Genomic DNA, 56,303 nt, shown 5'->3' with positions numbered 1-56,303 from the left:
CGTGATGATGCGGTCGGTCGGCTGCAGCTCGGGGCGATGCGGGACCGGGGCGAGCACGTCGACCTCCTCGGGCACCACATACTCGAAGTCGCGGAAGCGATAGGTGTACCAGCCGTCTTGCGTCTGGATGTAGATCGCATCGCCGAGCTGGAGCTGCTCGACCTCATGCATGCCGCCGCCATACGCACTGCGGTGCGAGGCGATCGCGAAGTTGCCTACTTGGCCGGGCATCTGCGTGCCGGGGTAGTGGCCCACGCCGAGGTAGTTGCTGTTCAGCACGTCGAGCCCCGTGCCCTCGGCCACGCGCCGCTGCGAGTCCTCGCCGAACCTGGGCACGTACATGATCGCGAATGCCTCGCCGTGCGTGCGTTCGGCGGGTCCGACGACCGGGTCGCCGTAGCCCGTCGGCTCAGGTGGCGGCGTCTCAGTTCCGCGCGCGGCGCGATCGGCCTCGATCCATTCGGAGCTGAGATCGGATGCCGCGCTCGATTGCTGCCCGGCCATGATGGCGTCGTTCCACCACAACTGCCATCCGAGGAAGAGCAGGATCAGCGCACCTGCCGTGAGGAGCAACTCACCGAGGATGCCGACGATGCTCACCGGGCGCCGGCGACGCTCATGCCGCCGGGCACGCCGATCGTCACTCACCTCGCCGCTCACCCCGGGCCCCGAATCGGACATACTCGCGATTCTAGCTCGGACCGTGTCCGAGGCCGGCTGTGCGAGCCCAGCTGACTCGGATAGAATCGCCCGCATGGCACGTACGAAATCATCGAAGCCCGCGCGCGCAGAACAGGCAAGCGGCGAAGAGGCGCCGAACCCGGTGTGGTTCAAGCCCGTCATGTTCGGCTTCATGCTGCTCGGGCTCGCCTGGATCATCGTCTTCTACGTGAGCCAGGGTCGGCTCCCCATCCCCGACCTCAGCTCATGGAACATCCTGGTGGGCTTCGGCATCGCCTTCATCGGCTTCCTCATGACCACTCGCTGGCGCTGACCGGCGCTCCTACGACCAAGGGCGGGTGCTGCGGCATCCGCCCTTCTTCGTGGGCTCCACCGAGTTATCCACAGGGTCGTCAACAAGCCGGTGACCCCTTGGCCCCCGAAATGGCCACAACTACACGTGTGTAACTCTCCCCAGCTGTGGAGAGAGCTGTGGATAACTCAGCAGCTAGCTGATCGGTAGAAAGAAGTACCGCAAGCTGAGCAGCACGAGCACCACGACGAGCGCGGCGAGCAGCCACACTTGCAGCGCCTGTTGCGATCGCTTCCGAGTCTCGATGTAGATCAAGCCGATGATCGCGCCGACGATGAGACCGCCCAGATGCGCCTGCCACGCGATGTTCACCCCGGGCAGGAACCCGATCACGAGGTTGATGCCGAGCAGCACCAGGAGCTGCGTCGTCTGCCCTCCGAGCCGCCGCTGGATCACGAGGAAGGCACCCATGAGGCCGAAGATGGCGCCGGATGCCCCGACCACCGGGACGAACGGATCGCTGAGCCACAGCACGCCGATCGAGCCGCCAAGGCCGGCGATCACGTAGAGCGCGAGGAATCGCGAACGGCCGAGCAGGCCCTCGAGCAACTGGCCGAAGATCCACAGCGTGTACATGTTGAGCAGCACGTGGAAGATGAGGCCGGTGGAGTGCACCAACATCGTGGTGAGCATGCGCCAGGGCTCGAAGCTGCCCGGCGCCGAGTAGCCTCCCGCGTACAGCAACTCGCGGGTGACGCCGAGGCCGGGAATCAGCTGCAACAGGAAGACGGCGAACGTGATGCCGATGATCGAGTACGTGACCACGGGCGCCCCGCCCCGAACAGCCGAGCGCAGGCGCGTGAGCGCGACGGGCTTCGTGCGCGGCGCCGAGGCGCGCTGCTCGCGCATGCACTCGGGGCAGATCACGCCGACCGGTGCCGGCGTCTGGCACTCGTGGCAGATCGTGCGCCCGCACCGCTGGCACAGCACATAGCTCACCCGATCCGGATGCCGGTAGCAGGTGTTCGCGCGCTCGGACCCGGCGTCACTCACCGCCGTGTCAGGCCTGCTCGATGGTGACGCTCTCGAGCACGACGTCTTCGAGCGGGCGGTCGCGCCCATCGGTGGCCACGGAGGCGAGCTTGTCGACCACGGCCTGGCTCGCGGCATCCGTCACCTTGCCGAAGATGGTGTGCTTGCCCTGCAGCCACGTGGTGGGGCCGACGGTGATGAAGAACTGGGAGCCGTTGGTGCCGCGGCCGCCCTGGAGGCCGGCGTTCGCCATCGCGAGCACGTAGGGCTCGGTGAAGTCGAGCTCGCCGTTGATCTCGTCGTCGAACTGGTAGCCCGGTCCGCCGACGCCCTGGCCCAGCGGGTCGCCGCCCTGGATCATGAAGCCCGGGATGATGCGGTGGAAGACGACGTCGCGGTACAGCGGGTCGGTGGTCTTCTCGCCGGTGGCGGGGTGGGTCCACTCGATCTCGCCGGTCGCGAGGCCGACGAAGTTCTTGACCGTCTTGGGGGCCTGGTGCCCGTAGAGGTCGACCTTGATCGGGCCGTGGTTGGTGTTGAGCGTCGCGACAGCGGTGGGAATGGGCATGCCCTTATTCTGTCACGCACGGATTCGTCAACCGGCATGCGGTATTCGGACTCCCACCTCGCATCCAGCCGTTTCGGTGGCAAGATGGAGGAGTTCGCTGCACAACGATGGAGGTCGAGATGAGCCTGTCACGCAAGCGCCGGAAGGAACTCAAGCGGCTGCAGAGCAGTGCGGAGGAACTTTGGGGAGACCAGCAGCACGTGCTCGAGCACGCCAACGCCGTCGCTCGCGAGGCGAGCCGCCAGCTCGGCCACATCACGCGCGAAGAAGTCGTTCCACGTGTGCGCACGGGATACGAGAGTTATGTTCGACCGGGATTCGATCAGGCACGCCATGTCGCGCGCAGCACCGGTGAGGTCGTCGAGCGCACGGTCGTTCCGGCGATCGGCAACGCTCTCGGCGCCGTGATGTCGATCGGCGACGTCGCCCACGACGCGCGAGTGCGCCGGGCCGTGTCCCGCTTCGCGCCCCGCTCGCTCGTTCCCCAGAAGAAGGGCCCCGGAGTGGGCACCTACCTCGCCGTCGGCGCCGGCATCATCGCGGCAGCCGGAATCGCATATGCCGTCTGGCAGACCTTCCGGGCCGATGATGAGCTCTGGGTGGCCGACGACGAGCCCTCGGCTGGTGCTGCAACCGACATCTGAGTACCGTAGGTTCACGAACGGCCTCGCCTCTCCACAGGCGGGGTCGTTCACTCGTTAACGCCCCGGTGGTTGAGTAGCGCCGGGCGAAACCCGACGCGTATCGAAACCACCTGCCGCACGCACGCTTCACCTTGATTCTCATCGAATCTGAGAATCGACCTTGCACTCCACGTGAGAACCCCGATAGTGTCTCATTCGGTGTCGAAAGACCGAAGCCCTGAGAGGAGTTGATCCCAATGATGAAGCACATCTTCGTCCCAGCATTCACTGCCGTCCACACGCGGGTCCTCCTCACGTCTCGGGCCGGCTGATACGCCCCGGCGACACGCCCTCATGCGCGTGATCGCCACCTCCGCCCTTCGGGCGTGACCCGCGGCTCGTGCCGCAGCATCCGTCGACCGATCGCGTCGCCACCGCAACGACTGCGGTGAATCGGATGCCGCGCACCTGCTCCTGATCATCCCGGCCTGGCGTCTGACGCCTAGCGCGCCGCTGTGCGGCGCGCTCCGCGTGCCGATCGCTGCACTCTTCCCACCACCGCGCGACAGGTGGCCACGTCACTCGACGCGCATTCAGCACCATCCACGCACAACACACCAGAAGGAAACCGAAGTGAACACCAGTTCTCTCACCGCAAGTCCGCCCCGCTCTGAGCAGGCGACCGTGATCCGTGCCCAGGCACGCCGGCTGCGCGAGCGCATCGCCGTGCGCGCCGGCCTCGCGCTGATCGCGTGGGGTCGACGTCAGGACGAGCACCGCACCCACGTCGCGATGTACGAGCGCCGTCACAACGAGCAGGTCGCGAACCAGCTTCGTGACGACGAGTTCATCCGGGCCGTGCTCCTCGCGCGTCCGTTGATCTGACGCCATGTACGCCAACACCACGATTCCCCGCCGGGTCGACGTCGTCGCCCACCGCGACGGCGCCGGCCGCGGGGCATCGCGACACACTGCGCGGCCGCGTCGCGGATGGTTCGGCCTCTCCGGCCGGAACGTCGGCGTCGCGGTCGCGCAGCGTGCATTCTGTCCGGTCTGTCCATGCACCCCGACAACGGCGACCGGCTTCGGTCGCGCGGTCTCGGCTAGGGGGCAGGCGGCGGCACGCCGTCGGCTGGCTCTGCTGCGTTGAGCCTCAGTGCGATGTCGAGCAGGCTCACCCGCCGGAGCCCCGGCACCTCGTCGAGCGCGAACCAGCGGGCTTCGTCGCTCGAGCCGCCGATCTCGTTGCGAAGCTCACCGCTGACGACCGTCGCCCGGTAGACGATCCGCATCGCATAGAGCGGCGACGCGCCCGTGTGTCGCTTCGATGCGGGCACCACCATCGTGTCGATGCCGAGCAGTCGCTCGACGGATGCCTCGTAGCCGGTCTCCTCGAGGATCTCGCGCTTCACCGCCTCGATCGGGTGCTCCGCGCCCTGCACGCCGCCGCCCGGCAGCGTCCATCCGGATCGGCCGTGTTCGTTCCAGTGCGAAAGCAGGATCTGCCCGTCACGAATGATCACTCCATAGGCGGCGATGCGGATGTCCATCCCGTCACTGTAGCGGGAGCATCGCAGAGCGACGCCGGTCCGCGCTAGGGTCGTGACATTCCGACCACGCAAGGAGCCCGCATGTCCGACATGACGAACGGCGCCGTTCGCTCCATCGAGGTCGACGAATTCCTGGTCGGGCTCGAGCACCCGCTCGCCGCAGAGCTCGCAAAGATGCGCGAGCGGATCCTCGCGATCGCGCCCGCGAACACGGTCGAGAACGTGAAGTGGAAGGCGCCGAACTATGCAATCGGCGGCGTCGATCGCGTCACGCTCGGGGTGGATCCGCGTGGCCGGATGCGGGTGGTGCTGCACCGCGGAGTGAAGCGAGTGAACGCCGACGGCTTCACGTTCGACGACGACACCGGCCTCGTCGCCTGGCCTGCGCCCGACCGGGGTGTCATCACCCTCGCTTCCGGAGCGGAATACTCCGAGCACGCCGTCGCCATCACCGAACTCGTCGCCCGCTGGTTCAGCATCTAGCGGGGCGGAGCCGCCGCGAGGGAGTCCGAACGAGCCGCGCACGGTGGGCGGTGAACGCCATGCCGATGGATACTGTGGAGCCTAGGAGATTCGAACTCCTGACATCCTGCTTGCAAAGCAGGCGCTCTACCAACTGAGCTAAGGCCCCGAAAGCGGAGGCCAGGGCATCCGCGGGTTACATATGGAGTTAGGGAGTGGGGATACGAGGACTTGAACCTCGGACCTCTTCGTTATCAGCGAAGCGCTCTAACCGCCTGAGCTATATCCCCGAAATTGGCCGAGTGAAAGACTACCCGACCTGGCGGGATTCTCCGAATCCACGCCGCTCCTCGTCAGTTGTTCGTGAACCCGACGAGGATGCCGCCCGTGATCTTGACGCTCAGGTTGTAGAGCACAGCGAGAATCGCTCCGAGCGCGGTGATCACCACGAGGTTGAGCAGCGAGGCGACGATGGCGAAGCCCATCACGTTACCGAGCGAGAGCACCGCCGTGAGGTCTCCGCTGGAACCCGCGACGTCTTGCACGAGCGAGTTGACCTGCTCGAAGATTCCGGTCGAGCTCAGCACCGTATGAATAAGGAACGTCGCAACGATGCTGACCACCGCGAGGCAGACCGCAACGAGGAACGAGAGCTTCACCGCCGACCAGAAGTCGATGTAGACGAGCCGGAGGCGCACCTGCTTGGCAGGGGTCTTTCGGTTCGACTTGCGGGCCAGCTTGTCGGCGACGCTACTCATAGACGATTACTCCTCTTCCGCGGGTTCGGCGGCCTCGGTCTCGGCGGCGTCCTCCACGAGGTTGCGCTCGGAATTCTTCGCGATCGCGATGATGCGGTCGTCTTCCGCGAATTTCGCGAACACGACACCCATCGTGTCCCTGCCCTTGGCGGGAACCTCGGCGACGTCAGAGCGTACCACCTTGCCGCTGGCAAGGACCACAAGCACCTCGTCGCTCCGTGAGGCGATGAGCGCGCCGGCGAGGTCGCCGCGGTCTTCACTGAGCTTGGCGACCTTGATGCCGAGACCGCCGCGCTGCTGTTTGCGGTACTCCTCGACCCGGGTGCTCTTGGCGTAGCCGCCCTCGGTGACGACGAAGACGTAGGTGTCGGAGGGGCTCAGCTTCTGGCCGTTGCTCTCCTCGCCGGCGGCGGACTCGATCGCGTCGGCTGCGGCATCCGAACCGGCGACGACGGATGCCTCGAGCAGGCTGTCTCCGCCGCGGAAGCTCATGCCCTTCACACCGGAGGTGCTCCGGCCCATCGGGCGCAGCGCGGCATCCGTCGCCTCGAAGCGGAGCGACATGCCCTTCTTCGAGACGAGCAGGATCTCGTCTCGCTCGTCGGCGAGCATCGCCGAGACGAGCTCGTCGTCTTCACGGAGGCTGATCGCGATGATGCCGCGCGAGCGGTTCGTATCGTAGGCCGTGAGTTCGGTCTTCTTCACGAGGCCGTCGCGCGTGGCGAGCACCAGGTACTGCGCGACGGCGTAGTCGCGGATGTCGAGGATCTCGGCGATCTGCTCGTCGGGCTGCATCTCGAGGAGGTTGGCGAGGTGCTGGCCCTTGGCGTCACGGCCACCCTCTTGGATCTCGTAGGCCTTCGCGCGGTAGACCCGGCCCTTGTTCGTGAAGAAGAGGAGCCAGTGGTGCGTCGTGGTGACGAAGAAGTGCTCGACCACGTCGTCGGCGCGGAGCTGCGCGCCCTTGACGCCCTTGCCGCCTCGGTGCTGCGACCGATAGTTGTCGCTGCGCGTGCGCTTGACGTAGCCGCCACGCGTGACGGTGACGACCATCTCCTCTTCGGGGATGAGGTCCTCGACCGACATGTCGCCGTCGTAGCCCGGCATGATGTGCGTGCGGCGTTCGTCGCCGTACTTCGCGACGATCTCGGCGAGCTCTTCGGAGACGATCGTGCGCTGGCGCTGGGGCGACGCGAGGATCGACTGGTACTCGGCGATGTCCGCCTCCAGCTTGGCGAGGAGATCGAGGATCTTCTGCCGCTCGAGGGCTGCGAGGCGACGCAGTTGCATCGTCAGGATGGCGTCGGCCTGCAACGTGTCCACGCCGAGGAGCTCGATGAGGCCCTCGCGCGCGTCATCCACCGTCGGCGACCTGCGGATGAGTGCGATCACCTCGTCCAGTGCGTCGAGGGCGAGTGAATAGCCGCGCTGGATGTGTGCGTCCGCCTCCGCCTTGCGGAGACGGAATTGCGTGCGCCGCACGATGACGTCGATCTGGTGGTCGACCCAGTGTGCGATGAAGCCGTCGATCGAGAGGGTGCGCGGAATGCCGTCGACGATCGCGAGCATGTTCGCGCCGAAGTTCTCCTGCAGCTGCGTGTGCTTGTAGAGGTTGTTCAGCACGACCTTCGCCACGGCGTCGCGCTTCAGCACGATCACGAGCCGCTGGCCGGTGCGGCCCGAGGTCTCGTCGCGGATGTCGGCGATGCCCGACATCTTGCCGTCTTTCACGAGGTCGGCGATCTTGATGGCGAGGTTGTCGGGGTTCACCTGGTAGGGCAGCTCGGTGACGACCAGGCACGTGCGGCCCTGCAGCTCTTCGACGCTCACGACCGCGCGCATCGTGATCGACCCGCGGCCGGTGCGGTAGGCGTCGTTGATGCCCTTCACGCCGAGGATCTGGGCGCCGGTTGGGAAGTCGGGGCCCTTGATGCGCTGGATGAGCGCTTCCTGCAGCTCTTCACGCGTGGCTTCGGGGTTCTCGAGGTACCACTGGGCGCCGGATGCCACTTCGCGCAGGTTGTGCGGCGGGATGTTCGTCGCCATGCCCACGGCGATGCCGACGGAGCCGTTGACGAGCAGGTTCGGGAAGCGCGCCGGCAGGATGGCGGGCTCTTGCGTGTGGCCGTCGTAGTTGTCTTGGAAGTCGACAGTGTCTTCGTCGATATCGCGCACCATCTCGAGCGCGAGCGGGGCCATCTTCGTCTCGGTGTACCGGGGCGCGGCGGCACCGTCGTTGCCGGGCGAACCGAAGTTGCCCTGGCCGAGCGCGAGCGGGTAGCGCATGCTCCACGGCTGCACGAGGCGCACGAGGGCGTCGTAGATGGCCGTATCGCCGTGTGGGTGGTACTGGCCCATCACGTCGCCGACGACGCGAGCGCACTTCGAGAAGGACTTGTCGGGGCGGTAGCCGCCGTCGTACATGGCGTAGAGAACACGGCGGTGCACGGGCTTCAGGCCGTCGCGAACCTCGGGCAGCGCCCGGCCCACGATCACGCTCATCGCGTAGTCGAGGTAGGAACGCTGCATCTCGAGCTGCAGGTCGACCTGGTCGATCCTGCCGTGCACGCCGGGGCCGTCGTACCCGTCGTCGCCGGGGTTCAGAACATCAGATGTCAAGGAAACGCACGTCCTTCGCGTTCTTCTGGATGAAGTTGCGGCGGCTCTCGACGTCTTCGCCCATCAGCGTGGTGAAGATCTCGTCGGCGGCTGCCGCATCGTCCATGGTGACCTGCAGGAGCGTGCGGGACTCGGGGTTCATCGTGGTCTCCCACAGCTCCTGGTGGTTCATCTCACCGAGGCCCTTGTAGCGCTGGATGCCGTTGTCTTTCGGGATGCGCTTGCCCGAAGCGACGCCTGATTCGAGCAGCACGTCGCGCTCCTTGTCCGAGTACACGAACTCGTGCTCGGAGTTCGTCCACTTCAAACGGTAGAGCGGCGGTTGTGCGAGGTAGACGTAGCCGAGCTCGATGAGGGGCCGCATGTAGCGGAACAACAGGGTGAGCAGGAGCGTCGTGATGTGCTGGCCGTCGACGTCGGCGTCGGCCATGAGCACGATCTTGTGGTACCTGGCCTTCTCCGTATTGAAGTCCTCACCGATGCCGGCGCCGAACGCCGTGATCATCGCCTGCACCTCGTTGTTCGCGAGCGCGCGATCGAGGCGTGCCTTCTCGACGTTCAGGATCTTGCCGCGGAGCGGGAGGATCGCCTGCGTCTCGGGGTTGCGCCCCTGTACCGCGGAGCCGCCGGCCGAGTCGCCCTCGACGATGAAGATCTCGGACAGCGACGGGTCTTTCGACGAGCAGTCCTTGAGCTTTCCGGGCATGCCGCCCGACTCGAGGAGGCCCTTGCGCCGAGTGGCCTCACGCGCCTTGCGTGCCGCGATGCGAGCCGTCGCCGCCTGGATCGCCTTGCGGATGATGTCGCGCGCCGGGCCGGGGTTCCGTTCGAACCAGTCGCCGAGCTGGTCGCCGGTGACCTTCTGCACGAACGACTTCGCCTCGGTGTTGCCGAGCTTCGTCTTCGTCTGGCCCTCGAACTGCGGTTCCGCGAGCTTCACCGAGATCACTGCGGTGAGGCCCTCGCGCACGTCGTCGCCGGAGAGGTTGTCGTCCTTCTCCTTGATGATGCCCTTCTCACGGGCGTACTTGTTCACGAGCGATGTGAGCGCCGCGCGGAACCCCTCTTCGTGCGTGCCGCCCTCGTGGGTGTTGATGGTGTTCGCGTAGGTGTGCACCGACTCGGTGTACGACGTGGTCCACTGCATCGCGACCTCGAGGGCGATCTTGCGATCGGTGTCCTCGGTCTCGAAGGAGATGATCTCCTCGTTCACGACGTCGTTCTTCTTCGAGCGGTTCAGGTACTCGACGTAGTCGACGAGACCACGCTCATAGAGATAGGAGTTGGTGCGAGGCCCGGCGGGCACGGTCTCGGACGCGGCCGTGTCGTCGGGGTCGATCTCGATATGGCCGCTGCGCTCGTCGGTCAGCGTGATGCGCAGGCCCTTGTTGAGGAACGCGTACTGCTGGAAGCGAGCGCGGAGCGTCTCGTAATCGAACTCGACCGTCTCGAAGATGTCGGGGCTCGGCCAGAAGGTGATGGTCGTGCCGGTCTCGTCGCTGGGCCCGGCCTCGATGAGCGGAGCGTCGGGCACGCCGACGGTGTAGGACTGGGTCCACACGGAGCCCTGGCGCCGAACCTCGACGTCGAGCCGCGAGGAGAGAGCGTTGACGACGGATGACCCGACGCCGTGCAGCCCGCCCGAGACCGCGTATCCGCCGCCGCCGAACTTTCCGCCGGCGTGCAGCACCGTGAGCACGACCTCGACCGTGGAGCGACCCTCGGTCTTGTGGACGTCGACCGGGATGCCTCGGCCGTCGTCGATGACGCGCACGCCGCCGTCGGGAAGGATCGTGACATCGATGTTCGTGGCATGGCCCGCAAGCGCCTCATCGACGGAGTTGTCGACGATCTCGTAGACGAGATGGTGCAGGCCTCGGGGACCCGTCGAGCCGATATACATACCCGGCCGCTTGCGAACCGCTTCGAGCCCTTCGAGTACCTGGATCTCATCAGCACCGTATGCCGGCGTCTGGGGCTTCGTCGGTTCCGCTGTCATGGGTGAATCGGGCTCCTGACCGTCGTTCGAGCGACTCTCGATCTTATCAAACGGAGAGTCGCTCCGAGGCCGGAAGCGCCGATCTCCCGCGATGACGCAAGCGGATCGACCGATTTTGTCCGGTCAGCCGTAGGTATCGCGTGGGCCACGCCCTGGAACCGATCTGGGACCCCTTTTCCAGGTGGGGGCGTCGGGCCCTTGGAAGCGGATCGTCTCGACCCCCGCGCCGGGGAACCGCGCGACGATCTCGGTGACCAGTTGCGTGCGCATCAGACGCAATTGCGTGGCCCACGCGGTGGACTCGCAGCGCACCTGCAGCACGCCGCCCTCGATCGCGATCGGCTCGGAGTGCTTCGCGGTCTCCTCGCCGGCGATCTCGGCCCACGACGCGAGCACCTCGTGTTGCGACAGCGGCCCGCTCCAGCCGAGCTGGTTCGTGAGACCGGCGATCGCGTCACCGAGCGGCTTCGGGTCGCGGCCGGGGGTGAACGGCTCGCCGCCCGAGATCTCCTTCGCGCGGTTGCGGGCCCGCGCCGACCGTGGCCGCGACTCACCGCCGAAGACCTCGCGGAAGTGCTGGTACACGCGAGACGCCTCACTCATGGCCCACCTCCACCGCCGTGCCCGATTCGGGAGCGTCGGTCTCGACGATCGTTCCGGCGTCGATGTGCACGATACGCGCCGTGAGGGGCACCGGCACGTCTTCGAGCACCGCGGCGGTCACGAGCACTTGCTCGAACCCCGCGATCGCACGAGCGAGCCGCTCCCGGCGAAGCCGGTCGAGTTCGGCGAAGACATCGTCGAGCACGAGCACGGGATCACCCGTCGTCGAGTCGCGGCGAAGCAGCTCAGCGGATGCCAGGCGCAGCGCGAGCGCGAACGACCATGACTCGCCGTGGCTCGCGTAGCCCTTCGCGGGCAGGCCGTTGAGCAGCAGCACCACGTCGTCGCGGTGCGGTCCGGCGAGCGTGACGCCTCGTTCGAGCTCCTTGGGCCGGAGGCCGCGGAGGGCCTCGACGAATCGGGTGCGCGTGTCACCGCGCGCGCCAGTTGCCGCCGCGGCATCCGCTTCACCGCGCTGGTCATCGGGATCGGCGCCGTCGATCGAGAGGAGCGGGCGCAGCGCTGGGGCGTGGTCGGCGTCGACGATGGAACGGTAGGCCGCAGCGAGCGGATCGGCGAGCTCGGCGACGAGCGCGAGACGCTGGTCGATGAGTTCGGAGCCGAGCTCGACGAGCCGTTCGTCCCAGATGTCGAGGGTCGGCAGCTTCTCGGCCGACAGGCCGCGGGCACGCGCGCTCTTCAAGAGGGAGTTGCGCTGCTTGAGCACGCGCTCGTAGTCGGCCATCACGCCGGAGAGTCGCGGCGTGCGCTGCACGAGCAGCTCGTCGAGCATTCGTCGGCGCACCGAGGGCTCGCCGCGCACGATCGCGAGGTCTTCGGGAGCGAAGAGCACGCTGTGCGCGTAGCGCGGCAGTTCTCGCGTCTTCACCGGCGATCGGTTGAGCTGCGCGCGGTTCGCGCCCTGACGGTTCAGCTGCAGCTCGACGAGCAACTCGCGATCGCCGTGGCTGAGCAGCGCCCGCACGATCGCGGCGTCGGCTCCGGCGCGGATCAGTGCCTGGTCGCCCGAGACCCGGTGGGAGCTGAGGGTCGAGAGGTAGCCGATCGCCTCGACGAGATTGGTCTTGCCCTGGCCGTTGCGGCCGACGAACACCGTGGCTCCGGGGCCGAGCTCGAGCTCGGCCCGCTCGTAGTTGCGGTAGTCGGTGAGGGAGAGGCGAGCGACGTGCACGCTGGGCTCCCTTCGACGACGCGGCATCCGTGGCATCCGGATGCCCCCTGGCGCACCGGATCGCGCTTCACCACGCTACCGCCAGCCGCCGACGGCACCGGGCGTCAGCGCAGCAGGAGGTTGGGCTGAAGGAGGTAGCGGTAGGTGTCGGGGCCGGCCTGCTCGCGCGAGGACTGGCTCGTGATGAGCACGGGGCCGGGCTTGTTCGGGTTCTCGGTCTTCGTGAACGAGATGCGCACGAACTCGGAGTGCACCGCGCCGAGCCCATCGAGCAGGAACTGGGGCTTCAGCGAGACGATCGTGTCGTCACCCGTGAGGATCGCGTCGATCGTCTCGGACGCCTGGGCCTGCTCGCTGCCGATCGCCTCGAGGGTGAGGCCGTCGGCGCTGAAGCTGTAGCGCAGTGCGGCCTCACGCTCGAGCACGAGAGCCACACGACGGGTGGCCTCGATGAGCTCGGCGGTGTTCATGACCGCGTAATTGTCGACCGTCTCGGGGAAGAGCCGGCGCACAGGGGGGAAGTTGCCCTTGATGAGCAGCGACGTGACGGTCTTCTTGTCGGCGCTGAACGCGATGAGCTCGCGATCGTCGCGGCTCGTGATCGCGACCGAGATCGTGCCGGAGTGCCCGAAGGTCTTGCCGACCTCCTGCAGGGTGCGAGCGGGCACGAGCGCCGTGATGGTCTCTTCACTGGCGACGCTGCCGCCGTCCCAGTCGATCTCTCGCACGGCGACGCGGTAGCGGTCGGTGGCGACGAGGCTCAGGCTGTTCTCGCGAACTTCGAGCTGCACACCGGTGATAACGGGGGTGACGTCGTCGCGGGAAGCGGCGACGGCGACCTGGGCGACGGCAGCTGCGAATTCCTCAGCGGGCACGACACCCGACTCGGCTCCGATCTCGGGAATGCTCGGATATTCCTCGACCGGCATCGAGAGCAGCGTGAAGGTGGCGGAGCCGCACGACACCGTGATTCGGCTCTCCTCGGTCGCGATGCGCACGGGAGCATTCGGAAGGCGGCCGGCGATCTCGGCAAGGAGCCGACCGGAGACGAGCACCGTGCCGGTCTCCTCCACGTCGGCCTGGATCTCGGTCTGCGAGGAGACCTCGTAGTCGAAGGAAGAGAGCACGAGTCCGCCGGCATTCGCCTCGATGAGCACTCCGGAGAGGATCGGCAGCGTCGTGCGCTGCGGTAGCAGCTTGACGGCGAAGGAAACGGCCTCACTGAAGACGTCGCGATTGACCTGGAACTTCACGGTTCTCCCGTCGTGGTTGTCGCTTGGTGGTCCCCATGCTATCCGCAGAGCCTCACCCACCGACGGCCATTCTCGACCCCGAATCGCGCCTGCTCGCCCGAGCTCCGATGTGGAGGTTCTTGGCTCCCCCGTTAAACCTCTATCTCTTAACAGTGTTAACCGCTGTGGAAACTGTGGATGGTGTCATGCGATCCGCAGAACGACGCCGATCGGGCGCCATCCGATCTGTGCACAGTGTGTGGGTTCATCGACGGATGCCGCAGGAGGGCGGCGTGGCTCATGCCGAGTTGTGCACAGGCGAGGCATCCGTCTCAACAGCTCTGGCCAGGTTGCTCGTTAACATTCCACAAGTTCTCCACAGCTGTGGGAATCGCCCCGAACGGCCTCCAGATGGCGCCCGAGGCGCGCTGAAGGAGGTCGTGTGCCGGGCGCGTGACTAGCGGTAGCGGCTGACCTGCTTGATGCGCGCCGTGAGTTCGGTGACCTGGTTGTAGATGGAGCGGCGCTCCTTCATGAGCTCCGAGATCTTCTTGTTCGCATACATGACCGTGGTGTGATCGCGATTGCCGAACAGCTGGCCGATCTTCGGCAGCGACAGGCTCGTGAGTTCACGGCACAGGTACATCGCGATCTGGCGTGCCGTGGCGACGGCCTGCGAACGACTCGAACCGTAGAGGTCGTCGACCGTGAGCTTGAAGTAGTCGGCGGTGGCGGTGATGATGTCGACCGGCGCGACGATGTTGTCGGTGTCGTCGGTGATGAGGTCTTTCAGCACGGTCTGCACGAGCGGCATATCGACGGGCGTGCGGTTGAGGCTCGCGAACGCTGTGACCCTGATGAGGGTGCCCTCGAGTTCGCGGATGTTGCTCGAGACCTTCGAGGCCATGTACTCGAGAATCTCGTCGGGCACCTGGAGTCGCTCGGACTGCGCCTTCTTTCGCAGGATCGCGATGCGCGTCTCGAGGTCGGGCGCCTGGACGTCGGTGATGAGACCCCACTCGAAGCGACTGCGCATGCGGTCCTCGAAGCCGGTGAGGTGCTTCGGCGGAACGTCGCTCGTGATCACGACCTGCTTGTTGTGGTCGTGCAGCGTGTTGAAGGTGTGGAAGAACGCCTCTTGCGTCTCGGCCTTGCCTTGCAGGAACTGGATGTCGTCGATCAGCAGGATGTCGATGTTGCGGTAGCGCTGCTGGAAGAGCGAGCCGCGGTTGTTGGCGATCGAGTTGATGAAGTCGTTCGTGAATTCCTCAGAGCTCACGTATCGCACGCGGATGCCCGGGTAGAGGCTCATCGCGTAGTGGCCGATGGCATGCAGGAGATGGGTCTTGCCGAGTCCGGAGTCGCCGTAGATGAACAACGGGTTGTAGGCCTTGGCCGGCGCCTCGGCGACCGCGACCGCTGCGGCGTGCGCGAAGCGATTGGACTGGCCGATGACGAAGCTCTCGAACGCGTACTTCGGATTGAGCCGTGAGTCGCGCGGTCGGTCGGGACCGGAGTGCTCGAAGACCGACTGGGGTGAAGCAGGCATCTCGACCGGATCGGTCAGGTCGTCGGCGAGCATCGCCTGCGGCTCGGCGGCGCGTGACTCCTCGAGTTCGGGGTTCACGACGACGTAGAACGACGTGACAGCCGACGGTGCCTCGACAACGCTCATCGCGGAGAGGAGGGAGACCCGCATCCGCTGGTTGAGCATGCTCGCGGTGAAGTCGTTCGGCACCTCGAGATAGAAGGTGCCGGCGGCGATGCCCTTCGGCTCGACGAGGTTGAGGAATCCCTGCAACATCGGAGTGATCGCGTCGTCGTTTGACAGTCGATCGAGGATCGTGGCCCAAGTATCTGAAATGGGCTGCTCTGTCATCGTTCCCCGCAATCAATCCGGTGCCATCGTCTGCCGCTCATCGATCCCCCGATCGACGGAGCAAGCGGCGCGAGGCGAAGTATTCACAACGTTATCCACCTCCTGTGGGCAGATATCGGGAGTCGCCCGAGATTCCGCGCACGAAGCTGGGGATAACTGGTCTCAAACGCTATCCAATGACGGCCCCCGCGACAAATGCCCGTCGAGGGATTCGACGACGCGGGCGTGTCGGTCCTCAGCCGATCCTGAGGATCGGACGATAATGTCTCTTTTGAGCTGGGTCCGGTTTGACCGCGGGGCCGCGAGGCCGTAGTTTTAATCAGTTGACCCCTGCCCTTATCGGGCACCCAGTTTTCCCGACGCCGCGCTGTATTCACTGTGCGGCGAGGAGATCCGACAGCCGGAGAAGAAGAATGAGCAAGCGTACGTTCCAGCCGAACAACCGTCGTCGCGCCAAGGTGCACGGCTTCCGTCTTCGCATGCGCACCCGTGCGGGCCGTGCGATCCTCGGTGCTCGCCGTCGTAAGGGCCGCACCGAACTCTCCGCATAGCCACTCGGTGCTCGCCAAAGCCAACCGCATCACGAGCGCCGACGACTATCGAGTCATCGTGCGCCGAGGTGCGAAGGTCGCCGGTGCCCACACTGTGAGCTACGTCCGCTCACGGGAGTCGGGCACCGACGCACGCTTCGGCTTCATCGTTTCGAAGAAGGTCGGCACTGCAGTGCGCCGTAACCTCGTGCGCCGGCGACTCAAGGCCGCCTGCGCCGACGCGGTCGCCAACGGCACCACAGGCCTCGACGTCGTCGTGCGCGCCCTGCCGTCTGCCGCCGACGCCGACTGGCAGACGTTGCAGGCCGATGTGGTGGCAGCCATCGCGGCTCGCGGCATTCGCCCGCGACGTGACGCCGGCGTGCGAGGGGTTCCGACCGACGTCTTGGCTCCAACGGCGGCCGCAGCCGCGGCCGCAGGCGCTGCGCACTCCGCGGGGTCCAACGACAGCGTCTCGGTCGGCGTCGTCGAATCGAAGGGTCGTCATCGTGCGTGACGTGGCGCTCTTCTTGGTGCTGATTCCCCGCAACATCGGGGTTCTCCTCCTCCGGGTCTACCGGGCGGTCATCTCGCCGCTCTACGGCGACGTCTGCCGCTACTACCCTTCATGTTCTGCCTACGGGCTCGGCTCGGTGCAGCAACGAGGACTCCTGATCGGCTCGGTGCTCGCGCTCTGGCGCATCGTCCGCTGCAATCCGTGGTCGTCGGGCGGCATCGACGACGTGCGACCGGCCAGGCACGGTCGCTACCGCATCACGAAGTTCGGGTGGGTCGTTCCCGCCGGCTTCGGCAGTGGCGCGGATGCCGCAGGCGCTGCACTGTACGCGTCGCAGTCGCACTCGAACTTGCACTTGCACTCGCACGACGCGGCGGACTCGCACCCGCTCACGTTCTCCTCCCCCACCGTGTCCCGGAAGGACTGATCCACCCAATGCCTGATTTCCTCAGCCTGGTCCTCTGGCCCATCAAATGGGTCATCGAGCTGATCCTCGTCGCGTTCCACTCGATGTGGGAGTACTTCGGTCTCGACCCCGACGCCGGTCTGACGTGGGTGCTCTCGATCGTGGGGCTCGTGATCGTGGTTCGCGCCGCGCTCATCCCGATCTTCGTCCGCCAGATCAAGAGCCAGCGCCGGATGCTCGAGGTCGCGCCGCAGCTCAAGAAGATCCAGGACAAGTACAAGGGGAAGAAGGACCAGTTCTCTCGCGAGGCGATGTCGCGCGAGACGATGGCGCTCTACAAGCGCACGGGCACCAACCCGCTGTCTTCGTGCCTGCCGTTGCTCCTGCAGATGCCGATCTTCTTCGGTCTGTTCTCGGTGCTGAACGACGCACAGCATGACAAGGCCGGCGTCGGCGTCTTCACGCAGGACCTCGCCAACTCGTTCGCGAACTCCGAGTTCCTCGGGGCGCCGCTGAAGGCGACCTTCATCAACGCTTGGAACGAGGGCGGCCCATGGCAGGTCCTGGTGATCGCGCTCGTCATGATCGTGCTGATGACCGCGTCGCAGTTCATCACGCAGCTCCAGATCGTCTCGAAGAACATGTCGCCCGAGACCAAGGCGAGCCCCATGTTCCGCCAGCAGCGCATCATGTTGTATCTGCTCCCCCTCGTGTTCGCCTTCTCTGGTGTCGCGTTCCCGCTCGGCGTCATGTTCTACTGGCTGGTCTCGAACTTCTGGACCATGGCTCAGCAGTTCACCGTGATCCGGAACATGCCGACTCCCGGCAGCGAGGCCGCGAAGGCACGTGAGGCGCGCCTCGCGAAGAAGGGCAAGCTCGTCGAACCCGAGCCGGGAGTGGTCCAGGTCATCGAAGAACCGAAGAAGGCCCAGCGCCAGCAGCCGATCGGCAAGGCGCGCGCCAAGAAGCAGAGCGGGAAGTAACCATGACTGACGTGCAGCACGAGACCGAAGACCGATCGATCGCCCAACTCGAAGAAGAAGGCGACATCGCAGCCGACTACATCGAGGAGCTCCTCGACATCACCGACCTCGATGGCGACATCGACATCGACGCGCGCAACGGACGCGCCTACCTCTCGGTGAACGCCGGTGAGGGGGCGAACCTGAATCTGCTCTCGAAGCCCGAGACCGTCAGCGCGCTCCAGGAGCTGACGCGTCTCGCGGTGCAGACGAAGACCGGTGTCTTCTCGCGGCTGATCCTCGACATCGGCGGCTCGCGTGACACCCGCAAGGGTGAACTGGCGAGCCTTGTCGCTCGAGCAGTCGAGCGTATCGAGGGCGGAGCCGCTGAGGCGTCGCTTCCTCCGATGTCGTCCTACGAGCGCAAGCTCGTGCACGACCTCGTCGCCGAACGTGGGTTCCACTCCGAGTCGCGTGGCGAGGGCGCAGAGCGTCATACCGTCATCACTCGCGTTGGCTGACGTTTCACGTGAAACGATGATCGACGGACTCGAGACAGAGCCAACGGCAGCGCAGGAAATTTTCGGCGACCACCTCGAGGCGGGCCGCGCTTTCACGGACGCGCTCGCCCGCCACGGGGAGGAGCTCGGACTGATCGGCCCGCTGGAACTCCCCCGGCTCTGGACACGACACATCCTGAACAGCGCACTTGTTGCGCCGTTGCTTCGCCCCGGTCGTGTTGGCGATGTGGGCTCGGGCGCCGGCCTTCCCGGACTGGTGCTCGCGATCATGAGGCCCGATGTGTCCTTCACACTCATCGAGCCGATGGAACGTCGCGTTGCGTGGCTCGAGCGCCAAGCAGCCGAGCTGCAGCTCACGAACGTGACCGTGCTTCGCGCGCGGGCTGAGGAATCGAAGCTCTTCGGAGCGCTCGATCAAGTGACGGCTCGGGCGGTCAGCGCGCTGCGCACACTGATCCCCGTCACCGCTCCCCTCCTTCGTCCGGGCGGCGAACTGGTGCTCATGAAGGGCGCCGGCGTTGACGCGGAGATCACCGCGGCCCAGAAAGTCATCCGCAAGTACCGGCTCCACGATGAAGAGGTGCTGGTACTCGGCGAAGGGCTCGTCTCCGAGGTCACCCGCGTGTTTCGCGCGACAGTCGACTGACCGCCCACGCCCGTTGGTCGAGTAGGCCGCTCTCGTCTTTCGCGCAACCGGAGGAGCGCCCCCGGTAGTCGAGTAGGCCACCCGCCCGCGGCTTGGGCGCGATCGGTGGACCTTCCCTGGTGGCTGAGTAGGCCGCTCGCGGCCGTATCTCGGCCACGTCAGTCGGTGCCGATACCTGTGGTGAGCGCACCTGACGACGTATCCCGGTGGTCGAGCACGCTGCTCGCGACCGTGTCGAGGCCACTTCAGTTCTGGCTACCGCCGTCACCCGCTCTGAGCGCTTCCTTACGACCTATCCCGGCCGTTGAGTACGGCCGCTCGCGGCCATATCAAGGCCACCACAGTCTCACCGACGCGTTTACCCGCCCTGAGCGCCTCTCGCCAACGCCGCCGCGTTGGGCGGGTGGGGCCGCGGCCGTATCGAGAGGCCACCAGTCTCGCTAACGCCGATGCCCGTCTCGAGCGCTACCCGAGGATTATCCCGGTGGTCGAGTAGGCCGATCGCGGCCGCAGAGGTAGTTCAGTGTGGCTAACGTCGATATCCGCCTTGATGGCTACTCGGTGATCGCTGGCGGCCAGCCGAATCGATGGCGCCTGCCCACGCAGTTTGCAGGGGGTCTGCAGTCCGCCCCCATACACCGAGTCACTTGTCAGTACACGCCCGCCGGTAATCTGCCGGCCTTCGTCCTTGGCGGTGTGCACATCATTGCCGTCGGCCGCGCGCTTTGTCGGCGCCGCACCTGGCGGGACGGCACTTTGCATGGCGACGATTCTGCCGATCCCATCGGCTGCTTGCATCGTCTCCCGCGCTGGGGCGTCCCCGATGCGGCCAGTTCAGCGGTGATCTCGTACGGCAGCAATTGGACTGGATGTCTTTGCTGCTGTGACTGATCGGTCAGCTGGACAAGTCACCGCCGCCGCCGGGAGAAGGCCGGCTGCATGCTCCGCATCGTTGCGACACACGAGTCCGCGACGTGTGCGAGAGGCAGCGACCGATTGCGTACTCGGTGCTCCCGCCGCACCCCCAGCCGACCCTCCCCAGGCGCTAGTTCCGGCGTCGCCCGGGTTGTGGGATGCTGGGGGCGTGACGTTGGAGGACCTTGTCCGGCTGCGCCGGGCCCGTGACTTGATGGACCGCGACTACGCGAAGCCGCTCGATGTTCCCGCGCTCGCAAGCGCCGCCCTCATGTCGCCGGGCCATTTCTCACGGAGCTTCCGCGCTGCCTTCGGGGAGACGCCCTACAGCCACCTGATGACGCGTCGGATCGAGCGGGCCAAGGCGTTGCTCCGGCGGGGTGACCTGACGGTGACAGAGGTCTGCTTCACCGTCGGATGCACGTCGCTCGGGTCGTTCAGCTCGCGTTTCAGCGAGTTGGTTGGCGAAAGCCCGAGTTCGTACCGGGCGCGCAGCCACGACGAGGCCGCCGCAATCCCGGCGTGCGTCGCCAAGATCTACACACGTCCGGTCAGGAATGGAGAAGCATCCACTGCTCCACGGCCCGTATCGTGAATCGCATGGATATCAAGCTTTCACAGACGTTCATCGCCGTCGATGACCATGACAAGGCACTCGCCTTCTATCGGGATGTGCTCGGCCTCGAGGTGCGCAACGACGTCTCGTACGAGGGGATGCGCTGGGTGACCGTCGGCTCGCCGTCTCAGCCTGACGTGAACATCGTTCTCGAACCGCCGGTCGCGGACCCGAACGCCTCGCCCGCCGACAAGCAGGCCGCGGCGGAACTCCTGGCGAAGGGCTTGCTGCGCGGCGTCATCTTCAGCACCGATGACTGCGACGCGACCTTCGAGCGCATCAGCGCCGCGGGCGGCGAGGTGCTGCAGGAGCCGGCCGACCAGTTCTACGGTGTCCGCGACTGCGCCTTCCGCGATCCCTCCGGCAACATGCTGCGCTTCAGCCAGCCCCGAGTGCAGTGAGCGCGTCGTCAGTTCCGGTTCTTCGAACACACATATATCTGCCCCTGAACTGAGAGAACCAAGACTGGCGGGCTGGAAGCCAGCCACCGCGGCCTGGCCTCGGTGTCAGGGGAATAGCGAGCTGGTCTGTGTCCCCAACTCGGAGCCCGATGTTTCACGTGAAACGTAGTCGGATGGGTCGCCTTCACCCGACCCGTCATTGCGTGAGTAGACGTTTCACGTGAAACATGAACGGGGACCTGGTCGTCCGGTTTGTGCCCCGTGGGTTCACGTGAAACAGCCCTTCTTCCTTGGTCCCCCACATCGGGACACTGTTGGTTGGGTCCCACGGGCCCGTCGACGGCAACTCGTATGAGGTATTTTCGGTGCCCGATCTCTGTTCAGGCCTTCTGTCCCATCGTGGTCTGTTCGGGCTCGGGGCAGCTGCCTCGCTGCGCAAGCTCGAGGCGAACCCACATTCCACTCTCGGGTTACACCAGCTACCGGCCGCTCCGCCGCATCGTTGACGCCCCAAATCACCCTGCGGCTTCCCGTGGATTCTCATGTCCACGCGTTTCACGTGAAACGGCGGCAGTGGTGGGTGGAACCTCAAGCCTCGTGGGTCTTGGACGAGGCGATTGCGCGCCCCGACTTCGAAATGCTGCCCTCCCCCGCACCATCTGGACGCCTGTGGGACCCCTTTCCCGCCGGTCGAAGAGAGAGAACTGGTCGGCTCGCACAGCAGTCGTCCTCTACAACGCGCGGGTGATGGAAATGTCCCGCCAGTCAGTCGGAACACGCATGTGTGTCGATGGGGCCGGTTAGGCTGGACTCTCGGATCGACCCAGGCGGGAACGAACTGGGAATGATGCAAACGCGCAGCGATTTGGAGTAGTCGGCATGGCAAAGGTCGGGGGACGCGGATGGTTTCATCGCAAGCGCTCCCAGCCGAACCCCGACGAGCACGCTGATGGCACGATCCATGCGAGAACTGGTCATGAGCTTCGCGAGACCGCTTCACCAGACCCTGCCTTCGACGACGATGATCTCCAGCAATGGAGTCCCGAGGTACGCCGCTTCGATGAGGTGGGCCAGCTGGCCGGCCGCGACTCCATGCCGACAGTGGATGCGGGGCCGGTGAATCACGGCGAACCGATCGCACCTCGAGCAGACGGTGATCGACTGGACTCGGCGCGCCCATTCGAAAGCACGTCGGTTGATCAGACTCCGCGGCCGCGGGAACAGGAAGAGAAGCATCGCGCAGCATCAGCCGCCCAGGTGGTTCCCACATGGTCGGCGCCGAGCAGCTCGGATCGCACGCCCGACGGAGTCAGTTCCGACCCCGTCGCATCCGACCAAGGATCCACGCCAGCGAGTCCGGTGCTCACTTCAGGCATCGATTGGGACGCCGCGACTGCCGCTGCCTTGGATGAGGAACCGGTGCACGGGCACCCGACGACCTCTGCAGATGTCCATCCTCAATCGAACGCCGACCGCCTCCTTGAAGACATCATTCGCGAGATCGTCGGCGATGCCGCCGCCGACACGGTCTCGTCACTTGGTGCACCGCGCCCAGAAGCTCGGCAGACCCAGCCGGAATCTGCACCCGCTGCGGGAGCAGGGCCGGAGCACGAAGCCGAGGCACGATCGCTTGCGTTCGGCGGTGACGATTCCTGGCCCGGCCCGCAGTTGACATCTGCTTCAACACCTGCGCTCGCGGAGCCCGGAGCGGGCGAGCGTCCCGGTTCGGTTGATCACCCGGAAGCGGGCGGGCACCCGGAAGCAGGCGGGCAGCCCGAAGTGGGTGGGCACCCCGCATCGGGCGAGTATCCCGGAGTGGGTGAGCGCGCCGAACTGGATGACCATCCAGAAGCGGGCGGGCAAGCCGAACTGCGTGGGCAGGCCGAGGTGGGCGGGTACGCCGAACTGGATGACCATCCAGAAGCGGGAGGGCAAGCCGAACTGCGTGGGCAGGCCGAGGTGGGCGGGTACGCCGAACTGCCTGGGCACGCGAAAGCGGGCGGGCAGGCCGAACTGAGCGGGCAGGCCGAACTGAGCGGGCAAGCCGAACTGAGCGGGCAAGCCGAACTGAGCGGGCAAGCCGAATCGGTGGTTCACGGCCGCAATGAGGAACAGGTCCGCGATGCCTCGGGGATGCCCTATGCAGCTTTCCCTGCAGCCGAGTACGGTTCACGCTCGATGGTCAGCGCCGGCGAGGGTGCTTCGGCGCCCGAAGTAGTGGACATCACAGCTGAAGCGGTCGACGATATACCCCACGAGCCGATTGGCACTGCGGCCCCATCGATCACCCCGATCATTGCCCCGACCGCACCCCATGAACGTGATGTTTCACGTGAAACATCCCTCGACTACGGAGGAACTCCCCTGGCCTACGAACTTGCCGATGAGACGCGACGTCGCATCGCGCTCGATGAGGCGGTACTCCCGCTCCCCCCGGCAACGCGAATCTTCACGATCTCGAATCAGAAGGGCGGTGTCGGGAAGACCACCAGTGCGGTGAACCTCGCTGCGGCGCTCGCCCGATCCGGCGCTCGCGTGCTCGTCGTCGACCTCGACCCGCAGGGAAACGCCTCGACGGCGCTCGGCGTCGACCACCGGTCCGAACGACAGAGTGTCTACGAGGTGCTGGTCTCCGATCTGTCCCTGGGAGAAGTCGTTCAGCCTTCGACTGAGCACGAGCGGCTCGATTGCGTGCCCGCGACGATCCACCTCGCCGGCGCCGAGATCGAACTCGTGTCACTCGTCGCACGCGAACAGCGTCTCCGACGAGCACTCGACGCGCATCTCGCTTCGATGGAGAAGCCGTACGACTACGTCTTCATCGACTGCCCACCATCGCTGGGGCTCCTGACGATCAACGCCTTCGTCGCCGCTCGCGAGGTGCTCATCCCGATCCAGTGCGAGTACTACGCACTCGAGGGACTCTCCCAACTCCTCAGCAACATCGAGCTCATCGAGAAGCACCTCAACCCCGAGCTTCGACTCTCGACAATCCTGCTGACGATGTACGACTCGCGTACCAACCTCGCGCAGCAGGTCGCCCAAGAGGTGCGCGACCACTTCCCCACCCAAACCCTCGAAACGATCATTCCCCGCTCGGTGCGGGTTTCCGAGGCGCCCAGCTATGGGCAGAGCGTGATCAGCTACGACTACGCGTCGAGCGGATCGCTGTCATACCGAGAGGCGGCCGCTGAGATCGCTCGGCGGAGCGTTTCGAACCCCGAGGAGTCACACTGATGGCAGCAACGAAGCGAACCGGACTCGGCCGAGGCATCGGTGCACTTATCCCGGGCGGCGATGACGCGAATCGGCACCCAGCACGCCCAGTCGATGTCTTCTTCCCGGGGGCGGAGACCACGGCGACCGCGATGGCGGCGGTCGAACAGGCCGCGGAAGCCGAGGGGCTGTTGACGGTACCGGGTGCTCGCCTGGCGCGACTCGATCCGAACGATATCCTGCCGAATGCGCAGCAGCCGCGAAACAACTTCGATCCCGATGACCTCGCTGAACTCGTGCACAGCATCCGTGAATTCGGTGTGCTCCAGCCGATCGTCGTGCGACCTCACCCCGACCTTACGGGGAAGTACGAGCTCGTCATGGGTGAGCGTCGCCTACGCGCGACGAAGGAGGCTGGCCTCGATACGATTCCAGCAGTCGTCAAGGACACCGCGAACGAGGCCATGCTTCGCGACGCGCTACTCGAGAACCTGCACCGGTCGCAGCTCAACCCGCTCGAAGAAGCTTCGGCCTACCAGCAACTGCTCGCCGATTTCGGCATCACGCAGGAAGAGCTCGCTACGCGCATCGGACGATCCAGGCCTCAGATCTCGAACACCCTGCGCCTCCTGAAGCTGCCCGAGGCCGTGCAACTGCGCGTCGCCGCCGGAGTGCTGAGCGCCGGGCATGCGAGGGCGATCCTCTCACTCGGCGATCCCAGCGAGATGCAGCGCTTCGCCGACAAGATCGTGAACGAAGAGCTCTCAGTGCGTGCCGCAGAGGCGATCGCGACCAGCGCGCCCAAGCCGTCGCGCACGAAACCTGCCGCCGGGAAGCGGCAGGACTTCCTCGACGACCTGTCGTCGCGCCTCGGAGATCGCCTGAACACTCGCGTCAAGATTGCGATTGGCGCTCGAAAAGGACAGATCAGCATCGATTTCGCAACGGTTCAAGACCTGCGGCGTATTCTCTCGGAGCTCGGCGAGGAACTCGAAGGCGTCTGACAGCCTCACCCCGACGCACCGGGGTCGCTCGACCGAGCGCCCAAGCCGATCTGCGCACAGAGAAGAATGCGGTGCGCGGCCGGCCGGCGGGGATCAGCCCTGTGAACGGGCGATCGCCGTTCGCACGAGTCCGTCGTACACGCTCGCCGAGTCGGTTCCCGAGGCTGCGATCGCGAGCGGTACGAGCGACGTCTCAGTGAGACCCGGCAACACGTTCGCCTCGAGGAACCACGGGCGACCGTCGGCATCCACCATGAAGTCGACGCGCGAGAGGTCGCGGAGCCCCAGCGTGCGATGCGCCAGCACCGCGGCATCCGATACCGCCGACACCGCCGTCTCGTCGAGACGAGACGGCGCATAGAACGTGGTCTCCCCCGCGTTGTAGCGGGCTTGGAAACTGTAGACGCCGGCAATGGGCTCGATCTCGACCACGGGAAGCACTTCAGGGCCGGCGCCGGTGTCGATGACGCCGACGGCGACTTCGGTGCCGAAGATCCGGCGCTCGACGACCGCGACCTCGGCATAGGTGAATGCCTCCACCATGGCGCGGGGCAGGTTGTTCGGATCGTCGACGATCGTCACACCCTGCGCCGACCCACCGGAGGCCGGCTTCACGACGAGGTCGCCCTCAAGGGCTGAGCGCACCACCTTCAGCACGCTCGATGCGCCGAGCTCACGGAACGCCTCATGTGAGAGGACGATCGATTCGGGCACGGCGAGGCCCGCTTCGGCGACCAGGGAACTCGCGACCGGCTTCGACCACGCCCGCCGAGCGGCGGCGCCCGATGATCCGACAGTCGGAACGCCGAGCGCAGCGAGGAGTTCGAGCAGCGACCCGTCTTCACCGCTCGAGCCGTGCAGGGCGGGGAAGACCACGTCGGGACGTTCGTTCGCGAGGAACGGCAGCAGTCCGGCATCCGGGTCACGCAACACCACGCGGTGGCCTGCCGCGGTGAGGGCATCGGCGACGCGTCGCCCGGAACGAAGCGAGACATCGCGCTCATGCGAGATGCCTCCCGCGAGAACGACGACGTGCAGCGCGTTGGAATCGCTCATGATCTGGGGTTTCTCCTACTTGAGGTCGGAAGGCGGAGCAGAGTCGTAGCCATTGCCCTGCGGGAGTTGCAGCGACCCCGTGCCGGCGAAGGTGTCGAGCAGGTCGAGCTCCCCGTTCACAACGGTCGCAAGCCGACGGATGCCGAGCCTGATGGCATCCGGCGTCGGATAACAGAACGAGAGACGCATCGCATGACGACCGCGGCCGTCGGCGAAGAAGGCAGTGCCAGGGGTGTAGGCCACGAGCTCCTTCACGGCGCGTGGCAGCATCTGCTTGGAGTCGAGCACGTCGGGCATCGTGACCCACACGTAGAACCCGCCGTTGGGGTTCGTCCAGCTCAGCTGCGGCAGGTACTCCCCCAGTGCCTCGATCATCGCGTCCTTCCGCTCGCGGTAGACCCCACGGAACGTGTCGATCTGGCCGCGCCAATCGGCAGTAGAGAGGTACTCCGAGACCACGAGTTGGCTGAACGAGCTCGGCGAGAGGATCGCGGACTCCGCAGCGAGGATGAGCTTCTCGCGGATCGCGTGCGGCGCAAGCGCCCATCCCACACGGAAACCGGGCGCGAGCGTCTTCGAGAAGGAGCCGAGGTAGATCACCCGGTCCTCATCGAGCGAGCGCAACGCGTTCGGGGCGGGCTCATCGAAATGCAGGAGCCCGTAGGGGTTGTCCTCGAGGACGAGGATCTCGTTGGAACGGCAGATCTCGAGGATTTCGGGGCGCCGCTCAGCAGAGAGCGTCACACCGGCGGGATTGTGGAAGTTCGGGATCGTGTAGAGGAACTTGATGCGTCGGCCTTGACCACGAAGGTGGGCGATCGTCTGCCGCAACGCCTCGGGAATCAACCCGTTCTCGTCCATCGCCACGTGCACGACGTTGGCTTGGTACGACCGGAACACGCCGAGCGCGCCGACGTAGCTCGGCGATTCCGCGAGGATGACGTCGCCCGGGTCGATGAAGAGTTTCGCCACGAGGTCGAGGGCCTGTTGCGATCCGGTGGCGGTCACGACGTTGTCGACCGTGCCGCGGATCCCCTCAAGGGCCATGACCTCGAGGATGTGCTCTCGAAGCTGGGGAATCCCCTGACCAGAGCCGTATTGCAGGGCGACCGCGCCCTGCTCTCGCATCACTCGCTCCATCGCCGAGGAGATGAGGTCGTGCGGCAGCGCCGACACGAAGGGCATTCCACCGGCGAGCGAGACGACCTCGGGGCGGGAAGCAACGGCGAAGAGGGCTCGGACTTCTGAGGCAGCGAGCCCGGCGGCTCGCTCGGCGTAGTTCGCGTACCAGGGGTCGAGATTGTTGCCGGTCCGCTGGGGGACGCCGTCAGAAGTCACAGCTTTTCCGTTCTGCTCAGGATTTCCATGCTAGTTGGGTGTGGGAATGCGAAAGACCCGCCCGGCGTGAGCCGGACGGGTCTTCGAGACCAACCGACTACGAGATGTAGGCGGCGAGGTCGGCTTCGAGAGCAGGCTTCGGCTTGGCGCCGATGACGGTCTTCACGACCTCGCCTGCCTGGAACACCTTGAACGCGGGGATCGCAGTGATCTGATACTTCATCGCGAGCCCGGGGTTCTCGTCGACGTTGAGCTTCACGATGTCGAGCTTCTCGGAGTGCTCGGTCGCGATCTGGTCGAGGATCGGGCTCACGGCGCGACACGGGCCGCACCACTCGGCCCAGAAGTCCACGAGGACGGCCTTGTCGTTCTTGAGGACCTCCTGCTCGAAGGTGGCCTCGGTCACTGCGCGTGCAGTCATTGCATTCTCCTTTTGGTGGAAGCGGATGTCGCGTCGGTCAGTTGACGACGGCGAATTCGGTCTCGAGCACGGCCTCTGCCGCTGCCGGGTTGCCGAGTGCGGCCAGGTAGTGCTCCGCGTCGAGCGCGGCGGCCGCACCGGATCCGGCGGCCGTGATGGCCTGGCGGTAGTACGGGTCGATGACATCTCCGGCGGCGAAAACGCCCGGCACGGAGGTTCGTGAGCTGCGGCCCTCGACGGCGATCGTGCCCTCAGGCGTCAGGTCGAGCTTCCCGTGCACGAGGTGGGTGCGGGGATCGTTGCCGACGGCGACGAAGAGGCCGTCGAGGTCGAGCCCGCGCTCCTCGCCGGTGACCGTGTCGCGCAGCGTCACGCCGGTGACGGCGGTGGCGCCATGGATCGCCGCGATCTCGGCATTCCAGATGAACTCGATCTTGTCGTTGTCGAACGCACGCTGCTGCATGATCTTGGAGGCCTTGAGGGTGTCGCGGCGGTGGATCACATACACCTTGTCAGCGAATCGCGTGAGGAACGTCGCCTCCTCCATCGCCGAGTCGCCGCCGCCGACCACCGCGATGGTCTTCTGACGGAAGAAGAAGCCGTCGCACGTCGCGCACCACGAAAGGCCGTGCCCCGAGAGCACTTCCTCTTCGGCAAGGCCGAGCTTGCGGTAGGCGGAGCCGGTGGCGTAGATGACGGTCGCGGCTTCGTGCTCATCGCCGTTGCCGAGCTTCACGCGCTTGACCGGGCCGTTGAGCTCCAGCGACACGACGTCGTCGTAGACGACCTCCGTGCCGAAGCGCTCGGCTTGCGCCTGCAGTTTCGCCATCAGGTCTGGGCCCATGATGCCTTCGGGGAAGCCCGGGAAGTTCTCGACCTCTGTCGTGTTCATGAGCTCGCCGCCGACCTCGACCGAGCTCGCGATGAGCAGCGGCTTCAGCTCGGCGCGCGCGGCATAGATCGCGGCAGAGTAACCGGCCGGTCCAGAACCGATGATGATGATGTCGCGCAACGCTGACTCCCTAGTGCTCTCGCCTATCACGTGGCATCCGCTGATCTCCGGAGGCCACGACATGGTGAACACAGTCTAGGTGCCGCCTATTCCGCGTCGCGGAGCGCACGCGGGTGGAGAGCGGTGGGTGCATCGCGAATGACTCGTACCCGCTCAGCGGCGGCGAAGTCGAGCCAGCACCGGCGCGGCGAAGCCCCGGAACTCGGGCGAGCGGAGCAACCAGAGGCCGGCGAAGTACAGCAGGGTCATCACCGTTGCGATGATCGCCATGGAGACGATCGCGCTCAACTTGCTCGAGAGCGCGAATCCTGCGGCCTGAGTGCCCCCGAGCGCCACGAGCAACGACACCCCGGCGAACACGGGAATGACGAGCGCAACCAGGGACCTCGCGAAGGTGATCGCGATGCGGCGGCCATCGAGCGGTCCGAGGCGCCTGCGCAACAGCACGACGGCGACGGTGAGCTGCACTGCGCCGGCGAGCGTCGTGACGAGGGCGATGCCGAACGCGACCCAGGAGCTCGGAAGCGCGATGCAGGCGAGCGCGCCGGCGATGAAGAGGATGACCTGCACGAGCGTGAAGATGAACGGCGTCTTCGTGTCGCCGAGCGAGTAGTACGTGCGCTGGACGATGAAGAGCACGCTGAACCCGATGAGCCCGATGACGTAGGCGATGATGACGTTGCCGAACGACCACACGAGCGGTTCGACCTCGGTGAAGACCCTCGCGAACAGGTAGGCGCAGACGATGAGCACCGCAGCCGCGACGATGATGATGACCCCGACTCCGCGTACGGCGCTCGAGAGGTCGGCTCGCACCTTGTCGATGGCGCCGACCGCTGCGTGCTCGCTCATGCGAGTGAAGTAGGCGGTCGCGATCGACACCGTGATCACCGAGTGCGGCAGCATGAAGATGAGCCACGCGGTCTGCAACGCGTACACCGAGGCCTCATCGGAAACGGATGCCGACACCCCGACCACGGATGTCTCGACGAATCCCGCGACGGTCGTGAGCAACAGCATTCCGAAGGTCCAGCCGGCCACCCCGGCGGTCGACCGGAGTCCGACGCCGCGCCACTGGAAGTCAGGGCGGTAGCGCAGTCCGGCGCGTCGCCAGAACCAGAACAGGATGAGCGCCTGGCTCGCCACGCCCAACGTCGCGCTGCCGGCGAGGAGCACGATCATGCCCACGCTCCACTCGCCCGCCGAGCGGAGACCGTTGGGGTCGGCGCCGACGATGAGCGCGAACGCCGCCAGCCCGGCCAGGCCTACCACGTTGTTGAGTACGGGAACCCACGTGAACGGACCGAACACACGGCGGGCGTTCAGCACCTCGCCGAGGAGCGAGTACATGCCGTAGAAGAAGATCTGCGGAAGACACCAGTACCCGAACGCGACCGCGAGGCTGAACACGCCTGGGCTCATTCGCGAACCGATGAGCAGCGTGAGTACCGGTGTCAGCAGCGTGGCGATCAGGGCGGCACCCGCGAGAATCGTGAACCCGAGCGTGATGATCTTGTTGATGTAGGCGGAGCCGCCGTCGGCATGCGCGGCGGACCGCACGATGAGCGGCACCAGCACGGCACTCAGCACACCGCCGGCCACCACGACGTAGATCGTGTTGGGCAACTGGTTGGCCGCCGCGAATGCGTTGGATCCGGCGCCACTCGCGCCGATGACCGCCGCGAGCAGCGCGGTCTTCACGAACCCGAGAACGCGCGAGACGATCGTGCCTGAGGCGAGGAGGGCGCTCGCGCGGCCGATGCGGTCGTCAGTCATCGCGCGGCTCCGAAGCCGGCGAGCCGGTGGTCACGTCAGATGTCGACGCAGAGGTGTCGGAGTCGGATGCCGCTGGCGGCATGGGAGCGTCGGCAGGGCCGTCGGCAGCGGCATCCGATTCGGCCATCTCGGCACGCTGCCGCCGGCGACGGGTGATGTTGCGCCAGATGCCGACGCCGAAGACCAGTACGACGACGATGCCGAGCACGGCTGCGCCGAGTCCCTCCCAATCGGCCTGGACGTTCGCGGGGATGACCACGGGGCTGCCGATCGGAACCCCCGTCGGCGAGCTGAGGGTGACGGAGAGCGAGACCTCGCCGCTGCCGACGCCCGCTGCGACGGGCACGCGCACGGTGCTGCGGGACTCCGCCTCGATGGTCGCCTCGACCCGTTCGCCGACGATCAGCCGCCCGTTCGAAGGATCGACGTCGACGACGATGGTGACGGGGTAGGGCAGCGCGTTCAGCACGGTCGTGGGCACGCCCGTCTCGCTCGAGACGACGTTGATCGGGCTGCTCGGCACGACCGAGACGGCTCCGAGGGTGTCGCTCTGTGCGAGCAACCAGTCGCCGACGGCACTGTGCCACGCCTCCTCGTCGTCGATCCAGGAGACGTCGAGCAGCGCGAGGAGGTTGCGGCGCGTCGGGCCGCTGAGCAAGCGCTCGTCGGCGAGTACCGTTGCGAACGCGGTGATCTCCGCTTCGGTGCGCACTACTCGATCGACGTTCGAGCGGCGGACGTCGGACTCGGGCAGGCTCGTGAGTGCTCGGTCGGTCGGCGAGGCGCCGATCGCAGCGGAGAGGCCCACAGGCTGCGACCAGCCGACCGTGGCGAGCTCGTCGATCGTTGCCGACACGCGGCTGGCCTGAACGCCGGCACCGCGATCGAACGTGGCGAGCACCGTGGTCGGCTGGGTGCGCTCGCCAGCGCCCAGGGCGAGCTCGGCGATGAGCCGGCCGGTCGCCGAGCGCCATTCGATGTCGGTCACCGCGACGGATGCGGCGCGCAACGGCGCGGTCAGTCGCTCGTGGGCGACCACCGCGCTCGAGCCGTTGATCGTCGACGCCGCGTTCGCCCCTTCTGCGGCCGGCTCCACGTTGCCCGGCGCGAGGATCGTCGTCGTGAGCCCGGCGGCATCGAGGAACTCGAGATCACCGGCGGCGACGGTGTCGTCGGCAGGCCACGCGATGTCGGAACGCGTGTACGGCCAGTCGAGGAGGGCCTCGGTGGTCGGAACCTCGCCGGGGGCGGGCGAGGGTTCGGCCGTGGCATCCGTGTCATCGTCGCCCTCGGTGGCGCCGGCATCGTCGCCCTCGCCTTGAACCTCACCTTCATCGGCGTCCTGGTCGCCGTCGCCACCCGTGAAGTTCGCGGGGTCCATCGCGTCGGAGAACGAGGTGGGCGAGAGGATGCCCGCGAGTCCGAGTTGAGCCTGAACGGCAAGGTCGGCGTCGGCATACGCGAGGGGGAATACTTCGTTGGTCACGCCGCGGAGCCGGTCGAGCCAAGCGGTGGCGGTGGCGGGGGCGGTCGTGCCGAGGGCACGGATCGACGCGATGATGCGGGGATCGATCGCGATCGCCACCGAGCGATTGGCCACGGCGTCGAGCTGGCGGGTCAGCAGCCCGAGGGGGCTCGTCCAGGTCTCGAGCTGTTCGGCGTCGAGCAGGCCTGTGGTGCCGGCGGGCACCGTGAGGGGATACGCGAGGGCGAGTGACAGCGGGGCACCCGCCGGTGCGTTCGCGTTCGCGAAGACGTCGGCGCCAGAGGCGACGACGACGCCGTCGACGAGGAGCTCGGCGCCGAGCCCGATGATCGGCGCCTCGGTGACGCCGTCGAGCGCCGCCGGCGGAAGCGTGAAGGAGACGGACGTGACGGATCCGGCCGAGAGCGAGCGGGCCTCGGCCTCGCCGAGCACCACCTCTGCCGAGCCGGATGAGTCGGATGCGCCCGACTCGTTGGCAGCCGTTGCTGCGACCCACGCGTCGATCTCGGGAACCTCGTCGATCGCATGGGCCGACCGCGTGAGCCGCACGGTGGCAGCGGCAATGGACTGCGCCGTCGTGTTCTCGATCTCGACCGAGACCGCGAGGGGGGCTCCGGGCGTGAGTGTCGTGGCGATCATCGGGGCGACGCGCATCGCGATGCCGCCGTCGTCGGTGGATGCGGCTTCGGTGGACGCGGCTTGGCCCGCGCGCTGCGGTGCACGCACCGTGCCGTCGCTCGATGACGCTGTGCCGATGAGTGAGACGCCGGCGTCGTGCACGGAGACGAACGGGAACTCGGCTTCGAGGCTCGCCCCCGCGTTCGCGGCGAGGGGCGCCGCGGCAACGGCGACAGCGGCCGCTGCGGCGAGCCCGATGAGGGCGACTCGCCGGCGGCGCGAGCGAGGCGAGCTGTTGGTCGAGAGGCGGGCCGACGTGGGGCTCGAGATGCCAGACGCCGCGGCATCCGTGGCCCGCTGCGGTCGGCGGTGGTGTCGACGCGCAGGGTTCGACTCGGCCACCATGCAGGCGATTCTATTGCGTGCCACTGGGGCGCCCGCTCGACGTCCACAGGCCATCCACAGGCTGGCGTCGCGGGCGCCACCGAGGCGGAAGCAGCAGCTCGCCGACCTCCCACACCCACGCCGGAGCCGGCCCGAAGCGGCCCAGGGGCCCGCCCGGAACCGGCCCAGAGCCCACCCGGAGCCCGCCGCCCACTACGTCACCGTCACGAGGCGGGCCGCGCGTGCCGCTTAACATAGGGAGCATGCAGACTGTCGCTGCGGCACTCGATCGGCTCGGCGAGCTGGCTGCTTCGCCGACCGTCGCCCGACTCGCCGCGGCGTTCGAAGCCGGTGGTCACGAGCTCGCCCTCGTCGGCGGCCCGGTGCGCGACGCATTCCTCGGCCGGGCGGTGAGCGACCTCGACTTCACGACCGACGCGACGCCCGACGAGATCCTCGCGATCGTGAAGCCCATCGCCGAAGCCCATTGGGACATCGGGCGAGCGTTCGGCACGATCGGCGCGAAGATCGCCGGCGAGACCGTCGAGATCACCACCTACCGTGCCGATTCATACGACGGTGCCTCCCGCAAGCCCGAGGTCGTCTTCGGCTCGAGCCTCGAGGGCGATCTCACCCGCCGCGACTTCACCGTCAACGCGCTCGCCCTGCGATTGCCGCAACTGACCCTCGTCGATCCCTCGGGTGGCGTCGAAGACCTCGTCGCCGGAGTCCTTCGCACGCCTGCGACCCCCGAGCAGTCGTTCGGCGACGATCCGCTGCGGATGCTGCGAGCCGCCCGGTTCTCGTCGCAACTCGGGTTCACGCTCGACGACGACACCCGCGCGGCGATGTCGGCCCTCGCCGGTGCGATCGAACGCATCTCGGCCGAGCGAGTGCGCGATGAGCTGTCGAAGCTGCTCCTCACAGGATCGCCCCGCGGCGGCATCCGTCTGCTGGTGGAATCGGGCCTCGCCGAGCGGGTGCTGCCCGAACTGCCGGCGCTCAGCCTCGAGATCGACGAGCACCACCATCACAAAGACGTCTACGAGCACAGCCTCACGGTGCTCGACCAGGCGATCGACTACGAGGTCTCGCGCGGCAACCTCGACTCCCCCGACCTCATCGTGCGCCTCGCGGCGCTGATGCACGACATCGGCAAGCCGGCCACCCGGCGGCTCGAGCCGGGCGGCGTGGTCTCGTTCCACCACCACGACGTCGTCGGCGCGAAGCTCGCACGCAAGCGCCTGCGCGACCTGCGCTTCGACAACGACACGATCGCCGCCGTCTCACGGCTCATCGAGCTGCACCTGCGGTTCTTCGGGTACGCGGATGCCGCGTGGAGCGACTCTGCCGTGCGCCGCTACGTTCGCGACGCCGGCGAGCAGCTCGAACGCCTGCACATCCTGACTCGGGCCGACGTCACGACCCGCAACCGGCGCAAGGCCGATCGGCTCGGATTCGCGTACGACGACCTCGAGGCGCGCATCGGCGTGCTCGCCGAAGAGGAGGAGCTCGCCGCGGTGCGCCCCGAGCTCGACGGCGAGCAGATCATGGCGCTGCTCGACGTGCCGCCCGGCCCCGTCGTGGGCGAGGCCTACCGCTTCCTGCTCGAGGTGAGGCTCGACGAGGGCCCGATCGGTGCGGATGCCGCAGCCGAGCGCCTGCGTGAGTGGTGGGCGACTCGGGGCGCACGCCCCTAGCGGCTTCGCGGGATCACTTCCCCGCAACGATGCGCGATCGGCAGGTGCACCCCGCACTCGCGGGAGTACGCTCGGAGCAGGAGTGAAGGCGACCCCGCGCATGTTCATTCGAGGCACGCTGGCGCTCGCGGCCCTCGTCGCCGCGGCGGCGCTGACGTCGTGCTCACCGGGGCTCAGCCAGTCGCCGACGCGGTCGCCCACCGGTGCCCCGACCACGAGTGCGCCTGAGACGACGGCGGCTCCGGCGATCTCGATCACGAGCCCGGCCGAGGGTGAGACCGTCTCGGTTCCGTTCACGGTGAGCGGCGAGGCGAACACCTTCGAGGCCGCCCTGACCATCGATGCCGTGGACGATGGGGGCGCGCTGGCCTGCGTGCGCCAGCTCACGGCGACGTCGGGAAGCGGCACGCCGGGCACGTGGGAGGGCACGCTCGCCTTTCCTCCGGAAGTGAACGACCTGCGCGTCACGCTCCGGGCGTATGCGCACAGCGCCAAGGACGGTTCGATGATCGACGTCGTCGAGGTCCCGATCACCATCGCGCCCGATCGACCGACGATCTTCCTCACGAGCCCCACGTGCGGCCAGGTGTACGAGCCCGGAGGCCTCATTCTGCTGACGGGCCTGGCCGCGGTCTTCGAAGCCGCGCTCAATGTCGACGTGCGAGACGCGTCGGGCACGGCGGTCGTCACCCTGCCGGTGCTTGCGGACGCGTGCTGCGAGCACTCGAACTTCAGCTCGAGCATGACGCTGCCAGCCGACCTTCCGCCGGGGCTGTACGACGTCGTGGCGTACAACCTGAGCCCGAAGGACGGCAGCGTCGAAAACGAGTTCCCGGTGCAGATCGAGGTCCGCGGGTAGGCGGTCGGGCGGGCTCGCCTCTTTCGAGCGCGTCAATTCCCGCCACGGATGGCTCTCCAGCTGTGCAGTTTGGCGAGAAGTGACGCGTTCGCCGCTGCGATGGCGGCCGACGCGCCAGCACTCGGCCTCCACAGGCTGCGAATGGATGTGGGCGCGTACAGGTAGGGAAGGGTCGTCGTGTCCGTCGTGCCGATGCGTCGACGCTTGCCAGATGAGTCTCTTCGATCCTGACGCGCCTCCCCTCGACGTGGAGTTCACCCGAGCACCCACTGGGCGGTCAGCCCGGACCCTGCAGCGCCGGACGGCCTCCGGCGACGGGGTGGTGCGTGTCCGGGCTGGTGCGTTCACTGACGCGAGGGAGTGGCACGCGACGTCTTCGCTCGAGCGGTATCGAGCGCTGATACGTGCGGTGGTCACCACCCGATCGGCGCCTCCCGTGCTCTGCCGCGAGTCGGCCGCGGCGATCTGGGGCATCCCGCGCCTCGGCCGATGGCCGGATGCGGTCCACCTCGCCGACGTCGGGCGCACCCGACCTCGATCGCGCAACGGCGTCGTATGGCACCAAGACCGGCTCGAGGCATCCGAAGTGGTCGAAATCGGGGGTGTGTTCGTCACTGACCTCACACGCACGCTCGTCGACCTCGCACGCGTCACGCCGTTCCTCGGGGCGGTGGTCTCGCTGGACTACGGGATGCGGGCTCGGGTGATGCTGCCCACGGGTGGGTGGGTGCGCGGCGCAAGCCGCGATGAACTCACCGAGCGACTGGAGTGCGGAGCATCCCCGCGTGGGCGACATGGGGCGCGCACCGCGATCGCGTTCGGCGACCAAGCATCCGGCTCGGTGGGTGAATCGCTCAGCCGCGGACAGATGCACCTGTTGGGCTTCCCGGCACCACGATTGCAGGTGCGGATGCCACGGCCCGACGGCCGAGACGACATCGTCGACTTCGACTGGCCGGAGTTCGGGCTCTTCGGAGAGTTCGACGGACATGGCAAGTACCTTCGGAGCGAGTACACGCGGGGCCGGGCGATCGCCGACATCGTCATCGCAGAGAAGCGGCGAGAAGACCGGATCCGCCGGCGACACCGGCCGTTCGCGGTGCGGTGGGAGTGGTCGATCGCCCGCCGCCCGCGGCTGCTCGCACAGCATCTCGAGGAGGCCGGGCTCCCTCGCGTCAGGCATCGAGCACGTCATTTCGCGACGGGATCCACCGATGCAAGGCAAGCGAATGGCGGAGAGTGACGCGCTCGCGTCTGGGCCGAACTGAGCGGTCGGGCACGAGCGGGAATGTGCGTGGTGCAGGCGGGCGAGCGAGGCATCCTCAGCACGGAATGGCATGCCGGGGCGGCATCCGCTACGATAGGCAGGTTGCCCGTGCGCCGCAGTTGCGGCCTCCTCGGGTCGACGTATGCACAACCCTCCTGCTGCAGAGAGTCTGTAGCCGTTTTAGTCCGAAGGAGGTGGGTTAGTCATGCACCAGTACGAGCTGATGGTAATCCTCGATCCCGAGATCGATGAGCGCACCGTTGCTCCCAGCCTTGACAAGTTCCTCAACGTCATCCGAAATGATGGCGGCACCGTCGACAAGGTCGACATCTGGGGACGTCGTCGTCTGGCTTACGAGATCAACAAGAAGGCCGAGGGCATCTACGCCGTCGTCGACTTCACCGCTGAGTCCAAGACCACCGACGAGCTCGACCGCCAGCTGAACCTCAGCGAGGCGGTCATGCGCACCAAGGTGCTCCGCGCTGAAGAGGCCATCGCCCAGGTCGCCGCTCACGCCAAGGCGCAGGAGGAGAAGGCCGCGAAGAAGGCCGCCGCTTCCGCCAAGGCCGGCGCGAAGGCTGCAGCCGCAGCCAAGGCCCCCGCCCAGAAGGACGCCTAGTCCCCATGGCCGGCGAGACCATCATCACCGTGGTGGGCAACCTCACTGCAGATCCCGAGCTGCGTTACACGCAGAACGGGCTGGCGGTTGCCAACTTCACCATCGCATCCACTCCCCGTACGTTCGACCGTCAGGCGAACGAGTGGAAAGACGGTGAAGCGTTGTTCCTGCGCGCGAGCGTCTGGCGTGAATTCGCCGAGCACGTGGCCGGTTCACTCACCAAGGGATCCCGGGTCATCGCTTCCGGGCGTCTCAAGCAGCGTTCCTACGAGACGAAGGAAGGCGAGAAGCGCACCACCATGGAGCTCGAGGTCGATGAGATCGGCCCGAGCCTGCGCTACGCCACCGCGTCCGTGACGCGTGCTGCTTCGTCCAACCGCGGCGGCGCTGCCGGCTCCTTCGGGGGCGGCGGCGGTTCCGACGAGCCGTGGGCGCCGAGCGCTCCCGCGACGCAATCGGGCGGTTCCGCCGGCGGCGATGTCTGGAACACCCCGGGCACCAGCTTCGGCGACGAGACACCCTTCTAGTACTCAGCGGTTTCGAGACGGTCGCCGCGCGACCTCCTCAACCCGCACCTCATCAAGACAGGATCAGAAATGGCTGGAAAGAGCAGCGGCGATCGCCGCAAGCCGACCCGCGGGAAGGGCGCGAAGAACGCCGCCCCCGCGAAGTCGATCAAGGTCGGCGTCATCGACTACAAAGACGTCGCGACGCTTCGCAAGTTCATCTCGGAGCGTGGAAAGATCCGCGCCCGTCGCATCACCGGTGTCTCCGTGCAGGAGCAGCGCCTCATCGCCCGCGCCGTGAAGAACGCGCGTGAGATGGCCCTCCTGCCCTACTCGGGCTCCGGCCGTTAAGGAGCACGACAATGGCTAAGGTAATTCTGACGCACGAGGTCACCGGCCTCGGCACGGCCGGCGACGTTGTCGAGGTCAAGAGCGGTTACGCTCGCAACTTCCTCGTTCCCCAGGGCTTCGCAGTGGCGTGGTCGCGAGGTGGCGAGAAGCAGGTCGAGCAGATCAAGGCAGCCCGCGCGGCTCGTGAGCTGCACTCGCTCGAAGACGCGCAGGCCCTCAAGGCCAAGCTCGAGGGGAGCCGGGTCCGCCTCGCGGTCAAGGCCGGCCTCGGCGGGCGCCTCTTCGGTTCGGTGAAGACAGCGGATGTCGCGGCTGCCGTCGCGGCCGCCGGACTCGGCGAGCTCGACAAGCGCAAGATCGAGATCCCGACGCCCATCAAGGCGACCGGCGACCACGAGGCGACCGTTCGCCTCCGTGACGAGGTCTCGGCGACGATCACCCTCCAGGTGGTCGCGGCGAAGTAACTCGCACGCACGAACACGGCGGCGGTCCGGGCTTCGGCTCGGGCCGCCGCTTCGTCGTCTGTGAGAGGTGGGCTGCCGTCTTCTCGGTACCTTCCCGCTGTCTGCAAGCGCCGTCTGGCGGGCGGTTCGACGGAGCCTTCGGATGTGCGTGGTGGCCGCGTCTGCGGGCGCTTTCGACGGAGCTTCGGGGCCCCCGTGCCGGCGAAGTCTGCGAGTGCTGTGAGCGGTGCGGAACCGCATTCCTATCCGCCTCAGGCCTACACCCGCGGCGCCGGTGAGCGCAAGTCCACGTTCGCGTTTCCCACGATGTTGTACACAGGTGGGGGACACGTGAGGGTGGACTTCTGAAGAACTTTTCATACACAGGTGTGGAAACATAGAACACCTGATCGTTTCAGAATTCAACCCGTGTAATTCGCTGGAATTCCACAGTTTTCCACAGGCTGAGTGCACACCTTCTCCGGCGTTTCGCTCAGTTTGTCCCCAGAGTTATCCACAGGCTGGCTTGTGGTGTTGGCAGCGCTTCCATATCGTGAAGCAGCGTCCTTCGATCAGCGGGTTCCCACCCGGTCGGCCACTCATGTCAGAGGGTCAGACCACACTGGAGTTGCGGGCGCGGGTTGCTCGCCCGGCGGAGTCGAAATCGGAGGTCATCGAGTTGTCGATCGCTCACATCGGGCTCGCCGAACCACACGACGGCGAAGCCCGCAGAGGCGGCGAACGCACTCCCCCGCACGACCTTCTGGCCGAGCAGAGCGCGCTCGGTGGCATGATGCTCTCGAAAGACGCCGTCGCCGATGTCGTCGAGACGCTCCGCGGCGTCGACTTCTACGTGCCGAAGCACGAGCTCGTCTTCAACGCCATCCTCTCGCTCTACTCGCACGGCGAGCCCACCGACGTCATCGCCGTCACCGACGAGCTCACGAAGACCGGCGAACTGCAGCGCGCCGGCGGTGTCGAGTACCTCCACACCCTCACGAGCCTCGTGCCCACAGCGGCGAACGCGGGCTACTACGCCTCCATCGTGGCCGAGCGCGCGCTGCTGCGCCGCCTCGTCGATGCGGGCACTCGCATCGTGCAGATGGGGTATGCCGGTGAGGGCGAGGTCGTAGAGCTCGTGAACAACGCCCAGGCGGAGATCTACTCGGTCACGGGCTCGGTCGAGAGCGAAGACTACGTTCCGCTCACCGATGCGGTGACGGCCGCGATCGACGAGATCGAGGCAGCTAAGCACACCGACGGCAAGTTCACGGGAGTCCCCACGGGCTTCGCCGACCTCGACGACCTCACCAATGGCTTCCACCCCGGCCAGATGATCATCGTCGCCGCCCGCCCTGCACTCGGCAAGTCGACGCTCGCGCTCGACTTCGCTCGAGCTGCTGCGATCGGCAACGACCAGCCCACGATCTTCTTCTCCCTCGAGATGGGGCGCAGCGAGATCGCCATGCGCCTGCTCGCCGCCGAGGCATCCGTTCCCCTGCAGAGCATGCGCAAGGGCACGGTCGACGCCCGCGACTGGACCACGATCGCGTCGACGCGCGGGCGCATCAACGATGCCCCGCTCTACATCGACGACTCGCCGAACATGACGCTTGTCGAGATCCGAGCGAAGTGCCGGCGCCTCAAGCAACGAGTCGGCCTGAAGATGGTCGTGATCGACTACCTCCAGCTCATGACGAGCGGCAAGCGAGTCGAGAGCCGCCAGCAGGAGGTCTCGGAGTTCTCGCGTGCGCTGAAGCTGCTCGCCAAGGAACTGCAGGTTCCCGTTATCGCGCTCTCGCAGCTGAACCGTGGACCCGAGCAGCGCGCCGACAAGCTGCCCGCCCTCTCCGACCTGCGTGAGTCGGGCTCGATCGAGCAAGACGCCGACATGGTGATCCTGCTCCACCGCGAGAGCGCCTACGAGCGTGACAACCCACGCGCCGGCGAGGCCGACCTCATCGTGGCCAAGCACAGGAATGGCCCGACGCGCACGATCACGGTCGCGTTCCACGGACACTTCTCGCGGTTCGCCGACATGGTGCAGGTCTGAGCGCCCTCAGTGTAGGTTCTTACGCAACTTGTCATGTTCTCAGGTGAGTTGTCACGCACTTGGCAAATTGACAAGTAGAGATTCTGCCCGCTGTTGCGACCACGCAACTTGGCCAAAGACTGACCGTCGTGGATCTGGCCTAGCCCAGCGGCTACTGGGCCCCCGGCCCCGACGCCTCGCGCTCGACGAGTTCACGGAACGCCTCCAGCTCGCCGCGGAAGCTGCCCCGATACGACCCCGTCGCGAAGAGCCGCGCGAAGATCGCCGACACGAACCCGCGGGTCACGAACACCTGGTGGATGCGCGTGCCCTCGCCCTCGGCCGCGAACGTCACGTCGGACTCGCCCTTCAGGATCGCGTTGCCGAACCGGGTGCGGATGTGCCGAGGCCGCTCGACCGCGAGGATCTCGGTCGGGCTCGCCATCCGCCCGAACCACACCGTGTAGCGGCTGCCGGCCTCGTCGATCGAGCCGACGCGGTCGGTCACGCGGGTGACTCCGCCGATCCATTCATGCAACCGGTCGAGATCCGTCCAGGTCGCGAAGACCCGCTCTGGCGGCGCCGCGACGAACGTCGACAGGCGGTACGTTGCCATATGTCCAGCATGCACTCGTCGCCGCGCGAATGCGAGGGGTGACGGATGCCCCGTGGTCGGCCGCATCACTCCGCACGAGCCCGAGGCGCACCAGGCTCTCGGCCGACGCGATGATCGCCTCGTCGAGCGGGCGGGTGGATGCCACTGAGGAATCGGCCACCTTCCGCGGGATTCCCGTCCGTCAGATCGAGGACAAATCCCGTGGATTCCGGCGGAGTACGTCATCTCCGAGTGGAACCTACATCACCGGACGCGGCTCGGCTTGTCGCCGCCTGCGCAGCGGATTGGACGGCCGACCTGCCGGGCGCATACCTCGCGTTCGGCGAGACCTACGCAGGCGAGCGGATGCGGGCTGCAACGGTCGGTTGGCCGACTCGCACGTTGGAGGTCGGACACCTCGGCTTCCTCGAGGATCCGGCGACGGTTCGCCGGGAACTGCTCGCGGTCATCGCCGCCATGGCCCCGACCGGCTGAGGCTGGCGCGGCGGTGGCGCTGACTAATAGACGCCAAGGTCAGGATCGACCGCCGCTCGTGGCCAACGCGACGAGCTGGACGACCATGGCGACGGTTGCCCCCACGATCCACCACGGGCCGTTGTCGGCGAGGACCGACCAGATCACTTCCGCAAAGGCGAGCACCAGAACCAGCGCCAGGACGAGCACGCCGCGGCGTCCGACGCGGGCCGCGATCGTCCGGCGACGGCGTATCAGCCACCACCACAGTGTGACAACGCCGATCGTTATGACGCTGATGCCCACCACGTCCAGCAGTCCTGGCCCGTGCGTGCGGCTGATCCGGATCAGCGGCGCGCCGGTGTCCGGCAGCGCCACGAGAATCGATCCCGCGACCAGTGCGGCCAACCATGCGATCAGGATTCGGTTCGCGGTCACCGTCCGAGGCTAACGCGACGCTCGATCGCCCGACCTGCGACGCCTCGAGATGCGAACGTCGCCGCACCCGTGAGCCCCCGCTGACCCACTTCCACCCATTGACGTCACGGGCACTGCGTCGTCGTCGAGACGCTCATCCGACGGCACGATGGCATCCGGATTTGAGTCGGTGTAGGAATTTGCCATCTTCCGTGGAATCCGACGGCCCGAACCGGTGACATTTGCCGTGGATTCGGCCCCGTAGATGCCAAGTCAGCGTGGAACCTACACATACATACACATAGATCCTTTCGGCGCACGTCCACCGATGTGGACGGGGTGCCCTCTCGAGGTGTAGGTTCCACGCGAAGATGGCATTTTCCACGGCACTTGTCATACAGCTGGCATTTCTGCCATCTTCCGTGGATTCCATAGATGAGCCGACCGTGCCGTTGCAGTAGGCGCATCCATGCCGGCGTTTTCACTGGCAGGGTAAACGGGCACCTCATTCGTCAGGCCCCGCGAGTTCACTCGACGGCCAACTGGCGCCCGCTGCCCGACCGTCTACCGGGCATGCACCTCTGGTCTGCCTAGACTCGATCGCGTGGTCGACGAGGTTATCAACGCATACTCACGCCGGGCAGCGGAGTACATCGAACTCTTCGGGTCGATGAGCGCCGTGCACCCTTCAGATCGTCAACTCGTGTCGACATGGGCCAGCGGGATCGAGGGCAGCGTCATCGACGCTGGTTGCGGTCCGGGTCAGTGGACGAACTTCCTCGCCGAACGAGGGCTTCCTGTCCGCGGCGTGGATCTGGTCCCCAAGTTCATCGAGCGCGCCCGCAGCACGTATCCCGATGTGCCATTCACGGTCGGCAGTCTCGACGCCCTCGATGCCGAAACAGGCTCCACGGGCGGGGTTCTCTCCTGGTACTCCCTCATCCACCATGAGCCTGGGACGATCCGGGTTCCCCTCCTGAATTTCAGCCGCGTGCTCAGGCCCGATGGCACGCTGCTTATCGGATTCTTCGAGGGCCCGGTAGTCGAACAATTCGCTCACGCGGTCGCTCCTGCATACCGATGGTCCGTGGATGACCTCAGCGACGAGCTGATCGAGGCCGGCTTCGACGTCGTCGAATCCCACGTCAGGAAGGCTACCGGCCAGCGTTCCCAGGCAGCGGTTGTTGCCCGACGACGAGACGCCCGCTGAGGGAGCCCTCGCGGGCATCGGTACTCGAGTGTCGAGTCTGAGAATCCGGACGCGAGCCTCACTGAGGCCGGTGTAGGAATCCGCCACTTGCGTGGAATCCGAGCTCTCGATCCGACGACAAATACCGTGGAATCGCTGCCCCGGATGCCATCTCGACGCGGAACCTACATCATTGTAGGATCCACGCGAACGTGGCCAATTCCACGAAAGATGGCCACTACTTGGCCAATTGGCCATGTGGCGTGGACGGCAGCGTATCGGGCACTGCTGAATGTAGGTTCTCACGCAACTTGTCATGTTCCCAGGTGAGTTGTCACGCACTTGACAAATTGACAAGTAGATGAGAATCAGATTTCAGCGATCAGGATGCGCGCTCCCCACCGGGGCGGACTGACCACGCCGAGATCCTCGGCGCACGTCTTCCCGATGAGGACCCACGGACCTGGCCAACGGGTGAAGATGGCCAGACGGCCTGCTGTACGTTTCACGTGAGCAGCGATCCGCTGAGGACATTCGCGTGCGGCGGTCGAACATACATACGTATGGAGTCTTACTCACTGTCCTCTTGTGGCCCCCAGTGTTCCTACGAGGGCGTCCACCACCGCCCGCCGCGGCTGTGTGGGTATCGGCGGGCCGCTTGCCCCTACTATGAGGCATGCCAATCCTCTCGTCTGTGTTCGCAGGTGGCCACGAGGGCGCCTGGCGCGTGCGCTGTATCTCCGTAGTCCAGGGGGCGACTCTTCCGATGGTCGAGCGTGTCGCGGTCCTTGAAGGCGAGCGGGCCGCTCCTGAAGCAGCTACCTGGGCGCTGCGCGGCGTGGTCAGTCACGAGAGGTACGTCACGAAGCGGGAGCACGACGAACTGGTGTCCAATTCGCCGCGCCTTGGGCGGCGCGAGGCGACCCGCGCCGCCCTCATCCCGATCAAGAAATCGCAGGCGTGGTGGGCACTTTCACAAGACGAGCGGCGGGCGATCGTTGAGGATCGCTCCCACCACATCGCTATCGGCTTGAAGTACCTGCCAGCCGTGGCACGCCGACTCCACCACAGCCGGGACCTCGGTGAGCCGTTCGATTTTCTGACGTGGTTCGAGTTCGCCCCTGCCGAGGAAGCTGGGTTCGACGAGCTGGTCACCATGCTCCGAGCGACCGAGGAATGGACTTTCGTCGAGCGCGAGGTCGACATCCGCCTCGAGCAGTAGCTACCACGGCTGCGGGACCAGCGTGATCGGCGCGCCGCACCCTTGGGGGCTGGTGGCATTGGCGGTGTGGCGGACGCATTTGACGAGCCCATGGGTATCTCGTCGCCTTGGTAGAGTCGCCGCAGCGCGGGAGGTTGCGGGGTACTAGCGTGGTTGAGACTCAGACGATCGAGCGCCAGGCGCCCGAAAAGGTCGATGACCGGCGAGAGCGCGGGCACGCTCGCTCCGAGTGACGGGCGCGGCATCGCTGCTCGGAGCGGTGCTGATCGGCGCGATCGCATCTTGGTCATTGGTCGTGCCAGAACAGCCGCGTCCTTCGGCGCTCGAGGATTTAACGCTGATCCTCGGTGGCTGGTTCCCCACGTTGTGGGATCTGGAGCTCGCGGCAGTCGCGATCGGGGTCGTGTCTCCTTTTATGGCCTCGTCGCTCGCTTCCCCAACTGGGAGCCGGGCTCGCCTGCGCCTATGGGTCGCCTCGATATCGGTGCTTTCGATCCTTGTGGTCCCCTCGCTCGCGGTGACGTCGTTCACCTCCGGCGTGCTCACCTCGAGGTACTCCGTGCTGCCGGAGGAGAGTGAGTACGTGGATGTTCCTTGGCCTGCTCATCTTGTTCGCCGGGTTAGTGCTTACCGGCCGGCCATTGGGAGACCATCGACTGACCATCGTGAGCCTCGGATGGTTCCTCTCGGCGACGCTGCTGTGCTTCCTACCTCAAGTCGCCCACCCCGGCAGGCTCGCCCTGCAGAACCCGCTCTGGCTTGACCAAGGCGTGATCGGATGGATGCCGCTCATCCTTCTGGGGTGCGCGATCCTGCTCTACGCGCTCGGGAAGCAGGAATGGGCGGCCGCGACGCTTGCGCTCGGGCTGCCATTTGCCGCCCTCGCGGGCGGCGGGTCAGCAGGCGTTCGAATGGCGGCAACCGCAGCGATCACCATTGCGGGCGCGGCGATCGGCGTCGGTCTCACGCTCTGGGCCGTCCGCCGTCAGCTCAGGGTGGCGGGTGGCCGACGATGAACGTCGGCCCGCTCTGGGGAATCACGTACGGGTCACGCTCAGTCTTCGCTTGCGATGAGTGCCACGTCGAGCGCCGGTTGCGGCGCTGTTAGACGCGGTGTGGAGATGACGGCAGAGTCCAGCGCTTACAAGCTTGAGCGAGCGCGCGCATGACCGGGATGCGACCGGCTATCGGGCGCTTCCAGGGGCGGACTCAAGTTATGAGCTGCTGTCGCAACTTCATGCAGACGCTGAGGGGCGCTGCACTGGCGGTAGCGGTCAGTGTGATCGCGTTACCCAGCGTCAGGTCGTACGAGAGGTCTTCGTCTCCGCCGATTTCCTCGGCCGCGACGACCTCCGTCCGCGTCGCCACGCCACCGACGCCGAGGCCGATCAGCACGAACACGAGCGATGATGACACCATGGATCTTGGGAGATCAACTGCGCGGGGTCCGTGCAGTTGAACTTCCGCCATGCACCCGGGCAAATTCCCGGAGCTTGCGGCTCGGCATCTGTCGATGCGGTACCGATGCCAGCTAGCATGCTGACATGGAACGTTCCCGGCAATCGACGTCAGGTGACGTCCTATGAGTAGGCCGAAGTCGCCGACGATTATCGACGTCGCTCGAGAAGCGGGAGTGTCGAAGTCCGCGGTCTCGCGCGCGCTGCTCGGTCAGGGCGACGTGAGTCCGGACACGGTGGAGCGGGTTCGCGCTGTCGCCGATCGGCTCGGCTACGTGCCGAACGCGATGGCGCGAGGTCTGGTTTCGCAACGAACGAAGACGTTGGGCGTGGTTCTTCGTGACACCACCATCCAGTTCTACGGCTACCTGCAGGCTGCGATGCAGCGGCGTGCCGCCGAGCGGGGGTACGAGGTCGTCTCGGTCACCGGTGTCGACGAGCTGACCGTGGAAGATGCTCAGGAGGCGTTGCGGTCGTTGATCGCCCTGCGAGTCGACGGTTTGATCGTGTCGTCTGCGCAGCTGTCCGGAGAGGATCTCGTGCGCTACGTCGACCGTGTGCCGATCGTCGTTGCCGGTCGCGCGGAGTACGCGGAGGGCATCGTGAGTGTGCACTGCGACGAGGAGGACGGCGGGGCGCGCATCGCCGAATATGTGGCCCGTCTGGGCCATCGGGATGTCGCGGTTCTTCTGGTGTCGGACCGGGAGTCCGCGAGTCAGAACGCGCGCGGCACGGCGATGATCCGAACTCTGCGGGCGTCGAATGTGAAGGTCCGGGTGATCGAACTCGATTCGTACCGGGGTCCGGTCGGTTCGGCGGTAGTGACGGCGCTGGCAGACCCAGCGATCACGGCCTTGATGTGCCCGAGCGATGTCGCGATGGTCAAGGTTCTCGAGGAGCTCCGTGTCCGCGAGATTCCTGTCCCGGAACAGATTTCCGTGACTGGCTACGACGGATTCGGCTATTTGGCCGAGCCGCTGTTCGGATTCACGAGCTTCCGGCAGCCGATCGAGGAGATTGGTCGAACGGCGGTAGACCGCCTGATCGAGTGGGTAGAGCAGGGCGCTCCGGTGGAAGCACGAACGGCGATACCGGGGACGGTGGTGCCCGGGCGCACGACAGCTCCGCCTCGGAGGTGATGGGTCGCATCCGAGAGTCGGCGTCCCGTTCGCGGCGTCAATAGTCCCGTATGACCTCACCACGACGCGGTGGGTCGGCCCCTTGCCGCGATACCATGACCGCGGCCGCGCGTGATGCCCAGCTCGCGGCTTCACGGAGCGTAGGTTCGGCGAGTTGAGCCAGCACGTCACGGCTCTGAGCGCCTACCGCGCCGTACGCATCAACGCGTCGAGAAGCGCTCCGGAGAAAGTGTCCCGCGCGCCGATCGTGTCGGCCACCGCCGCCGGTCGACCGGCGATCTCGACGACAGAACCGTTGTGGGAGAGAAAGGATCCGGAAGCCGCGGCATTCCCGGGACCGGCGACGGTTCGATCCGCGGATGTTCAGATGGCGCGTTTGATCAGCCCATCCAGGAGCGCGTCGGCGCCTTCGGCGAGGCGCAGCCCGATGACGTCGAGGCGTCTGAGGAGTTCGCGGGTCTTCAGGGTGTCCATGGTGAGCTCGCTATCGAAGATCTGGGCGAGTCCTTCTTGGTAGGCGCGGCGAACCTGGCCGGCTTCTTTCCGGGCGGCGAGGCAGTTCTCTCGGACGTGGACCGGATTGGTGCTCGCCACAGCGTCACGCAGCTTCTCCAGCGATGCGACGACCTGCTCGAGCGCGGTCTCGCCCAGCACCCCGGGACCGGCGTGCCACATGGCCATCTCGCGCACGAAATCGCGGGTGTTGTCGAGCACGTCGTCGATGGACCGAGATGCGCGGAACAAGTCTTCCCGGTCGAGCGGCGTGGTGATGCGAGAGGACATCACCCGGATCACCTCCGCGCGCGCTTCGTCTCCCTGGTGCTCGATGTCGACCATGGACGCTCGAGCGTCGACGCGATCTTCCGGGGTGTGGATGGCCTCCTGAGCGAGGGCGACACCGTCGATGGTGATGTCGATCTGGTGCGCGAGGAGATCGCGAGTGGACCGCCGAGCTGTGCGATTGCGGATGAGGCGTTTCATGTTCTCTCTCCTCGAGGTTCTTCAGTTCGCCAGCAGACCGGTTGCGAGGGTGAGCGCCCAACCGGCGACTGCTGCGACCGGCAGGGTCCACAGCCACGCCAACACGACCCGGCGAGACTGCTCCCAGCGGACGCGCCGCCACTCGCGGGGCGGGGCAGATCCGATCAGTGCCCCGGTGACGGACTGCGTCATACTCATCGGCGCGGCCAGAGCCGAACCGACGAGCACGGCCGTCGCGCTGGACCACAGCGTAGATGCGACCTGATACGGCTTGGGATGCAGAACGCCCTGTCGCAGGCCGTTCGCGCTCCGACGCAAGCCGAGCATCGTCCCGATCGCGAAGCAGGCGACCACCAGCCCGATGACTCTCGGGTCGACCGCTCCGCCCGCCACGTTGATACCGAACATGACCGCGAATACGGCCAGGAGTTTCTGGCCGTCGTTGGCGCCGTAAGCGACCGCGGTCGCCACGAATCCCGTGATCTGCTGCCACCGAACCGTCCGCTCGAGCGAAGGTCCGCGCGCGAGCATCAGAAGGCGGGTCACCGCCAGTGCCAGTAGCCACGCCACCACCGGCCCGGCAGCCGCGAGAACCAGGACGCGGGCGATCCGTTCACCCTCCAGCACGCCGTGAGCGACCTGCGCTCCGGCAGACGCGCCGACGAGCGCCAGCGTGATCGAAGTGGGGATGCCCGTGACCGTGGAGATCAATAACGTCGAGATCGTGGCCAGCAGCAGCACCGCGAGCCCCAGCCCCGAACTTCCGGCCGACGAACGGAACAAATCCGCGAGCGTTCCCCCCACCGCCTGCACTCCGACGGCAGGAACCACAACGGTCGCGGCGATGAGAACAGCAGGCGGCCACGACGAACGTCGATGAAGCGGCCTGAGGGCGAGCGCAACCAGAGGCGCCCCGTCGTTGCGACCGACAAGAACGGCGAAAACAAGTGCAAGACCCCCCGTCAGATACTCCACGTCACCTCCAGTCCGGGAACCTTCCCGCTTGGCGCAGCCAATGAACTGCGATTCCGGCGCGAAGACCCACTCTGGCGAGCAGATGTCGAACCGATGAAAAGTCGATTACCCCGTCGGAATCGGGTTTGCATGCCAGTTCGGCGGGTGTGTACAGTGTTGCACATGACCGGGAACGTTCCCGCAAAGTTGCAGATGCAATGGCAGCAACCCCGCCGACGCGGCGGACGCTGCCGAGCGGGCGCAACGGAAAGCGTCTCGGCTCGTCTCGGCAGATCTGCGATCACTGCTTTCCGCACTCGCAGTCGGCAACCTCATCGATCGAAGGAGCTCGAGCATGATGCGCTCGCTGAACATCCGTGGGGGGCGCTCATGCTAACCGTCCCCGATAGCTGGGCGTGGGATTTCTGGATCGCGCAGGATGACGGTCGCTTCCATCTCTACTTCTTGAACGCTCCCCACAGCCTGGGGGATCCGGGACGCCGCCACCGCGCCGCCCGCATCGGTCACGCCGTCTCGACTGATCTGCGCGACTGGGACATCGTCGGGCGTGCCTTCGAAGGTGGTGACGAAGGAGCGTTCGACGCCACGGCGACGTGGACCGGCTGCGTCGTCCGCGGCGACGACGGCCTGTGGCGCATGTTCTACACCGGGTCGCGATTCCTGCACCCGGAACCCGAATACGCCAACATCGAGACCGTCGGGGTCGCTGTGTCGTCGGACCTGACCAACTGGGAGAAGCTTCCCGGCCCGATCACCCGGGCCGATCCGCGCTGGTACGAAACGTACGTGCCCGGCGAGGGGTGGAAAGAGGAGGCTTGGCGGGACCCGTGGGTCTTCCGTGACCCGAGCGGCTCCGGATGGCACATGCTCGTCACCGCCCGCGCGAAGGAAGGCCCGCTCGATGACCGCGGTGTGATCGGACACGCGTACTCACCCGACCTTCAGGAGTGGGAAGTCCTCCCGCCGCTGTCCGATCCGGGCGCCGGATTCGGCCATCTCGAGGTGCCGCAGGTTGCGCAGATCGATGGGCAATGGGTGCTCGTGTTCTCCTGCGGGCCTAACACGCTCTCTTCCGGCAACTCGGCACGTCAGGACAACCCGGGCACGTGGGCGCTCCCCATCTCCGCGCCCCACGAGCACATGGATGTGGCGGCGGCTCACCCGCTCACGACGTCGCAGCACTACTCCGGCCGTCTTGTGATGGATCGTGACGAGAGCTGGGCTCTCATGTGCTTCCTCGGCGCCGCGCCCGGTAGCGACTTCCGGGGCGTGATCAGCGATCCCGTGCCCGTCAGCGTCGACGCCGACGGTTATCTGGTCGTCGACGATGACGCCTTCGATCCCTCGCCGCTGAAAAGCGGCCCCTCCCCCGTTCGTCCCGCCGCAGAAGACGCCGCGGGATGACGACTCAAAGACCCAACCCGGGAACTCAACCCAACGCACGATAAGAGGAGAACCATGCAGAGCAATCGCGCTGCGCGTCGAGGAGGCCTCGCAGCTCTCGCCGCGCTCACCGCACTCACTGTCATCACCGGCTGCAGCTCGGCCGGCGACGGCAACCAGTCCGGGGCCGGCGACGGAACCGGCCCGATCGAGATCTGGGCTCACCAGGGCAACGACGCCGAGGTCGCCGCGCTCCAGGCGACCGTCGACAGCTTCAACTCGTCCCAGTCTGACATCGAGGCAAGCCTCCGTTTGATCCCCGCCGACACGTACACGCAGACGATCGCCAACACCCCGGCGGACAAGCTCCCGGATGTGCTGGACATCGACAGCCCGACCCTGGCGTCCTTCGTCTACAACCAGAAGCTCAGCCCACTCAGCGAGTACGTCGATCAGACCACGATCGACAACGCCACCCCGGGGTCGATCGCGGAGGGAACCTACGACGGAGAGCTCTACGGGCTCGCGCAGTTCGACGCTGCCATCGGTCTGCTCGGCAACCGGTCGATCCTCGAAGCGGCCGGCGTCACGATCCCGACGTCCGTCGACGAGGCTTGGACGGCCGACGAGTTCGCCGACGTTCTGGAGAAGGTCGCCGCGGTCTCTCCGTCTGGCAAGGCGATCGACCTGCGCGAGGGCGGCTTCTCCGGCGAGTGGGGAACCTTCGCGTTCTCGCCCCTGCTCTATTCCGCTGGAGGAGCGATCCTCGAGGACGGCAGGGCGTCCGGCGCCCTGGACTCGGACGCGAGCATCGAGGCTCTGACGACGTTCGCGTCGTGGAAGCCGTACGTCGCTTCCGGCCAGGACGGCAAGGCTTTCCCGAGCGCGCAGGTCGGCCTGCTGTGGGGTGGCCACTGGCTGTACCCGAACGCCAAGGCCGGCCTCGGCGAGAACGTGGTCGCGTTGCCGCTGCCCGACCTCGGCAACGGGGCGAAAGCGGACGCCGGCTCGTGGACGTGGGGAATCGGCGCCAGCACACAGAATGGCAAGGCCACCGGCGTCTTCCTCGACTACCTGCTGAACGACGACAACGTCAACGCCATGGTCGAAGCGAACGGTGCCCCGCCGGCTACCCAGTCCACGTTCGCCGACGCGAGCCTGTACCAGACCGGAGGCGACTTGGCGCTGTGGGGCGAGCAGCTGGCGAAGGCCTGCGCCGCCGACGCGGTGACCGACGCCTGCGTGTCCGTCTACCGGCCGATGACCCCGGGCTACCCGACCATCACCGCAAGGTTCGGAAGCGCCCTGGCTGCCGTCTACCGCGGCGCCGACCCGAAGACCGAGCTCACCAACGCCGCTCAGGCGATCGACTCGAACTTCGCCGACAACAACGACTACAAGTAGGAATGACGGGTGTGGGCGCCGGCGTGCGCCCACACCCCACCTCCTGAAAGAGACCTCATGGCTGAATCAGCCCTCGCTCCCGCCATCGCCGCGTCGAGCTCCCGCTTTCGCCGCGTCCGGCGGCCACGCTCGAACCGAGACGATACCGCGGGTATCCTCATGTCCCTGCCCGCCGTCCTCGGTCTGATCGCGTTCATCGCCGTCCCGTTCTTCGCGGCGGTCGCGCTGTCCCTATTCAACGTCCAGGTCAATCAGATCCGACCGGCCGTATTCGTCGGTCTCGACCAGTACATCCGACTGTTCACCGACCCCGTTGTCTCCGGCGCGTTCCTTCGCTCGCTTCTGAACAACTTCGTTTTCGCGATCGTCGTCATCCCGGTCCAGACAGGACTCGCGCTCCTTCTCGCGGTGCTGCTCAACCGCAAGCTGCGGAGTGTGCGGTTCTTCCGCACGTTCTTCTTCATGCCGGTCGTTTTCCCGATGGCGCTCGTGGCCGTCATCTGGCGGCTGATCCTCGACCGCAGCTCCGACGGCCTCCTCAACTCCTCGGTCAGCTTCATCACCGGCGGCCTGGTGCCCGCACAGGACTGGCTCGGCTCGTCCGCGACCGCACTGGGCTCAGTCATCCTGCTTTCGATCTGGCAGGGCGTCGGATTCCAGATGGTCATCATCCTCGCCGGCCTCCAGGACATCCCCGAAGAGCGGTACGAGGCCGCGCGTCTTGATCGCGCCAATGGGTGGCAGCAGTTCATTCACGTCACCATTCCCGGTGTCCGAAACACGCTGATCTTCGTGTTGCTGCTGACGACCATCATGGCGTTCCGCGTCTACGACCAGGCGTACATCCTTATCCGCACCGGAGGTGCGAACGAGAACGCGACCCAGACAGTGCTCTACCAGGCGACGAACGCTCTCTCCGCGGACAACAACCTCGGCCGCGCCTCGGCCATCTCCGTATTCCTGTTCGTCGTCGTCGTGATCATCACCCTGATCCAGCGGCGCATGCTTCGTCAAAGGAGTGAAGATTGACTACCTTGAACCTCCGCCCGAGCGCCGTGCGGCGCCGGCTCGCGGCCGCCCGCGACTACCTCATTATGGCGGTCGTCGCGATCATCATGGTCGCTCCGATCTACTACCTCATCATCGGCAGCTTCAAGCCATCGGAGGAAGTGCTCAACGGCTTCGGTGGCTTCCTCCCGGTCAATCTGTCCTTCGACAACTACCTCGCCGCGTTCGAGGCGTTGAGTTCCGACGCCACCGGCTACTTCTGGCGCTTCTTCTTCAACTCGTTCGTCATCTCGTTCGTGATCGTCGTCGCCGGGCTCATCGTCAACTCGATGGCCGGTTACGCCTTCGCACGACTGAACTGGATCGGCCGCGACAACGTCTTCGTGCTCATCGTGCTGCTCATCATCGTGCCGTTCGAGTCGATCGCGATCCCGCTGACATGGCTCATGTCCGGACAACGCGACACCCTGTTCGTGCAGATGATCCCGTTCATCGGGAACGCCTTCTCCGTGTTCCTCTTCTACACGTTCTTCCTCAACATCCCCAAGAGCCTGGAAGAAGCCGCCCGGCTGGACGGGCTCGGATCCTGGGGAGTGTTCCTGCGCATCGTGGTCCCGAACGCCAAGCCTGCTTTCGCGACCGTCGCGATCCTCACCTTCCTCAGTTCCTGGGGTCAGTTCCTCTGGCCGCTGCTCATGACCTCCGACCCGGCTGTGCGTCCTCTGCCGCTCCAAATGAGTGTCTTCTCCGGACAGCTGCCTCCGGACTGGGGTGAGGTGTTCGCGTTCGGAACGCTTCTCGTTCTTCCGGTGCTGATCGTCTTCCTGATCTTCCAGCGGTTCTTCATCCAGAGCGTCGCCGGATCGGCGCTGAAGGGATGAGCCCGGTGCGCCGACGCTCACCCTCGCACTCCACCATGCGCCCTCGACACCAAGACCACCCTGCACACAGGGGCACACGAAAGCCGCCGAACGGACCCCTCAGTTGACCAACGCCGACCCCCTGAACCTGCTCGAGACCGCAACTGCCGTCGCGACCGAGGCCGGAGCGCTGGCCGCGAGCATGCGCAGCGCCGGAATCAGCGTGGCCGCGACCAAGTCGAGCCAGCTGGACATCGTCACCCAGGCCGACACTGCCGTCGAAGCGCTCATTCGGGAACGGGTGCGACGGGCGCGGCCAGACGACGGCTTCTTCGGCGAAGAAGGCGGCGAAATCGCCGGTACCAGCGGGGTCACCTGGATCGTCGACCCGATCGACGGGACCGTGAACTACCTGTACGGCTCGCCGTACTACGCCGTGTCCATCGCCGCGATGGCAGTGGATGCCAACGGCAGGCGCACCGCCGTCGCCGGCGTCGTCCACGCCCCCGCACTGTCAGCAACCTACACCGCAGCCGCCGGCCACCCGGCCCGCCTGAACGGCACCCCGCTGCGTGTGAACACGAACGTACCGCTCGACAAGGCGCTGGTATCCACCGGCATCCCGTACGACCTCACCAAACGTGCCCGCGTATTGCAGGACATCAACACCCTCACCCCGCGGATCCGTGACTTCCGGCTCGTCGGAGCCGCGGCGCTGGAAATCTGCGGCGTCGCGGAGGGCCGAACCGACGCGCACTTCCAGCGTGGGCTTCCCATCTGGGACTACGCCGCAGCCAACCTCATCGCCACCCGAGCCGGCGCTGTCGTCTGCGGCACTGACAGTCGATCGACCTCGACGGACTTCCTCCTCATCGCCGACCGTCGCCTCGGCGACGACATCGACACCCTCATCGGCTAGCCACCGGCCATCAACACGTACGGCACACACACAGAGAGAGAAGGATTGATGATGACAGACTCGCGCAGGTTCATACTCTGCGGACACCGCGGAAACATGGCCGATGCACCCGAAAACACGCTCCTGGGGTTCGCCAGTGCAGAACGCGTTGGCGTCGACGAAATCGAGCTCGACGTCCGCATCACGCGCGACGGTGTACTGGTCGTCATCCACGACCGAACCGTCGCCCGAACGGCCGCCACCTCGACCCCGCACCTGCTCACCCCCGTCGAAGAGCTCACGTACGACGAACTGCGCAGCGTCGACCTGGGCTCGGGGGAACGAGTCCCCACCTTCGAGGAAACCCTGAACGCCACGTCAGCCCTGCTCCAGGTCGAGATCAAAGCACCGGGCGCCGCACGCGCCCTCGCAGCATTCCTCAAGAACCGACCCGAACGCGACCAGGCCCGGTGCGTCGTAACGAGCTTCGAGCCGCTCTCCCTCGCGGACTACACCGACGTATGGGCAGACACCCCCCGCGGAACAGCCCTGCACGTCCCCGACGCGGACAGCAACTGGAGAGACGACGCCAAGCGACTCGGCGTCTCCACCGTGCTCCTCCCCCTCTCGACGCTCAAGCGCCCTCTCGTCGACGAGCTGCACGACGCGGGCTACATCGTGGCCGCCTCGCTGATCGAAGGCCCTGGCGAGATCCGGCGCATCCTCGAGCTCGACATCGACATGTCCGCTTCCAACGCACCCGAACACGCACGCCGGCTCCTGCTCGCCAACGACGAGTTCACCGCCAAGTTCCCGGCGTTCGGATCCGACAACCGGGCCCCGGTCTCCGGAGCGGCGTGACGCCCCGGTAGTCGCCCGGGCCGGCCGGCGCGGACGACCACCCCATCATCGGCAAGAGTGCCTTCGAGCGCGAAGTGCAGGGCATCGCCGTGACCGACTGCTCGGTACGCGCCGCGACTCGGCGATCGCCAACGGAACGGCCTGGTCGCCGTCAGGCGCCGTGGGCCGGCCATGACCGCCCCACTGTTCGTCTGGACGTCGCCGTGTTGAAGCGACGCAATGCACGTCGCGTGGGTACCTTCCGCGCCATCAACCGCGTGTGCTCTGCCTTCAGAGAGCTCAGTCCTCGAGTTCGAGGGTCATGAAGACGCTGTACGGATCGAGCTCGTAGCCGCCGAAGGGGCCGCA

Annotated in this window: 57 protein-coding genes and 2 tRNA genes (2 of these 59 only partly in view); 33 read left to right on the top strand and 26 right to left on the bottom strand. The window is 66.4% G+C overall.

The window, feature by feature from the left end:
• Nucleotides 1-681, bottom strand: partial view of a class E sortase gene (locus J7E25_RS01630; protein WP_215006875.1) — the 5' portion only. Its footprint begins 132 nt before the window's first position; only the first 681 of its 813 coding nucleotides appear in the window; it begins with the start codon at nucleotides 679-681; the stop codon falls past the left edge of the window.
• Between the two features lie 73 nt (nucleotides 682-754).
• Between J7E25_RS01630 and J7E25_RS01625 the strand changes: the two genes are divergently transcribed.
• Complete coding sequence (locus J7E25_RS01625) at nucleotides 755-994, top strand: cell division protein CrgA (protein WP_214867299.1); 240 nt, start codon at nucleotides 755-757, stop codon at nucleotides 992-994.
• A gap of 174 nt (nucleotides 995-1,168) precedes the next feature.
• Here the strand turns inward: J7E25_RS01625 and J7E25_RS01620 are convergent, their stop codons facing one another.
• Both J7E25_RS01620 and J7E25_RS01615 read right to left on the bottom strand, forming a co-directional pair.
• A complete protein-coding gene (locus tag J7E25_RS01620; RefSeq protein WP_215006878.1) occupies nucleotides 1,169-2,026 on the bottom strand; it encodes a rhomboid family intramembrane serine protease in 858 nt (285 codons plus the stop codon).
• Nucleotides 2,027-2,033: 7 nt separating this feature from the next.
• The gene (locus J7E25_RS01615) at nucleotides 2,034-2,573 is read right to left on the bottom strand and encodes a peptidylprolyl isomerase (protein ID WP_129520372.1); all 540 of its coding nucleotides are present in this window, start codon (nucleotides 2,571-2,573) and stop codon (nucleotides 2,034-2,036) included.
• Nucleotides 2,574-2,692: 119 nt separating this feature from the next.
• Here J7E25_RS01615 and J7E25_RS01610 point away from each other — a divergent pair, with 119 nt between their 5' ends.
• Together J7E25_RS01610 and J7E25_RS01605 are read left to right on the top strand one after the other, a co-directional pair.
• Entirely contained in the window at nucleotides 2,693-3,217 is a 525-nt protein-coding gene (locus J7E25_RS01610; protein WP_214867295.1) for a hypothetical protein, read from the top strand.
• Nucleotides 3,218-3,829: 612 nt separating this feature from the next.
• Complete coding sequence (locus J7E25_RS01605; protein ID WP_214867293.1) at nucleotides 3,830-4,081, top strand: hypothetical protein; 252 nt, start codon at nucleotides 3,830-3,832, stop codon at nucleotides 4,079-4,081.
• A 218-nt stretch (nucleotides 4,082-4,299) separates the two neighbouring features.
• On the opposite strand, the gene J7E25_RS01600 is transcribed toward J7E25_RS01605, so the two are convergent.
• Complete coding sequence (locus J7E25_RS01600; protein WP_214867291.1) at nucleotides 4,300-4,746, bottom strand: NUDIX hydrolase; 447 nt, start codon at nucleotides 4,744-4,746, stop codon at nucleotides 4,300-4,302.
• Between the two features lie 81 nt (nucleotides 4,747-4,827).
• Here J7E25_RS01600 and J7E25_RS01595 point away from each other — a divergent pair, with 81 nt between their 5' ends.
• A complete protein-coding gene (locus J7E25_RS01595; RefSeq protein ID WP_214867289.1) occupies nucleotides 4,828-5,229 on the top strand; it encodes a hypothetical protein in 402 nt (133 codons plus the stop codon).
• A gap of 75 nt (nucleotides 5,230-5,304) precedes the next feature.
• Here the strand turns inward: J7E25_RS01595 and J7E25_RS01590 are convergent.
• The 9 genes from J7E25_RS01590 to dnaA form a co-directional block, all read right to left on the bottom strand.
• Nucleotides 5,305-5,377 (bottom strand) — tRNA-Ala (locus J7E25_RS01590).
• A gap of 47 nt (nucleotides 5,378-5,424) precedes the next feature.
• A tRNA-Ile gene (locus J7E25_RS01585) sits at nucleotides 5,425-5,498 on the bottom strand.
• A 63-nt stretch (nucleotides 5,499-5,561) separates the two neighbouring features.
• Nucleotides 5,562-5,966, bottom strand: a complete 405-nt coding sequence (locus J7E25_RS01580; protein ID WP_214867287.1) for a DUF3566 domain-containing protein — start codon at nucleotides 5,964-5,966, stop codon at nucleotides 5,562-5,564.
• 6 nt (nucleotides 5,967-5,972) lie between these two features.
• Nucleotides 5,973-8,495, bottom strand: coding sequence for a DNA gyrase subunit A (gene gyrA / locus J7E25_RS01575; RefSeq protein WP_251038737.1), 2,523 nt, complete (start codon nucleotides 8,493-8,495; stop codon nucleotides 5,973-5,975).
• A gap of 79 nt (nucleotides 8,496-8,574) precedes the next feature.
• Complete coding sequence (gene gyrB / locus J7E25_RS01570) at nucleotides 8,575-10,584, bottom strand: DNA topoisomerase (ATP-hydrolyzing) subunit B (RefSeq protein ID WP_214867283.1); 2,010 nt, start codon at nucleotides 10,582-10,584, stop codon at nucleotides 8,575-8,577.
• Between the two features lie 123 nt (nucleotides 10,585-10,707).
• Nucleotides 10,708-11,187 (bottom strand): DUF721 domain-containing protein, encoded by a 480-nt coding sequence (locus J7E25_RS01565; protein ID WP_214867280.1) that lies wholly within the window; start codon nucleotides 11,185-11,187, stop codon nucleotides 10,708-10,710.
• Complete coding sequence (gene recF, locus J7E25_RS01560; protein WP_214867278.1) at nucleotides 11,180-12,379, bottom strand: DNA replication/repair protein RecF; 1,200 nt, start codon at nucleotides 12,377-12,379, stop codon at nucleotides 11,180-11,182. Before recF ends, J7E25_RS01565 begins: the two co-directional genes overlap by 8 nt.
• Before the next feature lie 104 nt (nucleotides 12,380-12,483).
• Entirely contained in the window at nucleotides 12,484-13,632 is a 1,149-nt protein-coding gene (gene dnaN / locus J7E25_RS01555; RefSeq protein WP_214867276.1) for a DNA polymerase III subunit beta, read from the bottom strand.
• Nucleotides 13,633-14,068: 436 nt separating this feature from the next.
• Nucleotides 14,069-15,490, bottom strand: a complete 1,422-nt coding sequence (gene dnaA, locus J7E25_RS01550; protein WP_214867274.1) for a chromosomal replication initiator protein DnaA — start codon at nucleotides 15,488-15,490, stop codon at nucleotides 14,069-14,071.
• 413 nt (nucleotides 15,491-15,903) lie between these two features.
• Here dnaA and rpmH point away from each other — a divergent pair, with 413 nt between their 5' ends.
• The 8 genes from rpmH to J7E25_RS01510 all read left to right on the top strand — a co-directional run bounded on the left by rpmH (nucleotide 15,904) and on the right by J7E25_RS01510 (nucleotide 21,004).
• Entirely contained in the window at nucleotides 15,904-16,041 is a 138-nt protein-coding gene (gene rpmH, locus J7E25_RS01545; RefSeq protein WP_010204566.1) for a 50S ribosomal protein L34, read from the top strand.
• Nucleotides 16,042-16,048: 7 nt separating this feature from the next.
• A complete protein-coding gene (rnpA, locus tag J7E25_RS01540) occupies nucleotides 16,049-16,537 on the top strand; it encodes a ribonuclease P protein component (protein ID WP_214867272.1) in 489 nt (162 codons plus the stop codon).
• Between the two features lies 1 nt (nucleotide 16,538).
• A complete protein-coding gene (yidD, locus tag J7E25_RS01535; RefSeq protein ID WP_214867869.1) occupies nucleotides 16,539-16,964 on the top strand; it encodes a membrane protein insertion efficiency factor YidD in 426 nt (141 codons plus the stop codon).
• An 8-nt stretch (nucleotides 16,965-16,972) separates the two neighbouring features.
• On the top strand, nucleotides 16,973-17,926 hold the full coding sequence (yidC, locus tag J7E25_RS01530; protein ID WP_214867270.1) for a membrane protein insertase YidC: 954 nt from the start codon (nucleotides 16,973-16,975) through the stop codon (nucleotides 17,924-17,926).
• 2 nt (nucleotides 17,927-17,928) lie between these two features.
• On the top strand, nucleotides 17,929-18,426 hold the full coding sequence (locus J7E25_RS01525; RefSeq protein WP_214867268.1) for a R3H domain-containing nucleic acid-binding protein: 498 nt from the start codon (nucleotides 17,929-17,931) through the stop codon (nucleotides 18,424-18,426).
• 16 nt (nucleotides 18,427-18,442) lie between these two features.
• Nucleotides 18,443-19,072 (top strand): 16S rRNA (guanine(527)-N(7))-methyltransferase RsmG, encoded by a 630-nt coding sequence (rsmG, locus tag J7E25_RS01520; RefSeq protein ID WP_214867265.1) that lies wholly within the window; start codon nucleotides 18,443-18,445, stop codon nucleotides 19,070-19,072.
• A 1,129-nt stretch (nucleotides 19,073-20,201) separates the two neighbouring features.
• Nucleotides 20,202-20,582, top strand: a complete 381-nt coding sequence (locus J7E25_RS01515) for a helix-turn-helix transcriptional regulator (protein WP_214867807.1) — start codon at nucleotides 20,202-20,204, stop codon at nucleotides 20,580-20,582.
• A 5-nt stretch (nucleotides 20,583-20,587) separates the two neighbouring features.
• Nucleotides 20,588-21,004, top strand: coding sequence for a VOC family protein (locus tag J7E25_RS01510; protein WP_214867263.1), 417 nt, complete (start codon nucleotides 20,588-20,590; stop codon nucleotides 21,002-21,004).
• 1,680 nt (nucleotides 21,005-22,684) lie between these two features.
• Here J7E25_RS01510 and J7E25_RS01505 read toward each other — a convergent pair.
• Nucleotides 22,685-23,101 (bottom strand): hypothetical protein, encoded by a 417-nt coding sequence (locus tag J7E25_RS01505; RefSeq protein WP_214867261.1) that lies wholly within the window; start codon nucleotides 23,099-23,101, stop codon nucleotides 22,685-22,687.
• Nucleotides 23,102-23,182: 81 nt separating this feature from the next.
• On the opposite strand from J7E25_RS01505, the gene J7E25_RS01500 reads away from it, so the two are divergent.
• Together J7E25_RS01500 and J7E25_RS01495 are read left to right on the top strand one after the other, a co-directional pair.
• Entirely contained in the window at nucleotides 23,183-24,241 is a 1,059-nt protein-coding gene (locus J7E25_RS01500) for an AAA family ATPase (RefSeq protein ID WP_214867259.1), read from the top strand.
• Complete coding sequence (locus J7E25_RS01495; protein ID WP_214867257.1) at nucleotides 24,241-25,224, top strand: ParB/RepB/Spo0J family partition protein; 984 nt, start codon at nucleotides 24,241-24,243, stop codon at nucleotides 25,222-25,224. Before J7E25_RS01500 ends, J7E25_RS01495 begins: the two co-directional genes overlap by 1 nt.
• 93 nt (nucleotides 25,225-25,317) lie before the next feature.
• Here J7E25_RS01495 and J7E25_RS01490 read toward each other — a convergent pair whose 3' ends face one another.
• The 6 genes from J7E25_RS01490 to J7E25_RS01465 form a co-directional block, all read right to left on the bottom strand.
• Complete coding sequence (locus tag J7E25_RS01490) at nucleotides 25,318-26,280, bottom strand: D-alanine--D-alanine ligase (protein ID WP_214867255.1); 963 nt, start codon at nucleotides 26,278-26,280, stop codon at nucleotides 25,318-25,320.
• Between the two features lie 15 nt (nucleotides 26,281-26,295).
• A complete protein-coding gene (locus J7E25_RS01485) occupies nucleotides 26,296-27,618 on the bottom strand; it encodes a PLP-dependent aminotransferase family protein (protein WP_214867253.1) in 1,323 nt (440 codons plus the stop codon).
• Nucleotides 27,619-27,715: 97 nt separating this feature from the next.
• Nucleotides 27,716-28,039, bottom strand: a complete 324-nt coding sequence (trxA, locus tag J7E25_RS01480) for a thioredoxin (RefSeq protein ID WP_129520392.1) — start codon at nucleotides 28,037-28,039, stop codon at nucleotides 27,716-27,718.
• Between the two features lie 37 nt (nucleotides 28,040-28,076).
• Nucleotides 28,077-29,051, bottom strand: a complete 975-nt coding sequence (gene trxB, locus J7E25_RS01475) for a thioredoxin-disulfide reductase (RefSeq protein ID WP_214867251.1) — start codon at nucleotides 29,049-29,051, stop codon at nucleotides 28,077-28,079.
• Nucleotides 29,052-29,204: 153 nt separating this feature from the next.
• The gene (gene murJ / locus J7E25_RS01470) at nucleotides 29,205-30,827 is read right to left on the bottom strand and encodes a murein biosynthesis integral membrane protein MurJ (protein ID WP_214867249.1); all 1,623 of its coding nucleotides are present in this window, start codon (nucleotides 30,825-30,827) and stop codon (nucleotides 29,205-29,207) included.
• A complete protein-coding gene (locus J7E25_RS01465; protein WP_214867247.1) occupies nucleotides 30,820-33,336 on the bottom strand; it encodes a DUF6049 family protein in 2,517 nt (838 codons plus the stop codon). Before J7E25_RS01465 ends, murJ begins: the two co-directional genes overlap by 8 nt.
• 242 nt (nucleotides 33,337-33,578) lie before the next feature.
• Between J7E25_RS01465 and J7E25_RS01460 the strand changes: the two genes are divergently transcribed.
• From J7E25_RS01460 to dnaB, 8 genes are all read left to right on the top strand, one after another.
• On the top strand, nucleotides 33,579-35,015 hold the full coding sequence (locus tag J7E25_RS01460; RefSeq protein ID WP_214867246.1) for a CCA tRNA nucleotidyltransferase: 1,437 nt from the start codon (nucleotides 33,579-33,581) through the stop codon (nucleotides 35,013-35,015).
• An 82-nt stretch (nucleotides 35,016-35,097) separates the two neighbouring features.
• Nucleotides 35,098-35,874 (top strand): Gmad2 immunoglobulin-like domain-containing protein, encoded by a 777-nt coding sequence (locus J7E25_RS01455; protein WP_214867244.1) that lies wholly within the window; start codon nucleotides 35,098-35,100, stop codon nucleotides 35,872-35,874.
• Between the two features lie 409 nt (nucleotides 35,875-36,283).
• Nucleotides 36,284-37,117, top strand: coding sequence for a hypothetical protein (locus J7E25_RS01450; RefSeq protein WP_214867242.1), 834 nt, complete (start codon nucleotides 36,284-36,286; stop codon nucleotides 37,115-37,117).
• A gap of 229 nt (nucleotides 37,118-37,346) precedes the next feature.
• Complete coding sequence (rpsF, locus tag J7E25_RS01445; RefSeq protein ID WP_214867240.1) at nucleotides 37,347-37,760, top strand: 30S ribosomal protein S6; 414 nt, start codon at nucleotides 37,347-37,349, stop codon at nucleotides 37,758-37,760.
• Between the two features lie 5 nt (nucleotides 37,761-37,765).
• Entirely contained in the window at nucleotides 37,766-38,287 is a 522-nt protein-coding gene (locus tag J7E25_RS01440) for a single-stranded DNA-binding protein (RefSeq protein ID WP_214867238.1), read from the top strand.
• Between the two features lie 69 nt (nucleotides 38,288-38,356).
• A complete protein-coding gene (gene rpsR / locus J7E25_RS01435; protein ID WP_022892391.1) occupies nucleotides 38,357-38,617 on the top strand; it encodes a 30S ribosomal protein S18 in 261 nt (86 codons plus the stop codon).
• An 11-nt stretch (nucleotides 38,618-38,628) separates the two neighbouring features.
• Complete coding sequence (gene rplI / locus J7E25_RS01430; RefSeq protein WP_214867236.1) at nucleotides 38,629-39,081, top strand: 50S ribosomal protein L9; 453 nt, start codon at nucleotides 38,629-38,631, stop codon at nucleotides 39,079-39,081.
• Nucleotides 39,082-39,739: 658 nt separating this feature from the next.
• Nucleotides 39,740-41,113 carry a replicative DNA helicase gene (dnaB, locus tag J7E25_RS01425; protein WP_214867234.1) on the top strand — a complete coding sequence of 458 codons (1,374 nt, stop codon included), beginning with the start codon at nucleotides 39,740-39,742 and terminating at the stop codon, nucleotides 41,111-41,113.
• A gap of 151 nt (nucleotides 41,114-41,264) precedes the next feature.
• Here the strand turns inward: dnaB and J7E25_RS01420 are convergent, their stop codons facing one another.
• Nucleotides 41,265-41,708 carry an SRPBCC domain-containing protein gene (locus tag J7E25_RS01420; RefSeq protein WP_214867232.1) on the bottom strand — a complete coding sequence of 148 codons (444 nt, stop codon included), beginning with the start codon at nucleotides 41,706-41,708 and terminating at the stop codon, nucleotides 41,265-41,267.
• Between the two features lie 231 nt (nucleotides 41,709-41,939).
• Here J7E25_RS01420 and J7E25_RS01415 point away from each other — a divergent pair, with 231 nt between their 5' ends.
• Nucleotides 41,940-42,182 (top strand): hypothetical protein, encoded by a 243-nt coding sequence (locus J7E25_RS01415; protein WP_214867230.1) that lies wholly within the window; start codon nucleotides 41,940-41,942, stop codon nucleotides 42,180-42,182.
• Nucleotides 42,183-42,221: 39 nt separating this feature from the next.
• On the opposite strand, the gene J7E25_RS01410 is transcribed toward J7E25_RS01415, so the two are convergent.
• The gene (locus tag J7E25_RS01410; protein WP_214867228.1) at nucleotides 42,222-42,599 is read right to left on the bottom strand and encodes a hypothetical protein; all 378 of its coding nucleotides are present in this window, start codon (nucleotides 42,597-42,599) and stop codon (nucleotides 42,222-42,224) included.
• Between the two features lie 583 nt (nucleotides 42,600-43,182).
• Between J7E25_RS01410 and J7E25_RS01405 the strand changes: the two genes are divergently transcribed.
• The 3 genes from J7E25_RS01405 to J7E25_RS01395 all read left to right on the top strand — a co-directional run bounded on the left by J7E25_RS01405 (nucleotide 43,183) and on the right by J7E25_RS01395 (nucleotide 46,005).
• The gene (locus J7E25_RS01405; RefSeq protein ID WP_308164291.1) at nucleotides 43,183-43,788 is read left to right on the top strand and encodes a class I SAM-dependent methyltransferase; all 606 of its coding nucleotides are present in this window, start codon (nucleotides 43,183-43,185) and stop codon (nucleotides 43,786-43,788) included.
• Between the two features lie 745 nt (nucleotides 43,789-44,533).
• Complete coding sequence (locus J7E25_RS01400) at nucleotides 44,534-44,989, top strand: chlorite dismutase family protein (RefSeq protein ID WP_251038696.1); 456 nt, start codon at nucleotides 44,534-44,536, stop codon at nucleotides 44,987-44,989.
• 665 nt (nucleotides 44,990-45,654) lie between these two features.
• Complete coding sequence (locus tag J7E25_RS01395; RefSeq protein ID WP_214867224.1) at nucleotides 45,655-46,005, top strand: hypothetical protein; 351 nt, start codon at nucleotides 45,655-45,657, stop codon at nucleotides 46,003-46,005.
• A gap of 193 nt (nucleotides 46,006-46,198) precedes the next feature.
• Here the strand turns inward: J7E25_RS01395 and J7E25_RS01390 are convergent, their stop codons facing one another.
• Nucleotides 46,199-46,390 (bottom strand): hypothetical protein, encoded by a 192-nt coding sequence (locus J7E25_RS01390; RefSeq protein ID WP_214867222.1) that lies wholly within the window; start codon nucleotides 46,388-46,390, stop codon nucleotides 46,199-46,201.
• 181 nt (nucleotides 46,391-46,571) lie between these two features.
• On the opposite strand from J7E25_RS01390, the gene J7E25_RS01385 reads away from it, so the two are divergent.
• Complete coding sequence (locus tag J7E25_RS01385) at nucleotides 46,572-47,585, top strand: LacI family DNA-binding transcriptional regulator (RefSeq protein ID WP_251038695.1); 1,014 nt, start codon at nucleotides 46,572-46,574, stop codon at nucleotides 47,583-47,585.
• Between the two features lie 363 nt (nucleotides 47,586-47,948).
• Here J7E25_RS01385 and J7E25_RS01380 read toward each other — a convergent pair whose 3' ends face one another.
• Together J7E25_RS01380 and J7E25_RS01375 are read right to left on the bottom strand one after the other, a co-directional pair.
• Nucleotides 47,949-48,566: a DUF47 domain-containing protein gene (locus J7E25_RS01380; RefSeq protein ID WP_214867218.1), complete on the bottom strand. Its 618-nt coding sequence runs from the start codon at nucleotides 48,564-48,566 to the stop codon at nucleotides 47,949-47,951.
• Between the two features lie 21 nt (nucleotides 48,567-48,587).
• Nucleotides 48,588-49,541, bottom strand: a complete 954-nt coding sequence (locus tag J7E25_RS01375) for an inorganic phosphate transporter (RefSeq protein WP_214867216.1) — start codon at nucleotides 49,539-49,541, stop codon at nucleotides 48,588-48,590.
• 162 nt (nucleotides 49,542-49,703) lie between these two features.
• Between J7E25_RS01375 and J7E25_RS01370 the strand changes: the two genes are divergently transcribed.
• From J7E25_RS01370 to J7E25_RS01345, 6 genes are all read left to right on the top strand, one after another.
• Nucleotides 49,704-50,945, top strand: a complete 1,242-nt coding sequence (locus J7E25_RS01370; RefSeq protein ID WP_251038733.1) for a glycoside hydrolase family 68 protein — start codon at nucleotides 49,704-49,706, stop codon at nucleotides 50,943-50,945.
• A 54-nt stretch (nucleotides 50,946-50,999) separates the two neighbouring features.
• The gene (locus tag J7E25_RS01365) at nucleotides 51,000-52,328 is read left to right on the top strand and encodes an extracellular solute-binding protein (protein WP_214867214.1); all 1,329 of its coding nucleotides are present in this window, start codon (nucleotides 51,000-51,002) and stop codon (nucleotides 52,326-52,328) included.
• A 159-nt stretch (nucleotides 52,329-52,487) separates the two neighbouring features.
• On the top strand, nucleotides 52,488-53,357 hold the full coding sequence (locus J7E25_RS01360; RefSeq protein ID WP_214867212.1) for a carbohydrate ABC transporter permease: 870 nt from the start codon (nucleotides 52,488-52,490) through the stop codon (nucleotides 53,355-53,357).
• Nucleotides 53,354-54,217 (top strand): carbohydrate ABC transporter permease, encoded by an 864-nt coding sequence (locus tag J7E25_RS01355; protein WP_251038694.1) that lies wholly within the window; start codon nucleotides 53,354-53,356, stop codon nucleotides 54,215-54,217. The genes J7E25_RS01360 and J7E25_RS01355 overlap by 4 nt, the downstream gene beginning before the upstream one ends.
• Nucleotides 54,218-54,320: 103 nt before the next feature.
• Nucleotides 54,321-55,115: an inositol monophosphatase family protein gene (locus J7E25_RS01350; protein WP_214867211.1), complete on the top strand. Its 795-nt coding sequence runs from the start codon at nucleotides 54,321-54,323 to the stop codon at nucleotides 55,113-55,115.
• A gap of 96 nt (nucleotides 55,116-55,211) precedes the next feature.
• Nucleotides 55,212-55,955 carry a glycerophosphodiester phosphodiesterase family protein gene (locus J7E25_RS01345; RefSeq protein WP_214867209.1) on the top strand — a complete coding sequence of 248 codons (744 nt, stop codon included), beginning with the start codon at nucleotides 55,212-55,214 and terminating at the stop codon, nucleotides 55,953-55,955.
• A 279-nt stretch (nucleotides 55,956-56,234) separates the two neighbouring features.
• Here J7E25_RS01345 and J7E25_RS01340 read toward each other — a convergent pair whose 3' ends face one another.
• A protein-coding gene (locus J7E25_RS01340) for a hypothetical protein (protein ID WP_214867207.1) crosses the window boundary here: on the bottom strand, nucleotides 56,235-56,303 show its end. Its footprint extends 156 nt past the window's final position; 69 of the gene's 225 nt are visible here — the last part of the coding sequence; the start codon falls outside the window, past its right edge; its stop codon occupies nucleotides 56,235-56,237.

The sequence above is a fragment of the Agromyces sp. ISL-38 genome (genome assembly GCF_018613935.1).
Lineage (GTDB): Bacteria > Actinomycetota > Actinomycetes > Actinomycetales > Microbacteriaceae > Agromyces.
This window is presented reverse-complemented; position numbering and strand designations above follow the sequence as displayed.

Coding starts and splice junctions, on each gene's coding strand:
- rpsF (WP_214867240.1), top strand. CDS start 37,347: ATGCACCAGTACGAGCTGATGGTAATCCTCGATCCCGAGATCGATGAG.
- murJ (WP_214867249.1), bottom strand. CDS start 30,827: ATGACTGACGACCGCATCGGCCGCGCGAGCGCCCTCCTCGCCTCAGGC.
- J7E25_RS01580 (WP_214867287.1), bottom strand. CDS start 5,966: ATGAGTAGCGTCGCCGACAAGCTGGCCCGCAAGTCGAACCGAAAGACC.
- J7E25_RS01515 (WP_214867807.1), top strand. CDS start 20,202: ATGGACCGCGACTACGCGAAGCCGCTCGATGTTCCCGCGCTCGCAAGC.
- J7E25_RS01565 (WP_214867280.1), bottom strand. CDS start 11,187: ATGAGTGAGGCGTCTCGCGTGTACCAGCACTTCCGCGAGGTCTTCGGC.
- J7E25_RS01440 (WP_214867238.1), top strand. CDS start 37,766: ATGGCCGGCGAGACCATCATCACCGTGGTGGGCAACCTCACTGCAGAT.
- J7E25_RS01420 (WP_214867232.1), bottom strand. CDS start 41,708: ATGGCAACGTACCGCCTGTCGACGTTCGTCGCGGCGCCGCCAGAGCGG.
- J7E25_RS01380 (WP_214867218.1), bottom strand. CDS start 48,566: ATGAAACGCCTCATCCGCAATCGCACAGCTCGGCGGTCCACTCGCGAT.
- J7E25_RS01460 (WP_214867246.1), top strand. CDS start 33,579: ATGCAGACTGTCGCTGCGGCACTCGATCGGCTCGGCGAGCTGGCTGCT.
- J7E25_RS01500 (WP_214867259.1), top strand. CDS start 23,183: ATGGTCAGCGCCGGCGAGGGTGCTTCGGCGCCCGAAGTAGTGGACATC.
- rpmH (WP_010204566.1), top strand. CDS start 15,904: ATGAGCAAGCGTACGTTCCAGCCGAACAACCGTCGTCGCGCCAAGGTG.
- rsmG (WP_214867265.1), top strand. CDS start 18,443: ATGATCGACGGACTCGAGACAGAGCCAACGGCAGCGCAGGAAATTTTC.
- J7E25_RS01465 (WP_214867247.1), bottom strand. CDS start 33,336: ATGGTGGCCGAGTCGAACCCTGCGCGTCGACACCACCGCCGACCGCAG.
- J7E25_RS01360 (WP_214867212.1), top strand. CDS start 52,488: ATGTCCCTGCCCGCCGTCCTCGGTCTGATCGCGTTCATCGCCGTCCCG.
- dnaA (WP_214867274.1), bottom strand. CDS start 15,490: ATGACAGAGCAGCCCATTTCAGATACTTGGGCCACGATCCTCGATCGA.
- J7E25_RS01365 (WP_214867214.1), top strand. CDS start 51,000: ATGCAGAGCAATCGCGCTGCGCGTCGAGGAGGCCTCGCAGCTCTCGCC.
- trxA (WP_129520392.1), bottom strand. CDS start 28,039: ATGACTGCACGCGCAGTGACCGAGGCCACCTTCGAGCAGGAGGTCCTC.
- J7E25_RS01400 (WP_251038696.1), top strand. CDS start 44,534: ATGGTCGAGCGTGTCGCGGTCCTTGAAGGCGAGCGGGCCGCTCCTGAA.
- J7E25_RS01600 (WP_214867291.1), bottom strand. CDS start 4,746: ATGGACATCCGCATCGCCGCCTATGGAGTGATCATTCGTGACGGGCAG.
- J7E25_RS01495 (WP_214867257.1), top strand. CDS start 24,241: ATGGCAGCAACGAAGCGAACCGGACTCGGCCGAGGCATCGGTGCACTT.
- J7E25_RS01525 (WP_214867268.1), top strand. CDS start 17,929: ATGACTGACGTGCAGCACGAGACCGAAGACCGATCGATCGCCCAACTC.
- gyrB (WP_214867283.1), bottom strand. CDS start 10,584: ATGACAGCGGAACCGACGAAGCCCCAGACGCCGGCATACGGTGCTGAT.
- rpsR (WP_022892391.1), top strand. CDS start 38,357: ATGGCTGGAAAGAGCAGCGGCGATCGCCGCAAGCCGACCCGCGGGAAG.
- J7E25_RS01345 (WP_214867209.1), top strand. CDS start 55,212: ATGGCCGATGCACCCGAAAACACGCTCCTGGGGTTCGCCAGTGCAGAA.
- J7E25_RS01370 (WP_251038733.1), top strand. CDS start 49,704: ATGACCGGGAACGTTCCCGCAAAGTTGCAGATGCAATGGCAGCAACCC.
- yidC (WP_214867270.1), top strand. CDS start 16,973: ATGCCTGATTTCCTCAGCCTGGTCCTCTGGCCCATCAAATGGGTCATC.
- J7E25_RS01490 (WP_214867255.1), bottom strand. CDS start 26,280: ATGAGCGATTCCAACGCGCTGCACGTCGTCGTTCTCGCGGGAGGCATC.
- J7E25_RS01385 (WP_251038695.1), top strand. CDS start 46,572: ATGAGTAGGCCGAAGTCGCCGACGATTATCGACGTCGCTCGAGAAGCG.
- rplI (WP_214867236.1), top strand. CDS start 38,629: ATGGCTAAGGTAATTCTGACGCACGAGGTCACCGGCCTCGGCACGGCC.
- J7E25_RS01610 (WP_214867295.1), top strand. CDS start 2,693: ATGAGCCTGTCACGCAAGCGCCGGAAGGAACTCAAGCGGCTGCAGAGC.
- gyrA (WP_251038737.1), bottom strand. CDS start 8,495: ATGCAGCGTTCCTACCTCGACTACGCGATGAGCGTGATCGTGGGCCGG.
- J7E25_RS01510 (WP_214867263.1), top strand. CDS start 20,588: ATGGATATCAAGCTTTCACAGACGTTCATCGCCGTCGATGACCATGAC.
- J7E25_RS01625 (WP_214867299.1), top strand. CDS start 755: ATGGCACGTACGAAATCATCGAAGCCCGCGCGCGCAGAACAGGCAAGC.
- J7E25_RS01615 (WP_129520372.1), bottom strand. CDS start 2,573: ATGCCCATTCCCACCGCTGTCGCGACGCTCAACACCAACCACGGCCCG.
- J7E25_RS01595 (WP_214867289.1), top strand. CDS start 4,828: ATGTCCGACATGACGAACGGCGCCGTTCGCTCCATCGAGGTCGACGAA.